The following is a 55896-nucleotide window of genomic DNA, read 5'->3' on the forward strand; positions in this document are numbered from 1 at the left end:
ATTGCCGTTCTTCGTCTGGACTGTGATGAACTGCTTGTTGGTTGCCTTGTCATAGAGCAAGTCGCGGGTGTAGGCGTTGCCCTCATCGTCAATCGGCTCACCCTTCGGCTTTTCCGGCGTGGGAGTGACTGCGGGCTGCTGTTCGGGCTGAGTTGCCTCCGTGACGGGAAGGTTCTGTTCGGTATCATCGGCGTAGGCAAACGCCGTGACCGAGAAGCAAGACAGAACCATGACGCAGACCGCAAGGACGGTCAGAAAACGAAACTTCTTACGCATTGTCGATTACCTCCGTATTATCAGCGGTCTTGGTGCCGCCCTTCATGGAAGACAGGAACGCCATGATCTGATCCTTGTCCATCACCATAGAACGCACGGTATTGATGATTTCAAGGTTTTCCAGCTCTGTCTTCTTGTCGTACAGCTCTTTAAGCTGACCCTCGATTTCGGACTTCTTCTTTTCAGCCTTCTCAATGTCGGAGAGGACTTTCTGATACTTGGGATTCATGCAAAACTCCTTTCTTTTAATAGGCGGGTCTTCCGAAGGCGTAGAAATGCTGCTGCCAATAGGAAGAGTTGATAGATGTGTACTGAATGGGATCGCCGCAGTGGATCATGACCCCATCACCAACGTAGATGCCGACGTGAGACACGCCGGGGGTGTCATACGTCCCGACGAAAAAGATAAGATCACCGGGCTGTGCATTCGCCTTTGAAACCGGCGTACAGACGTTGTAAAGCCCCTGTGCGCCCAATCGTCCGGTTTTTACAAGTCCGCTGTTCGTGAGAACGTAGCTGACGAAGCCGGAGCAGTCAAAGGACGTGTCGGGATTGGAGCCTCCCCAAACATACGGATAACCGAGATACTTTTCCGCCTCGGTGATCAGTGTCGCAAACTTCTCGTCGTTCAGGTATTCCGGGTTGACATCGTAGTCGGCGGGAGGATTTGTGATGTACTTGTCCACATAGGGGGAGTTACCGAACAGATCCTCGCGGTTGCCCAGCACCGACATATACGTCGCGTACATGGAAAGCTTTTCCTGAGACATGATGTAGACCGGGACATGGGAGAGATTGAAGTTTTCGAGCTTCACGTTGCAGATGTAGTAGTCATACGGGACGCGATAGGTTTCCGTGTGCGTGTTGCCGTCTGCGTCCGTCCATGTGTCGGTTTCCGTGCGGTATCTGGTTTCGACGATAACCTCTTCGGTGAGGATGTACTGCTTTTCAAACAGCATTTGGAGCGTACCCTGCACCTCATCCAGCGTGAACTCGCCCTCATGGAGAGCCGAGAGAATGGAGATCAGCACATAGGGGTCATGCTCAATATCATCCAGATCGAAGTGATATTCGTCATAGTCATGAGTGCCTTCATAGTTATCCAGATAGCTTTGCAGCTCTTGCTCCATCCGGCAATACTGCGCTTCCGCGCCCAGCATCGCGTCATCCTCACTGAGATAAGAGGAAGCGATAACCGTCGAGCCGGTAGAGGTGAGCATCGAACACGAGCTGATTCCGGCACCGAGCAAAACGAGAAGGGCAATTCCGACGCCGATCCAGATAAAGACCTTCTTGTTCTTCTCAAAGAACTCCTTGATCTTGTCGGACGCCTTCTCACCGAGCTTCTTGCCGGTATTCTTTGTGGCAGTCCCGGCAGTCTGAGACCCGGCATTTCGAGCGGCGGCATATTCCTTCTTGATGCTCTGCTTCTGGTAGTGCTTGTTCATGTTCTGCTTCTTCATCTCAGGATGCTCCTGCTGATTTCTTTCATATTGGAGCTTCGCATCCGCAGCATCCGCCTTGTGTTCCAGCTTGGAGACCTTCTCGTAGGGCTTGTTGACGCTGCTTTCCCGATGATGACGGAAATGCCGAGCGGCTGTCTCAGCGGCGATCTCCGTTTTATGAGCCGCCTCAACCGCCGTGTTTTCCTGTTCGACCTCATGGATTTTGCCGTGAATGCCGGAAGCGAGGGTGTCACCGACCTTGCGGACGGTTTTATCTGCTTCAAATTGCAGCTTGCCTTTGCCCTTTGGCTTTTTCAGCTCATCCTCAAAATGAAGGCGGGTTTTGCCCTTGCCGGTCTCTTCATCAAAGACGCGCTCTTTCTTGAGAACCTTGTGCGTGGGCAACTTCTCACGGGCGGCATCCAGCCGATCATGTGCCTTCTCAGATTTTCTTTCGAGCTTCTGCATCCGCTTCGTGGTCGGGACGGCATCGTCCGAGACCGGCTTTGCAGAGGCAGTCTCCGCCGCTTGAGTGAGAACGGCATCTGCATCAACGGCTTCAACCGCAGAGGTCTTGCGCAGCTTGTGCGTGACAATCGTTTCAGCAATCACCGTGCCGGTATGAGAAGAAACGCCGTGCTGCTCTAAAGTTGGAGGCTTGAACGGCGTTTCTGACGAAGGCAGCGTTTCGGATACATTCTGGGGTGGATTTTCTGTCCTTTTCTCTTCTGTGACGGACGTTTCCGAGGGCGGCTGTGTGTCGTTATCCTCGGTGTGTTCCGCCTGAAACTGACGCTGTTGACGGCGCATCTGCACCTTTTTCTGTTCCTCCGGTGAAAGTGCCTCGGAAGGCTCGGCTTTCTCAGCGGGCTTGATCAGCTCTGCATCTTCCAGCCGCTTTGACACGCGCTGCTCGGTGCCAGCCGTCAGGTTTTCCTCAACCGCGCCCTCCCGCGTCATCCGCAGAACAACCTTGTCGCGGGCTTTGAGTTCCGGTTCCTTGGGCATCAGATTTCACCTCCAATCCGCTTGTAGGCAAGCTCGGTGTATTCAGGGTTCAGCTCTATGCCCACGAAATGACGCCCCATCTGTGAGGCAACCATGCCGGTTGTGCCGCTTCCCATAAAGGGGTCAAGCACAATGCCGCCATCTGGACAACCGGCGAGAAGACAGGTTTCAACCAGCTTTGGAGGGTAGGCGGCATAGTGACCGCCCTTGAAGGGGACGGTGTTGATCTTCCAGACATCGCGCTTGTTGCGGAGCGGATTGATGTCACTGTCCTTGATCTCACCATGCTCGCGGGGGCGGTTGATGGACTGCGGCTGAGGCTGACCGGGAACGGGCTTGCCGTACTTGTTGCCGCCCTTCATGCCGCGCTTGAGGCGTTCTGCCGTTGCAGGGGCAATCGGCTCAGAGATTGCCTTGTAGTCGAAGAAATACTTCCTCGACTTGGAGAACAGGAAAATATGCTCATAACAGCGGGCGCAGCGGTCTTTCACGCTCTCCGGCATGGGGTTATCCTTCATCCAGATGATGTCGTTGCGCAGATACCAGCCGGTATCGCGGAGGGCAAAAGCCAGCATCCACGGAATGCCGATCATATCCTTTGGCTTGCAGCCCTCAACCTTGTTGTTGAGAGCCACAGCCTGACCGTTTCTGCCGTAGGGGTTCTTCGGGTCAATGAAATCTCCCTGATTGCCCTTTCCAGCGTAGGTGTCCGAGATGTTCAGCCAGAGCGTTCCATCCGGACGCAAAACGCGCCTGACTTCGGTAAACACTTCCGTCAGGCGCGAGATATATTCCTTCGGCGTTGTCTCTCTGCCGATCTGAGCCTCCATGCCGTAATCGCGGAGCGCGTAATACGGAGGGGACGTCACACAGCAATGAACGGTGTCATCGGGCAGAGTTTTCAGGATTTTAAGGCAATCGCCGGTATGAATGATGTCAAGTTGTATGGTGGTGTACCTCCTGTTCTGTTGGATTTGCGTTTCCGTTGAAATGTTGGCTGTAAAACCCGATAACATTTCAATGGGCATCAATCGGAGTAATACTCGTCCGGCTCGTAGTCCTCGTCTTCCATGAAGTCCTCGTCGAGATCGTCAATCTCGTCCGCCCAACGGTCGAAGATTTCCTCTGCTTCCTTCGCCGCGTCGCGGTAGAGGCTCAGGCGGTTCTTCTCAAAGGCGGCAAAGGCGGGGACGAACTTGCCGAACTCGCGGATTGCCTTCACATCCTGCGTGCGCATATCTGCGACGCTCTGAATGATTTCGGACATCGTGAGCAGATCGTCGATCATCAGCTCATACTCGCCCTTGGGGATAGAAACGGTTTCATCATCCGCCGCGTCAGCGAAGGGGGTATTCTCATCGTTGTTGCTGCACTCAGAAACATCAACATTGAAGTAAAAGCCGATCATATCCACGGCTACTTTGGTCATAATCTGACGCGCTTCCTTGACCTTTTCGTCGATGTCCTCCCTCACATGGAGATAGGCGCGGTGATGCTTCTTGAGGTCGCTTTCCAGTCGGATCAGATCGGTCAGCTCCCACAGAGCCTTAAACAGCGCGGAGGTGTTCTCTCCGTATTCGATAGCGTCCGCGTAGGGAATGGTAATCATCTTGTTGTTCATATTCAAAAATCCTCCTTAGTTCTGTACGGTTTCTTCTAAACGGGTGGTCATGATACGGTAGAGCTGGGTGTCCTTCGGGAAATCGTCCTTGAAGGGAACGATGGTCGAGCCGTAGAAGATCAGCCCCTCACCGGCATTGGAATTGGTGATGTAGTTCTGCTGGCTGGGCGAGATGTTCAGCGCCTTCGAGAGAATCTGCCGGTCGCCGGACGCCTGATTCAGAAGGTAGACAAAATCCGAGTTTTCAAAAATGTTCTCCACCTCGCGGGAGGCAAGAAGATCCTTGACGTTCTGCGTGATTCCGGTCGGGATGCCGCCCCATTTTCTGAAACGCTTCCAGATTTCCACGCTGTACGCGGCGGTCTGTTCCTCTTTCAGCAAAAGGTGGAACTCGTCCATGTAGTAGCGCGTTGCCTTGTGCTGGGCGCGGTTGATGGTAACTCTGTTCCACACCTGATCCTGCACGATCAGCATACCGAGTTTTTTGAGCTGCTTGCCAAGTTCGCGGATGTCATAGCAGACAAAGCGGTTGTTGACATCCACATTCGTTCTGTGATTGAAGACGTTCAGAGAGCCGTGAACATAGATTTCAAGGGCAGTTGCAATGCGCTGTGCCTCCGGCTCCTTCTGATTTCTCAGAATGTTGTAGAGGTCTTCGAGGATCGGCATTTTCTCCGGCTTGGGGTCTGCAAGAAACTCCTGATAGACCATGCGGACACTGCGGTCAATGATGGTCTTCTCAACCGGCTGCAAGCCGTCCTTGCCGCCGACAATCAGCTCACACATAGAGAGGATGAAGTCGGATTTCAGCGTCAGCGGGTTTTCCTCTTCGGAGTAGTTCGTGTTGATGTCCAGCGGATTGATGTAATCCGTGCTGACCGGCGAGATGCGGATGACCTGACCGCCGAGCTTCTGCACGAGGGGAAAATACTCGGCTTCGGGGTCGCAGACGATGATGTCATCCTCTGTGATGAGGAAGGCGTTCGTCATTTCACGCTTGGCGGAGAAGGACTTACCGGAACCGGGCGTACCCAAGATCAGCCCGTTGGGGTTCTTGAGCTGCTTGCGGTCCACCATGATCATGTTGTTGGACAGCGCATTCAGCCCGTAGTAGAGAGCTTCGCCGCCCTGAAAAAGCTCCTGCGTGGTGAACGGCACGAAAACCGCTGTGCTGGAAGTGGTCAGTCCTCGTTCGATTTCCACCTGATTGACGCCGATAGGCAAAGAGGACATCAGCCCTTCCTCCTGCTGGAAGTCAAGACGCTTGAGCGCACAGTTATACTTTTGAGCAATGGCGGCGGTCTGGAACACCGCGTTTTCGAGCTTCTGGCGGTTGGTTGCCGTATTCATGATGAGGATGGTCACAAGGAACAGTCTCTCATTGCGGGTCTGGAGATCCTGCAACAGACGCTTTGCCTCACCGCCGAAGGTGGCAAGATCGGACGGGATGATGTCCATATCGTAGCCGGAGCGGACCGCCTTTTTCTGCTCTTCGATCTTCATCTTGTCGAGGTCGGTGATCTTCATCTTGATGCTCTTGATTGCCTTTGCCTGGTCAATCGTCCGGATATGAAAATTGACCGTGATGTTGCTGTCCATCTCAAGGAAGTCGGCAAGCATACGGTCATTGAGTTCCGGCGCGAGGATTTGGAGAAAGCTCACCGCACCGATGGTTCTGCCCATCTTGAAGCACTTGCCTTCACGGAAGTCAAAGGAAGTGGGCGCGATGAAATCCTTCGTGCTGAGTCCTGTCCGGACAACCATGTCAAAGGAAAAGCGGAACGGCTCATTGGTGTCCATGTTGAATACGTCATGAAGCACTTTCAGCCGCTCGTAGCCGGACAGCGGCTCGGTTCTCACACCGAGGGTTTTGAAGTTATTGAGAATGTCGGTTTCAATGCGTTCGAGCTTCGGCTTTGCCGTGCGGAGGGAGTCCGCCTCAATGCCGAAGGTGATGTACTTCTTCTTGACCAGTCCGTTGTTGCCCTTGGTGAGCTGACTTTGCAGCATACCGGAATACTCGGAGCGGATGTCGTTGAAGGCGTCCTCCTGTGCCGGAATGTTGATGCGCTTGCGAAACTCATTGAGACTTGCCTTCTGATTGATGAAGGAGAGCTGGACAAAGATCGAGCTGTCAAAGTAGTTCAGGAAATCGCACCAGTTCTCGAAGATGGCAGTTTTGTCCTCGTTCTGCGCAAGCTGGTAGTTGATGTCCTCAAAGGCGATGGACTTCGTGTAGAGGCGGCTGTTCACCTTGCAGATACCGTCGCGGCACATTTCCACATAGGGAATGGTCTGCTGGGCGGACTTGCGGACTTTCTTTGCCTTCCTATCCTTTTTCTTCTGCATGACAATCCGCTTCTTTTCCTGAGCGGAAAGGGCATCGCCGTAAATGACGCCGTTTTTGACCGTCATCTTAGGCTTTGCCTTTGCTGTGCTGTTGTTCAAGCTGCAATTCCTCCTGTTCTTTGATTTTCTGCTGAATTTCAGCGTAGAGATTGTTTGTGCGATAGGGACGCACCTTGTCCCGGATGAACATGGACTGTACGATGTGGTACAGATACTTTTCGGCGGGCTGACCGTCCTTCTCGTAAAGCGCGAAGAAGATAAACGGGAGCATGATAACCACCATCAGCATTGCCGCCGTAGACAAATCGAGATGCGCCTTCGCCAGAAAGAAGATCGGGACGCCGACTGCCGCAGCGATGGAAAAACAAATAAGCTGCCGCTTGGTCAGGTTGAACATGACCTTCGTTTTGACGCGGTTAAGATCCTTCGGGACCGGAACAAATGCCATTGACTGTTTCCTCCTTTCTAAGCTGCCTTTCGTAGCGCAGCTTCATTTGTGCGGGATATTGATCCTCCTTCGGCTGACGCTTGCCCGTCCAGCGAAGCCCACCCGCTTTGCCTTGACAGATCCAGCCGGAAGCCCGAAGGCTTGCACCGTTTTCGCTTTCCAGCGTGTAGGTGATGATGCGCTTATAGCCCATAGCCGCAGCAGCTCTTGCCGCCGCGCCGTAGAGAAAGCTGCAAGCGTTCTTTGCGCCGTTGGTGCATAGCCTTGTAACCTCCAATGTGAAGCCGTCATCCAGATACCGGCTGACGGGACGCCCGGCGATGATTACACCGACCAGCTCACCGTCTGCTTCACAGCCGATGGAGAACTTGTGACCGGCAACCGGCTTGTGATGTCGGTGATGCTGCCGGACATACTCGTTGGCGTCTCGAAGAGAGATGGGTTTTAGCCGCAGCATGGTGTTTCCTCCATAGGAAGATGAGCCGTGCATTCGACCTCGTTGCCCCAAACGTCCCAGCCTTCGGGAGACTGACGGGCAAAAAGCTCCACGCGGGGAAGGTCTCCCATGAGCCGAACAATGCGTTCCCGCGCTTCATCCGGCTTTTTGGAATGCTCTTCGATGTGGCTGAGGATGACCTGACGCACACCGGCGTCAACTCGCTTCGGGTGCCCCTTTGTGGCAAGGATGCAGATTTCGGCGTTCGCCCTTGTCCAATACCCCATGCCGGTGAAGAGATCGTCGTTCCTGCGGTTTTGCTTCACCCATACAAAAGCCACGGTCTTATAAGAAAAGCCCCATGCCGTCAGCACTTCGAGTGCTTCACAGAGGCACGGGAACGTGATCCAGAGGAACAGGGCGCAGTCCTTCGCAGCAAGCTCACCGACCGGAAGTGCCTTGATGTCCTCAATGCACATTGTTGGGTAGTGGCTTTCTGCCGACCGTCCCTGTCCCTTCTTGGAGTAAGTCCGATACGCCCAAGGGGGATCGGCGTAGATGATGCTGTACTTCTTCATGCTGCCGACCTCCTTAGTGCGCATGGAAGATGGATTTTGCAAGGCTTCCGGTCTTGAACAGCGAGAAGCACAGAATAACCGTGTACGCTGCCACAGAGAACAGAGCCGAATGAATGTTGTCTGCGATGATCATGCCGTTGATCAGCACCGCATAGATGCCGACGCAGACCATGATGAGAAAGCCCTGAAATGCCAGAGCGAACAAGCCTTTCAGATAGTTCGTGCCGATGCTGCCCCATTCGCGGTTGCTCATGGTTGCGATGGGAATAGGCGCAATGCTCACGGTGCAGTAAATCTCAATCATGCGCCCGTAGAGGATGACCGTAATGAGGATCGCCATGATTTTGAGGCACAAGCTGATCAGAAGAGTTTCTATTGACAGACCGAGCAGTTCTCCGACGCCCATGTTCTCCATGCCGGTACGCATCTGCGCAATCGTCGCGTCAATATCAATGCTGGTGTTGCCGTGGATTACTCCTGCTGCACCGGAAACCACGTTCTGCCCGATGTCGAATACTGCCATCACGATGTCAAACGTGTGTGTCACGAGGTAGATCGCCACAGCCGCCTTGAAAAACCACTTGAAGAACATCCAAGTGTCCATGTCGTGAAGGTTGTTTTTCTCGGTGATCATGGAAATCAGCTCGTAGCACAAAACAAAGGTGATGATGATACCAGCGATGGGGACTATCACGTTTTCGGATAGTCCCCGGATCATCTGGTACACGCCGCCGTTCCAGCCGGACGGGGTTTGCCCGACCTCGGCGGCAATCGTTCCTACCTTCTCGTTGACATCGGTGAACATATTGGTCAGGTTGCTCTCGATCCATCCGATCAGCATATCCTTGAGAGCCTGTTCGATCTTTTCTAAAATGCTGCCCAATATTTCACCACCCTTCGGTTAAGCTGGGCTTGCCGTGGATTAGCCGAACAAACCGGAGAGCAGGGGGATGAGGGTCGTGCCGATCAGCACCACACCGCCGCCAGCCATGAGCTGCTTAATGCCCTGAGATTTTACTGATGTGCGATAAAGAAGTAATAGAAGTGTAAAAAATTTTGCCGTTCCTATCCGGCACTTGGCCATTGTGTCGGATAGGTCGGGCGTTAGGCTTCGGGCAAGTCAATCTTGCCGACAAAGCTGTAATAAATCTCAATGTCCTGCCTGCGGGTGCCGTTCTCGTCATAACTGCACTCATGCACGACGATTTTCTCAATCATCTCCCGCAAGAGGGTGGGGGTAAGTTCCTCAAAGGCAAGGTGCTTTCGGACGATACCCATAAACTTTTCCGCGTTGACGGTGGCGGCCTGCGACTTGTCCAGTTCGGCCTGCAAAGCGGCGGCGCGGTCTTTCAGTTCCCGCTGTTCCTGCTCATAGTCTGCCGACAGTTCCATGAAACGCTCGTCGCTGATTTTGCCGTTCACATTGTCCTCATACAGCCGCTTGATAATGCGGCTCACTTCGGCAATGCGCTCCTGTGCCTGTTCAAGCTGCTTGGTGGCTGCGGCGGTCTTTCTCTTGCCGCCGATCTCGTTCTGCTGGATAAGCAGCTTCACAAAGCGGCTCTCATGCTTGGCGGCATACTCGGTCACTTGCCGGAGATTGGAGAGGACACCGGCGGTCAACAGGTCGGTGCGGATAAAGTGCGCCGTACAGTCGCGGGTTCGCTTCTTGTAGCTGCCGCAGATGTAACAGTCCTGCTTGCGGTTCTTGTTCTGATACCGCTGCTGGTACATCACATGGCCGCAGTCGGCGCAGAACAGCATACCGGAGAACAGTCCCACTTCATCATAGCGGTTCGGGCGTTTGCGCTGCTTGCGTAACTCCTGCACGCGCTCCCATGTTTCCCGGTCTATGATAGGCTCATGGTGGTTCTCAAAAACAGCCTGCTTCTCCACGGGGTTCTCTACACTGTGCTTGACCTTGTAAGAGGGCTTCTCCGTCTTGAAGTTTACCAGACAGCCGGTGTACTCCCGGTTTTCGAGGATATGAACGACGGTGTTCGTCGCCCATTTGCACTCATAGCCGGGGTGGTAGCGGCGTGTGCTGCCCGTCCTGCGGTATTCCAGCGTCCCCGGCGTGGGGATTTGCTGCTCCGTAAGCATACGGGCAATCTTGGTCGGGCCATTCCCGGCAAGGCAAAGCTGGTATATCTGCTGGACAACCGGCGCGGTTTCCTCGTCAACGATATAGTTCTCGTCCTCGTCCATGAGGTAGCCATAGACCGGCTTGCTGGTAACAGGCTTGCCGCTCATGCCTTTTGCTCGTTTTACTGCTTTGATTTTCTTGCTCGTATCTCTCACCAGCCATTCGTTGAACAGATTTCGCAGAGGGGTAAAATCGTTGTCCATGCCGCCGTTTGCGCTGTCCACATTGTCGTTGACAGCGATAAACCGCACTCCCTTTTGAGGGAACAGCATTTCCGTGTAAAACCCTACCTGCAAGTAGTTTCGCCCTAACCGGCTCATGTCCTTGACTATGACGGTTCCGACTTTCCCGGCCTCAATGTCTGCAAGCATGGCTTGAAAACCGGGACGCTGGAAGTTTGCGCCGGAAAAGCCGTCGTCGGTGTACCAGCGCAGATTGGTAAAGCCGTTCTGCTTGGCGTAGGTTTCCAAAATCCTTTTCTGAGACGAGATTTGTCAAGGTTATTTTCTCCCGCTGAATACAAATGTCCAACTTTACTGTGAATAGCTCAGATATAATAAACACAGAGCCGCAGAATGGCCAGGGTTGCCATCACCGCCGCAATGATTAGGATGGTGTTTCGGTTTTCTCCGGCCACTCCGATGTCAATCATACTGGCCAGGGCAGTAGGCAGCAGCATGGCTGTCACAGCGGAGAGCAGCATCAGCGCCAAGAGGGCGGCCACATGCTTTCCGCTGAGTTTTACACGGGAAAAAATCGTACCCATAGTTTTCCTTTCTGCTCGTCGTACTCGCATTTTAGCTTGACAGGGCAAATAGCAAATGATAGTATAAATGAAACGATAGTATCATAGATGCTATGAATATCACAGAAGCAGGCGTTGTCAATAGTCCGAGCGAAAGTGGAACAAATGACAATCCTTGTTTCAATGATACGCAATTAAAGGAGACGTTTCTTATGCGAAGGACAACGGCTACAACAGACTATCTGAAAGAATGTATGGGTACAGCGTTGCTGGAACTAATGAAAGAAAAACCCATTGAAAAAATCAGTATTGAGGAGATGACTGCCAAGGCAGATGTAGGTCGCTCCACTTATTTCCGTTATTTCAAAAGTAAAGATGAAGTTCTGTCTTTCAAAATCACATGTCTGTGGAAGCGCTTTTCCGACGAACACGGTGCTACCAACTTCGCCACTGGTAGTTATGACGGCATCAGGCTGTTTTTTGAATTTTGCCTTTCCACTCGTCCTATTTGTGATCTGCTCTACTCAGCTGATCGCCAATATGTGATTCTAAACTTCTATTTACAAGAAGCGGCATCCATTGTCGCTAATGCCGATGCCAAAACGCACTACTTTATCCAATTTATTACATATGGATTGTTTGGGCTTATGAATGCGTGGGTATTACGAGGCTATAAAGAAACCCCACAGGAAATGGCACAAATAGTTTGCGATTGGGAAGCATCTTCGGAGGAGAAATAACATAGAGGGGGGTAAACATATGGGAAAAATCATTCGACGCATTCTAACAATTATTCCAGCGGTGGCTTTACAATCGCTCTGGCTTTTGCTGTTGATGAAATGGCTGACCCCTTACGCACCGATTATTGTGTCACTGCTTTCCGTTGCAGCGTTTTTCTTGGTGGTATTTATTATTATAAAGAGAGATGAAACCGCTTATAAATTGCTTTGGCTGCTGGTTATTCTGTCACTACCTTTGGTAGGAGCGTTACTATATCTGCTCTTTGGAAATAAACGGACGGCCCGCCCTCTAAAAAGGCGCTTGCAGCAAGTTCAAAAGAGTTGCAATCCGCAGCCTCTTCCAATAAAAGAAGCGCCCTTTGACGGCGAAAAACGCATGGGGCAAACAGTGCGGTGGCTGGAAGAAAAAACGCAATATCCGATGTGTGCAGTTGAGCAGGTTCGTTACTATCCGTTGGGCGATAATATGTTCCCTGATATGCTTGCCGATTTGAAAAATGCAAGAAACTCGATTTACGTAGAATACTTCATTATTGAGCCGGGGCATATGTGGGACGCAATCGTGAACGAACTGGAAGTAAAAATGGAGCAGGGCGTTGATGTACGTGTGATATACGATGATCTTGGCAGTATTTCTTCGTTCAATTTCAGTAATGTCCGTGAACTGAAAAAGAAAGGCATTCCATGTATTCCTTTTAATCCTTTCCTTGCCTTAAAAGGAACTGCAAACTATCGCGATCATCGCAAAATGCTGATTATTGACAACGAAGTTGCTTATAGCGGAGGTATCAACTTATCAGATCGGTATATCAATTTGGAACATCCCTATGGACACTGGAAGGACACAGGCTTTCGGATTACTGGTGAGCCAGTAAAAAATTTTACCCATATGTTCTTGACCTTTTGGAACGCATTTTCGCTGGAAAAAGAAGCAGGACAGCTTGCAATGCCCACATATCCCAAAAGGTATCCTGCGCCGCCGCACACATTTGATGGTTATGTGCTTAGTTACTACGATTCGCCCCTTAACCATGAAGCTACCAGTAATCAGCTCTTTATTGACTTGCTTTCTCAAAGCACGGATTACGCATGGTTTTTTACACCGTATCTTATGCTTGGCGATGACTTGATGGATGCAATGATTTCCGCTGCTCAACGTGGTGTAGACGTGCGGATCATTATGCCCGGCATCCCTGATAAGAAGCTGATTTTCCGTATGTCTCGGAGCTTTTATCAGGTGTTGCTGACTGGCGGCATCAAGATTTATGAGTATACTCCCGGCTTCGTTCATGCAAAGAGCTTTGTATCAGACGACAAAGTTGCGACGATAGGAACTGTCAATCTGGACTACCGCAGTCTCTTTCTCCACTTTGAAAACAATTCGTTCTTTTATCGTTCCAGTATTATTGCAGCAATAAAGGACGATTTCATCGCTACACAGGCAAAATGTAAAGAGGTAAAGCCCTATGATATGAAACATTATTCGCGCCGCTGGGTCGTAGATGGTGTCCTTCGTATTTTCGCACCGCTATGTTGAGGTTTTTATGAAGCATTTTCTTATGTGTCTGCTATATATCGCGGCGTTAGGGGTTCTCTCCTTTGTAGTGGGGCGCTTGATCCCGAAGCATTGGTTTCACGCCGATCGTTTTCCTTGGGTCTGCCACCCGGCAGAGCAAAAACTATGGAAGCGGCTTCATGTTCGGAAATGGCAGGCAAAGATCCCCGATATGAGCCGCATATTCGTTAAAATCATGCCGGAAAAGAAACTGACAAAGGAAAACTATGAGAACTTGCCGCGCATGATAGAAGAAACTTGCGTGGCAGAGTGGACACATATTCTGTTGTCTATCGCCGGTCTTGGACTGCTGAAAATATGGTCCGGTGTTGGCGGGGTATGTATAACGATTATCTACATTGTGCTGGGTAATTTGCCGTTTATTGTTGTCCAGCGCTATAATCGCCCACGCCTGCAAAAGCTGTTTGCTATGCAGCAAAGGAAAAAATAGGAGATTCAAATGCAAACACTAATTCTAAGCTGCAACACTGGCGCAGGGCATAACTCCTGTGCGCAAGCAGTTCAGGAAGCCTACCACTCTCGCGGAGAAATCTGCAATATTACAGATTCTTTGCAGTTTATTTCAGAAAAAGCATCCACGTTTATTTCTAATTGGCATACCCGAATTTACCGCCATGCTCCAAGGCTTTTTGATGCTGGGTATCAGCGTGCGGAATCTCACGAAGATATTTTTTGTGAGGGAACGCCGATCTATAAGCTACTTTCCTCCGGCGCAGAGCGGATGTATCAATACATCCGCTCTGCAGGCTACGATAATATTATCTGTACTCATGTATTCCCAGCCTTGGCGTTGACAGAAATGCGCCGACAGCACCCATGCTTACAGCTTGTAACGAGCCACATTTCTACAGACTATACCTGCGCTCCCTGCACAGCGGATTCTGCGCTGGACTGGTATTTCATTCCGTCCACTTCGCTGTTAGGTGAGTTTGAACAATGTGGACTTCAACCTCAAAAGCTGATCGCCAGTGGAATCCCTGTGCGGCAGCAATTCTACCAGCGTGTGTCACAAGAAGCAGGAAAAGCCAACGCCGGAATCTCTCCTGCTCATCAACATATTTTAATGATGTGCGGTAGCATGGGCTGCGGTCCAATGGAGGAGATTATATCGTATCTCTGCCCTTACCTCACAACAGAACAAGAACTTAGTGTTGTATGCGGCACAAATGATGATTTACGCAAAAAACTCCAAAAAAGGACAGAAAAGTATTCTCAAGTTCATGTTCTGGGAACCGTCAATAATGTGCCGCAGCTCATGCAAGCCTCAGACCTATTCCTGACAAAGCCCGGAGGTCTAAGTACATCTGAGGCAATGGCGGCAGAGTTACCAATGGTGCTTATCGATGCAGTGGCTGGCTGCGAGACACATAATCTGAATTTTTTTCTGCGTAATGGAATGGCCGTCACAGCCAATACGCCAAAAGCAATCGCAGACACCACAATAAAAACGCTAAATGCCCCAGTGCTTCTTTCTAAAATGCGCGCGGCAATGCGGTCGCAGACGGAATGTACGGCAGCCGATAAAATCTATGAATGGATATACAGTCATGCAAAGTAATCATATAAAGCCGGAAGTTAATTACCGTGAGTTCCGCATCCATAAACTTAATACACCTGAATTTTCTCACGTCAGGCTATTGCTTTACTGGCCAATTTTCGGCTTGCTGTTTTTGTTTCTTGAGCGGTTGCAACCGCAACGAAATTACTATCCCGTCTATTGTGGACTCGATGATATAATACCATTTTGTGAATGGGCGTTGATTCCGTATCTATTTTGGTTTGTCTTTCTAATCGGTACGTTGGTTTATACTTTTTTCGTCGATGTACCTGCATTTCGGCGTATGATGTATTTTGTGATAGTCACCTATACGATCACGGTTTTGATTTACCTGTTCTTTCCAACCTGCCAAAATTTGCGGCCAGAAGCATTTGTACGCAATAATCTACTTACACGCTTTATTGAATTATTCTATAGTTTCGATACCAATACAAATGTTTGCCCCTCACTTCATGTAATAGGCTCTGTTGCCGCGATGTTTGGGTTATGGGATTGCAAGGCGCTCCAAAGCGTCGGATGGAAAATCGCTGCTACATCAATCGCCGTGTGTATCAGTCTCTCCACCGTTTTTATGAAACAGCATTCTATCATGGATGTTCTCGCTGCATTGCCAGTCTGTTTCTTTGGTTGGTGGATTGCCTATAAGATACTCCCCAATAATAAAACAAACCGATTTCTTACGAGGATGTAATCATGGATAAATCCTACAAAAAGCCGCTTCTACTAATCACGTTTGGGGTGATCTTATTTGCGGCATTCAACAATCTAAACTATGTTGCCAACTTTCTAAAATCGTGTATTGGCTTGCTCGCTCCGATTTTATCAGGCCTTTTGCTGGCCTTTGTTCTGAGTGTACCCGTGCGCGGACTGGCAAAGAGGCTTCGACGAAAGCTGACTAAAGCTACAGATCGGCAAATAGACATGATAAGCCTGTTACTGACGCTGATATGTGTTATTGCGATTATTGCTCTTCTGTGTGTAATTGCGATTCCACAGCTCACTGCATCTGTAAAAAGCATTGCTGCTCTTGTTCAAGAAAAATGGCCTGACTGGGTCGGCTTATTGCAAAGATACGGCATTGACACAGAGAAACTGTCGGCACATTTTGCTGCGCTCGATTGGAAATCTATTCTGCAAAGCATTTCGAGCGAAATGAACACAGTGATTTCCTCAGTTGCCAATGTTGCTGGCTCTACGGTATCTGCGATTGCTGATGTTGCAATTTCACTTGTGATCACATTCTATGTGCTAATTGGATGGCGTGAATTGAGCAGTCAAAGCAAACGGGCACTGTATGCCTACTGTAAGGAATCCGTTGCAGATAGAATTTGCCATATTTCGAAACTTGCACATGACACCTATGCGAAGTTTCTTTCTGGTCAGTGTGTCGAGGTTATGATTCTTGGAACATTGATCTTTCTTTCGTTTTCTGTTGCAGGGATTCCATATGCGGGGCTAACAGCTGTTTTAACTGCCGCCTTTGCATTCGTTCCTTATATTGGAGGATTTCTCTCCTGCGCTTTCGGCATTTTATTTACTTTATTGGCGGCTCCGAACAAGGCGCTCCTATGCTTGATCGTCTATCAGGCAACTCAGTTTGTTGAAAATCAGTTCATCTATCCGCACGTCGTGGGAAACAGTGTAGGGCTATCCCCGTTCTGGACGTTGTTGGCGGTTTTGCTGGGCGGTAAACTGTTCGGTGTCCTTGGCATGATTTTCTTTATTCCGTTAATGGCTCTTGTATCTCAGCTTCTACACGAATCAATCGAACGGCGGCTGCATACCCGCAAACCGGAGCTGTCCAATGTACAAAGCAACTCAGACGAGAATACAGACATATCTCAATGATGTAGCAGGCGTTCGAATAGTTTGTGCGTTTATTGACGATAATCGTCTGGATGAACAGATCCGCCAGGCAGTTCTTTCATTGGAAACAAAATGGACAGAAAAAGAAATTGGTTTTCAGGTAGAATTGGAGGAAGTTAAATATACTGCGAATGAAGGACTTTTTATGCATATCTGGATAAATCTTTTAGATAATGCGATTAAGTTCAGCCCTTCAAAGGGGACAATTACGATGTTTCTGAAACAAGAACAGGATTCTGTTAAGTTCATTCTGGAAGATGAAGGACCAGGAATAGAGGATGATGTAAAATCCAGAATATTTGACAAGTTCTATCAGGTAGATGGATCTCATAAAGCAGAAGGAAATGGCCTAGGTCTTGCACTTGTAAAACGGATTGTAGATAGTGCCGGAGGAACAATCAAAGCAGAAAACCGTGAATATGGTGGATGCAGATTTGTTATAGAGCTGCCAAAGCAGAAAGATGAGATTATCTAGTTTTAAGATAAATTAGAAGATGGGAGTATTTATATGACATTTTATCAGGAGTTGCAGTTAAATCAGGCAGGTTCTAAAAACCTGTTGAAAAAGAGTGAAACACTAAAAGAAAAACTATATCATATGTGGGTATATCTGGTGAAGATAGCTGCTACAATGGCATTTTGTTTTTTCTTTGTTAGTATTTTCAGCATCCTATTTGGAAATGAGAACAGCATTGTAGGTGTAGTAGTCTTATTATGTCTCATGGTGTTTAGGAATGCGGATCTGGGGATCCACACCGGACAATCTACGATGCTTTTGGCTTTGTTCTTTGTAATTATGACTGTATGTCCGCATTTAGCAAATCAGTTTTCACCGGTATTGGGAATGCTGTTAAATATTGCGGCACTGGCTGTGTTGATTCTGTTCGGATGCCATAATCCATCCATGTTTAATCAATCTACATTGGTTCTTGGGTATCTGCTGCTATATGGTTATGATGTTACGGGAAAAAGCTATCAGATGCGATTAGTCGGAATGGCTTTAGGTGCAGCACTTACCTGCTTCGTATTTTATCGAAATCATAAAAACAGAACTTATAAAAGAAATCTGAAAGATCTGATACAAGAATTTGATATCACTTCTTCCAGAACAAAATGGCAGATATGTCAGATTTTATGCGTACCGATTGTCCTTTGCATTGCAGAACTTTGTAATATGCCACGTGCAATGTGGGCTGGTATTGCGGCCATGTCCGTGATTTTGCCGTCTATGGAAGATATGCACTACAGAGTCCGTAAAAGGATTGTCGGAAATATTGCAGGTGTTATATGTTTTACAGTATTATATTTTCTGCTTCCTTCGTCAATCTATGCATATATAGGAATTCTTGGTGGAATCGGTGTAGGATTTTCAGCACAATATGGCTGGCAGGCAGTATTTAACACATTTGGTGCTTTAGCCATTGCTGCAGAGACATATGGACTACAAGGAGCGGTTAGTCTTAGAGTGAGTCAAAATGTTTTTGGTGTTGTGTTTGCTTTAGCATTTTGTGTTATATTTTATTGGTTTATGCCTAAAAAAAAGGAAAGTGAGGTGACCGTACATGCAGAGTGAAGTGAATCAGAAAGAAAATTTGAATAGAATTATTACGGTTCCTAATCTTCTTTCTTTTTTCGGCTTTGTCTGATTCCGGTAATTATATGGAGTTATTGTGTAAAGAAAAATCCTCGAATGAATGCAGGGAAGTGACCGAAAAGTACCGCACAGGACGGAGTGCATATTTATGGCTCGGACAGTTGTTTATGAGATTGTTTGCAGGACTATTATAGCAGAAAGAAGAGGTGTTCGATATGTGTACAGCAGCAACTTACAAAACAAAAGATTTTTATATGGGCAGAACGCTTGATTATGAATTTTCCTATGGGGAACAGATCACGATAACGCCAAGAAATTACGAATTTGATTTCCGGTTTGCCGGGAAGATAAAAAGCCATTATGCTTTGATCGGAATGGCATTTGTTGCAGGAGGTTATCCGCTTTATTATGATGCTGTTAATGAAAAAGGCCTTGGAATGGCAGGTCTTAATTTTGTCGGCAATGCGGCATATGAAGAAGCTTTGCCGGAAGATGAAACAGAAGTCAGCCAGGTGGCACAGTTCGAGTTCATCCCATGGATCCTTACACAGTGTGCTACTGTAGCAGAGGCGAGAGAGAAGCTGGCAGCAATGAGACTGACAGGCACAGCATTCAGTGAACAGCTGCCGACAGCACAGCTTCACTGGATCATTGCAGACAAAGACTCCTGTATCGTTGTTGAGTCTATGAAAGATGGGCTGCATGTATATGATAATCCGGTAGGAGTGCTTACCAATAATCCACCATTCCCGAGTCAGATGTTTGCACTGAATAATTATGCCGGAGTATCCAGAAAACAGCCGGAGAGTACTTTTGCAGGAGTATTACAGCTTGATGCATATAGCAGAGGAATGGGTGGAATGGGAATACCTGGAGATCTTTCCAGCCAGTCAAGATTTGTGAAAGTTGCCTTTACAAAATTAAATTCGATCTCCGGTGAAGAAGAGGATGAGAGTGTAAGCCAGTTCTTCCATATCTTAGGATCCGTAGATCAGCAGCGTGGATGCTGTGAGGTGACAGAAGGCAAATATGAGATCACGATATACACGTCCTGTTGTAATACAGCAAAAGGTATTTATTATTATACGACTTATGATAATCATCAGATCACAGCGGTTGACATGCATGCGGAAAATCTGGATTCAGATCAGCTGATCTGTTATCCGCTTCTGTCCAAGGGCGAAGTCAGATGGCAGAATAAATAATACGAAAATGCACGGAGAAAGCATAACGCAGAACAACAGGAGGACAATATCGAGATTGTATGGAATGCAGATGTTAGGTTGATAATTGTGCAAGCACCGCCTGCACAATTTGTGCAACAAAAAAGAGGAGCCAGTCCAGACTCCTCAAAGGTACGTTATTTCAAAAAGTTGCTCTTGTGTTCCAGCGCGTGCAGATTATGATAGTCCTCATAAATAAGTCAATTTTGCAGATAAAATTAGCAACTCAGGAAAAAATGATTTGCTTGGAGAAATCGAAACGATAAGCTGAGATAATGGTTTCTCTTCTTTAGTGAGCCTATGAAATGACGAAATGTGGCTCGCCACATGGTGCTAACGCATACGACTGTTCTCCTCGTGGTGATGAATTGTTGAAGTTAAGTGAGCAAAAAGCAAAATCTGAACTTGTGAACTTAATTGCCAGTGCAGCAGGCGCATATACAGGGGCTGTTATCTCGCAAATATTCGATGCGGCGTAAGTAAAAAAGTTGGGCACGATCTTAACGAGCAATGCATGGCGGTACCCACTCATGCAAAATTTATAAGCCCCTGCCGCAGCAGGGGCTTATAAATCGCCTGTCTGGGATAAAATCCTCGAACCCCTTTGACACAGATTCCATCTGTGACTATGCATCGCAAGCGATGCTAAAGGAGCACGGTCAGCCACGACCGTGCTCCTTTAAATTTGTGCGGCTCTATGTCAATAGTTGGGATAGAGGTAAGCGCAAGAATGTGGTAGCATATATATATTATCGTTCCCAAGTGTCTCTGCTGTTCTTCTTGTTTTGCTTCTGCTGTGCCTGCTGTTTCTGACGCAGATGTTCACGGATGGAGCGAGCTTCCGTTTCCTCATGAAGTATATCAGCAACATCCCGCTTGCTGTCGTACATCATCAAGTAATCGTACTTATCTCCGTAAGCAGACTGCACACGGTCAACCACAGAGCGCTCCATTGCAGGACGCAGGTCGAGCCTTGCGTCCTGCAATTCGTCTGGGTCGAATTCTGCCGATTGCGTCTTCAAATCAGCATACTGCTGCAAAGCGTCGTTCAGCTCAGCCGTGTACTTTTCTTCCTGTTGCGACAGCTTTTTTAGTGCGGCTTCCATCGTGGAAATGTCCTTTTTCACAGCAGCGATACCGGCATCGTCACTGCATTCCAGCGAGTGCAGCAGCATATCCTTCTCGGATTTCAGCTCTTCCAATTCCTCGGTCAGCTCCGCAATATGGCGGGACAGTTCACACTGCTTCGGGATGAGATAGAGGGGTGTCTCCTTCTTTTGGGCAAGCAAAGACTTGCGTTCCTTGCCCTTGCCCCGAATCTCCTGAACCAGCTCGGTATAGCGCACCAGATTCGGCTGAACCGCGTGGATATAATCTTTCATGCGCTGCCTGCCCCGGCCGATATGCCGCAGCTGATAGCGGAAAACAATCATATTTGCCCGCAGCTTTTCCATCGCCTCGGCAATAACCGGGAGGGTGTTCTTTACCGCCTGTGCCAGCTTCCTGACCGCAGCTTTCAGCTCCCGCAGCAAGGCATTGTCCGCCTTGATCTGCCGGTTGATCTCGCAGCGGTCAGCAATGATCCCTTTCCGCTCCAGCGCCCGTGCGGTCACTCCCTCATGGATGGTAGGCTGCTCATCCAGACCTCTGGCTGCGTTGCTGCGGTGGTCGATTCGCTCCGCCCGTCCGGCGCGCTCCAGATAGAGATTGGTCACATCCGCCCATGCAGCCCGCCATGTCACAAGTTGCTCCTCACTATTCCAACGTTCGGAGATGGGGTTCTGTCTGCCGTAGCGGGTGCTCTTCGGATGCTTGTCAGCCCGGATGAGTCCCTGCGCCTCGGCAGCAGACGGTGTCATATAGACCTTCTTTTTGCCGACCTTGTAGGGATATTGCTTCTCCCAGCCCTCGTTCTGCGCCGCCCGGAACTCGGCGGCGGTGAAGCCTCGTTCTTCACCGTTTCTCATACAGAGATATTCTTTTTCGGTCTTGTACTGCCAGCGTCCCTGCTCATCCAGCGGGCGCACCGTCAGGAGAATGTGGGCGTGGGGATTGTGACCGTCGGTGTCGTGGATGGCAGCGTCGGCGCACATTCCATCGGACACAAATTGCTCCCGGATAAAGTCTTGCAGCAGCTCGATCTGCTGTTCCCGGTTTAGCTCTATGGGCAGAGCCACAACAAACTCACGGGCAAGCCTGCTGTCTTTTGCTGTCTCTACTTCCTCCACGGCGTTCCACAGTTTTTCTCTGTCTTGCCATTCCTGTGGGGCATATTCCGGCAGAAACATCTGCTGCCAGACAAGCCCTTGTTTTTTCGTGTAGTCGTGCTGAATCCCGTCGTAATCGTTATACAGGCGGGAGCAGCTCAAATAGGCAGAAGCAGCTACTGCGGAGCGGCCTGCGCCCCGGCTGACCACCTTCGCTTCCAAATGATAAATCGCCATATCTTCTTCACCTCGTTCTTCCTTTTTCTGTTTCTCTTTCGCAAAAGAGAAAATGCCCCGAAGATGAGCTTCGGGCATAGCCGCAAACAAAGCTGCCGGTGGCAGGTTTGTGCGGGCAGGGTGCAAGCTGTTTCCAAAGCAGAAACAACTGCGACCTGCGCAGACGATGACAGCAGCACCCTGCAAGTGCTGTGGCATTGTCTGGAGGCTGCCGCAGCAGCCGCATCCGCCTCGCAGAGCGCACGATTTCCGCAGGAAATACCACTGCCCTTTAGGGTGGTGAGTAAGTGCGCCCTTACGGGAGGAAAAGAGGAGGCCCCCGGTTTCCCGGAGACCTCCCAGCGGATTCAATTGTGCTGCGGCAGCTTCTGCATCAGGTAATCCTCCAGCGCAGACAGCTCCATCGTCCGCACCTCCGGCAGCACTTTCTCCAAGATTGCACCCTCCTGAATGAGCCTACGGGTACGGACCTTGCGTTCCTTGACCCGGTTCCGTGCCTGCGCTTCCTCCAAGCGGTGCTGTGCTTGCAACAGTTTCTTCTCTGCCTCTGTCATAAAAATCCCTCCTCACTTTCTCCGTTGCCAAACGATTTCGTACCCCAGCGCATCGGCAAGCTGGACGGCTTCAACATAGCGCAGGGACTCCCGTTGGAGCTTATTGGACAGGTTAGATACGCTGTCAGACCAGCCGTGTTCGTCATGCAGCAGATCGACCACCTCCTGCATGGTCATGCCCTGACGGACGATGTACGACTTGATTTCATTTCTCAGATTGGATTTCATCAACTTTTTACCTCCATATTTTCGTGATATTGGTTTTTGAGTAAGTGAACTGTGTACGCTTTGCGGTGAAAAATCTGCCGTTCCGCAAATCCACTCAGATTTCCGTCCGTGATGCCCTGTACACAGCAGCACCCTATCGGCTTCATCGTTCTGTGTGAGAACATACAGAACGGCAGGATATGCCGCAATCCGGAGCAGCGGATTCACGCTTCGGTAAATCACCTGATGGTGCAGTGCGTTCGACCTACGACAAAAATCTTTACGGATTTCACAAGCATTGATTTTGAAGCCGTTAAAATAGGCTGTCCGTGTACGGCTCGGTACGGCATAGACGGCTTGTGTACGCTGCTGTACGCCGGTTTTGTGTACCGAACGCCGATTCAGCGGCAGATTTTACACGATGCTGTGAATTGCTTCACCAAAGGCACAAGCAAAACCGTATTTTGCGGATGAAGTTGAAAAATGCCGTACAGAGTGTACGGCGTGTACGGCAATTTTGAAGTCCGGTTCTCATTTTTAATACGGCAGTGGGTTGACCACTTCAATGCCCATAAAACCGCGCACCCGCTTGCCACCGACATGGACATTGTTGGTGGCCTCTACATTGTAAAGGCGCTCGTTCTGCGCCAGTTCCGAGCTGAGACGATTTGCAGACATGGGCTTTTGCGCATTGTCCTCGCACCAGCGCTGATACGCCTCATACAGTGCCTTGGAGCTGGCTTCACTGTCGGCCTTGAAGCGGATATAGCCCTCAGATTGCAGAAACTCGATCACATTGTTGCTGCTGCGCTTGACCGTCTCCATATTCTCTCTGGCCTTGCCGGAAATGCTGAACTGATAGTTGTTCCCAATCAACCGATGCAGACCATCCAGACACCAGAGGAAGATGCCCTCCTTCTCCCGCAGCAGCTTATCCACCAGAAACGGATCATCCACTCGGCCAGCGGGCCGGTCTTTGGTGGTCAGCACGATCTGGCGGCGAAAGAAGCCGTCGGACTTGTCGTGCAGGGCGGTGAGCGCACCGTTTCCGAAGCAGAGAAAACGCACATAGAGCTGGCTCTGATAGCTCTGGACGCCTTTGCGCTCCATGTCCATCTTGCACTCAGAGGTCACGATGGATTTGATATAATTGGTCTTGGGCAGGGCGCTCATATCCATATCGTCATCCACCATCAGGAGCTTGTTTTCCAAGTCTGCACGGCTGAACCGGTTGCTCTCCACCTTCTGGATGCTGGTGGTGTTCATGCTGTCGCCCAGCAGGGAGCGTATGACCAGACCGATGCGGCTTTTGCCCTCGCCGCCCTTGCCGATGAGCATGAGCATTTTTTGCCCCTTGGTGGTAGGCAGCAGGCAGTAACCGAGAAATTCCTGCAAGGTTGGAATGTCCTCCGGTTGCAGCAGCTCTGATAGGAATTGCAGCCACTTTTTCGGAGTGGGTGCGTCAGGGTTGTAGGCGACCGTCAGCCGGTTGTTGCAGTAGCTCTTATCGGCGGTAAAGCTACCGTTCATAAAATACGTCCCGTTGGCAACGTGGATGCGGTCCGTCTCAATGGGCAGCGGCGGTGAATACGCTTGCAGCTTGATGCTGGCAAGCAGATTTGTCACAACTTTGGACAGTCCGGAGGTCAGCACACCGGAGATTTCCTCCAGAATGAGATTGCCGATCTGCCCCTCATCCTCGATCAGTCCGTCCACGGTGAAAAGCCGCCCACGCACACATTTCATGGGGTGTTTCTCCAAAAACTGCTGGCAGAACAGCACCTCGTTGATGTGCCTGCCGTCGTACCACTCAGGCCACGTCTGCGGTGTCATATCCATCTTCCAATTCCTCCTTGTGAATTTTCTCTAACCTCCGTCGCAGCCCGTCCAGCTTTTCGTCCGCCATCTGCTGCTGAATTACTTCGGCACGTTCGTGGGAATCCCCGGCGCACAGAATATCTAAGTAATATTCCGTTTCATCGAGCTTGTGACAGGCTTCCACGAACCGTGCGGGAACAGGCTCGTCAGGAGATTGCGGCGCATACCGCACCTTCCAGTTCCGCAGCACACGGGCGTAATCGGACAGAACAGAAAAGCACAGCCGCTCGTTTTCCATGAGCTGCTGTGCTTCTGTTCGGATGCGTTTTGCGTGGAGCGCCGCTGCGCTGGGCGGCTTGTCCGGGCTGAGATGAAAATCTGCCATCAGCTTCCGTGCCGCATCATAGGGCGAAAGCTGAAACAGTCTGCCCACAAAGTCGATCACATCCCCGTGCTCCCCGCAGGCGAAGCAATAATAATGATCGTCGGCCACATACAGGCTGGGGTTCCGGTCGTTGTGAAAGGGGCAAAGTGCTTTGCCGTATCGGTTCACATCGATCCCGTACAGCTCTGCCGCCTCCCGCAGATTGACATTTTCTTTTACGATTTCAAAAATACGCATGATACCTCCATTTCTGCGCAAAAACGGCGGCCTGCCCAATCTGGGGCAAGCCGCCGTCTGCGTCTATTTTATGCTGTTTTCGTTTCTTCCTCGTTCTTAGCTTCTCGCAAGGCTTTCTTCCATGCGCCCTGCCGTTTGATTTGTGCTGCATACCGACAATCGTCACTGCAATATTTCACATCTGACCTTGTTGTGATAAACTCCTTGCCGCAGTTTTCGCAGGTACACGCCCGGCTGCGGCTCTCTGCCGCCTCCTGCCGGTAGAATTTTGCCCGGCAGTTGGGACCGCAGAACAGGGTGTTCGTCCGTTTGGATGCAAATTCCTGCCCGCAGCACTTGCAGGTCAGCATGAAAGGCTGACCGACAGCGTGTTCACCAGCCTTGATTTTCTGATACCGTTCCCGGCTTTTAATGCGATGTCGCTTGAGCTGCTCCTGCCGCTTGATTTCTTCCTCGGTCAGCTCCGGTGCGGGAAGCTCAAACTGCCCGATAAAGCGAAGGTGGATCTCCACCTCCTGCACCCGGTCACCGTCGATACGCTCCGGGGCGTGGACGATGATTTTCTCAATAAACTCGTTGATCATGGGTGTAGTCAGCTCGGAGAAGTCCGTGTACTTCCTTGCCAGCTCCAGAAACTGCTCCACACGGGCGGCGTCCTCCGCAAAAGCGGACAGCTTTTCTTCTGCTTCTGCGACAGAGGCTTGCAGCGCTTTCTGCTCGGCTTCGTAATCTGCCAGCAGACTGTCAAAGCGCTCATCGGTAATGCGCCCGACAGCAAAGGATTCATAGAGCTTTTTGATGATGGTGTCCAGCTCAGCAATACGCTTTTTGTCCTTGCTCAGCTTTCGCTTGGCATCTTTGGCCGCTTCCACCTGCCGGAGCTGGGAGGCAGAGCGCACCTTTTCCATAAACGCCGCCTGATTGGAAATTGCAAAGGTGCTGACCGTGCGGATGGTGTCCAGAATCAGGGTGCGCAGAGCTTTGGTCGTGATATAGTGGCCGCAGCAGGCGGCAGTTCTTTTCTGATGGGCGAGGGTATAGGAGGAACAATCGAAGAAGTCAGATGGATAGGGATTGTTCTCTGTGCCGCCTTTGGAGCGGTGGTTATACATCTTCTTGCCGCAGTCGGCGCAGTACAAAAGGCCGGTCAGCGGATTCGCTTCCCCCAGCGTGTCGATGCGCTTGGGCGTCTTGCGGAGCTTCTGGGCAAGCTCCCATGTTTCTCTGTCCACAATGGCCTCGTGGGTATCTTCAAAGATCAGCCAATCCTCCTTGGGATTCATTACGGCGTTTTTATCTTTATAGGACTGCTTGTGGGAGCGAAAATTCACCGTATGCCCCATATACTCCGGCTTGGAGAGAATCTGCCCCACGACATAGCCGCTCCAGTTATAGGGATTTGAAAATTCCTCCTTGCTTTTCCAGATCCCCTTGCCCTGCTTGCCGAAGTACACGGCGGGCGTCTCCACCTTATCCTCAAAGAGAATACGGGCAATATCGTAGGGTCCTTTGCCCTCGATGGTCAATCGGAAAATGCGGCGCACCACGGCGGCGGCTTCCTCGTCGATCAGCCAATGGTATTTGTTTTCCGGGTCTTTCCTGTAGCCATAGATAGCGCAGTTGGTGGTAGGCTTGCCGGATTCTCCCTTGACCCGGATGGCGGTTTTCTGCTTGCGGCTCAGGTCGCGCAGATACCACTCGTTCATGATGTTGAGGAAGGGCGCAAACTCGTTGCTGTTCTGGTCATCACTGTCCACGCCGTTGGCAATGGCAACAAAGTGGACGCCATGCTGCCGGAAGAATACCTCTGTGTAAAAGCCGGTTTGCAGATAGTCACGCCCCGCCCGGCTCATATCCTTGACAATGACATGGGCCACCTTGCCTGCTTCAATGTCCGCCACCAGCTGTTTCCATGCCGGACGCTCGAAATTGCCGCCGCTCCATCCATCATCAGTATAGTGGCGGCAGTTGGTGTAGCCTCTCTGCTGGGCATAGCTTTCGAGGTATTTTTTCTGATTCACGATGGAGTTGCTATCACCGGCATTGTCATCGTCACGGCTTAGCCGCTCATACAGAGCGGTGATCTTTTCCTCAGTCTGTTTCATGCGCATTCGGCGCTCCTTTCAGACTGACGGCTCATTTGTGGTGCTTCCATTATAGCACAAGTGCCGTCATTTGTAACCCCTTCATTGCGGATCATCCGCAGAATCTTTTCCTCCATGGTCTCCACCGCTGTTTCGCTGAATGCGACCCTTACCTTATAGGTGGTGCCGCCGATGCGCCGAATGATGAACTGTTCCTGTTTCGTTTGCTCCATAGGCTTCCTCCTTGCGTAATTTGTTGGTTTTTGGTATAATAAGTCCGGTTCCGTTGGCTGTAAGCCAATCATGTCTTTATGCTGGTTTTCCATGTTCTTTTTCTCCTTTCTACCCTCTGTGTTTAAGATAGTAACCTTAGTAACTTGCGTTTAGATTACCCTTTCACTAATAGGAGAAAAACGGGGTGTAAATCGGAACTGTTTTTTGAGAAAAAGAAAAATATTTTTTCGAGGAGGTGAAGCTGTCGTGGAACCATGGGAGGATGAACTGCTGTGGGATGATGATTTTTCCGATGAGGAAGAAGATACCGAGGAGCAAATAGAGGAAGCCGACCTTGAAATGGATGAGGATAGCTTTGCCGATTGGGAGGATGCGTCGGACGGTGCGCCGGAGAACGAATCGCTGGAGGAAGCGCTTGCAGAGGAACGCACGCTGGAGCTGGAAAGCGAGCTGGAGCAGGACGAGCATCCCAGAAACTATGCCGCCGAGCTGGAGGACGAGGAAGAGGAAGCCGCGCCCACCAGCGAAAAACGGCTCAAGCGGGAAATTCGCGCAGAGGCTGTGCGGCGGCTGGAGGAAGCAGCCCGGACGGAATCGGATTTTTTGACTGTGGTAGACGAGTGGAACAAGCTGGACAGAAATCGGGAACGCCGGGAGCGTGACCACGAAAACCTGCGCGGGGATGTGCCGTTGGAGTTTCAGGCCGTGCCAGAGCCGAGAATTGCTCCCCTCTGGATGAATCTGCCAAGGTTCCGCCAGCTCTGTCAGGGAAATTTTCTCGACATCATCTTCTCCTGTCCCTACGAGCTGCATGAGCTGACAGCAAACCGTTTTCTCTCCAAGCTCTTCTTCACCCTCAGTGATGAACAGAAGGAGGTACTGTATTACCTGTTCGTCAAGCAATACAGCACCACAAGGCTTGCTGCCATCCGTGGGCAGTCCGACCGGAATATCCGAAAGTTGCGTATGACCATTCAGAAAAAGCTGCAAAGGCGGATGTATGAGCATCTGAGTGAAAAGCTGGAAAGGGACTACAGCATTACTCTGCGGGAGCGCGAGTTCGTAGAGGAATATGAAGCACTGCTGCAAACCATGGGCAAAGATGCCGTGATCCGCCGGGAAAACAAAACCAAACCGAGAAAAAAGAAAGCCGCCCTTGACGATGACAAGGACGGTTGATACAATAGTAATACGGTTAATATATAGTTGGATTACGAGTTGAGAGGAACAGCGCCATGAAGAATCTCTTTGAGCAGTCCCGTTCCCATTGGGTACGGTATGACCGCTATGAACTGAAAACAGCCGCAGACGGCAAGCGGTATATCACGCCGGGGAAGAATGCCAAGCCCGACATATATAATCCCTTGAAGGAAGCGCCGGGAATCGTGCTGGATGCGCTGAATGTGGGAATGCTGATGATGAACCGCAGCCCGGAGGACGAGGTGCAGAAGGCCATTCTGGAATTTGTAACCCATTACGGTCTGCTGGGCCTGATGACAGCGCTGCCCACCACGCCGTCCTTCATGGATTATGAGGCGGTCTATCTGCCGAAAAACCACTTCATCAAGGCAGAATCCATGGAAACCGAGGACTATCTGGCGCTATTCTATCCCTTTGACCAGCTGGATCTGGTCAAGAAGGGCATTGAGTCCAGATGGAGCGTGTCCGGCGACAACATGATGGTGGCGCTGACCATGACCTTTGCGAGTGAACCCATGGCGAAAACCATGAGCTTCCAGCGAGAGTATGCTGAAGCCTATGACTGGGTGGCGCAGCAGTTCAAGGACTGGGCCTTTACGCTGACCACATCTATTCTGTACTACAACGATTATGACCTGATCGATGAGGATACCCGGAATCTGTATCGCAAAGGCATGGCTGCTTTCGGCGGCATTGCGCCCAGCTATCATATTGAGCTGCTGGACAAACCGACCATCTATTGGGACTTCCATTCGCTGCTGCTGGGCATCCAGATGATGTTCAGCTTCCTGCTGGTGGACGGAGAGAAGCCCCTGCGGCTGTGCAAGCACTGCCAGAAGGTGTTCCTGAGCAGCCGCTCCAATTCCGCTTTTTGCAGTCCCCGCTGCAAGAATCAGTATAATGTCTATAAGAGCCGTGGGAAGAAAACCAGCGAAGAAGATTGAGGTGAAACGACATGGCAGACGCCAAGAAGGATAAACTGCAAATCCGCAACAGCACAGTGGATTTCCTTGTGTTCACGAAAGATGCCCATGAGGATGGCATTGAGGTACGGGTACAGGATCACGACGTTTGGCTGACCCAAAAGGCCATTGCACGGCTTTTTGATGTAGACCGGAGCGTTGTGACAAAGCATCTGAAAAATGTATATGAAAGCGGTGAATTGTCCGAAGATGCAACTTGTGCAAATTTTGCACAAGTTGCGGATAACGGAAAAACCTATCACTATAAGTTCTACTCTCTGTCCGCCATCATAGCCGTAGGCTATCGGATCAATTCCGGCAGAGCCACGCAGTTCCGCCAGTGGGCAACCAAGGTGCTGGACACCTTCACCAAGCAGGGGTATGTGCTGGACAAGAGCAGGCTCATCAATGGGCAGATTTTTGATGAGGACTACTTCGATCACCTGATTTCCGAGATTCAGGAGATTCGGGCCAGCGAACGGCGCTTCTATCAGAAAATTACGGATATTTACGCCACTGCTGTGGACTACTCTCTCGATAGCCAGACCACAAAGGATTTCTTTGCCACAGTTCAGAATAAGATGCACTATGCCGTCCATGGCGGCACAGCGGCAGAGGTCATTATGGCACGAGCCGATCACACCAAGGAACACATGGGGCTGACCTCATGGAAGAATGCTCCTGACGGCAAGATTGTCAAGGCAGATGTGTCCGTTGCAAAAAATTACTTATCCATGGATGAAATGCAGGAACTGAACGAAATCGTCACCATGTATCTGGACTATGCTACCCGGCAGGCCAGACGGCATATTCCCATGACCATGGCAGATTGGGCCTCCAAGCTGGACGCTTTTCTGCAATTCAATGATGCAGAGATTCTGCAAAATAAGGGAAAAGTCACCGCTGCCATTGCAAAAGCCTTTGCCGAAAGCGAGTTTGAGCAGTACCGCGTCATTCAGGATCATCTGTATCAGAGCGACTTTGACCGTCTGGTAGCCAGCACGGAACAAAAGAACTAAAGTGTAAAAATGCCCGTTATCGGCCACGCAACCGATAACGGGCATTTGTCATTCATATACAAGCTCGGTCAAAACGATTTCCTCCGCGCGGCTGCGGATGCTGTTCATGCGGCGTACCCATTCCATTTGATCGGCAGCTTTGAGTGCTTCGGTCACGCCTTCTTGCTTCACCATTGCAGAAACGATGATTTCCATGCGCTCGTTGCAGGCTTGGTCGATCTCGGCAAGGTGCCGATGCAGCGTTCCGTTTGTGAGCAGGTTTGTGTAGAAAATAGGGCGATGTTCTTTCAGATAGCTGCGGCGCATATGTCCATACTTGCCAATCTGGTATTCCGGTTCCTCTGGCAGCGCAAGGTTTGGAATGAGATAATCGCCCTCCTGACGGTAAGTGCCGCCCATTTCCTCAAATAGAGATTTCATAAAAATTAGCTCCTTTTTGTGTTGATTTCCAGCGGTTATACGGACTTTTCTTCTCCTTTCCTACAACTGCTGTTCCATTCACCACAAATGAGCCGCAGTCATATGTATTAGGTGGGAGAAACCACCCTTTACATATTAACTCTTGGTTCGATATGGAATTACTCTCGCCTTGCAATTCGTCCTCATGGGACAATCTCGGATAAAGGGCGGTAATGAGGTTTTGGGTGGCTTGTCTTAACATAAAATCCTCCGTTTCCGACAGCCAGCCCCACTATTCCGTAGCTTTATTGTACCACGGAATAGCGGGGGCTGTATAGCGGCAAAAGTGTAAAATCTGCTTCTTTATGGTTTGTCAAATTGCCGGTTTTTGTGTAGCAGCGGCTTCCGCTTCCAGTACCCGCGCCATTTTGTCGGCGGCGGTGGTGGTAGTGTCTTTCTTGAAATAGCCGGACACGACAAGGACGGAATTGCCCATGCGGATTTCCGTCACGCAGTCGGGGCGGCGGGCGGTGCGGGTGTCGTGCTGCTTGTTATCTGCCATAGGCAATACTCCTTTCAGTCGGTAATCAGTTTCTTCATGCTCTCCATTTTCCGCTGCGCGGTTTCCTGCCGGAAGTTGTCGCCGGTAAAGCGTACCGGGACGCACATGGAAAGCAGCCGGTCATAAATCCGGGAATGGGCGGTGTCCTCCGGGTTCCGCAGTTCGTCCAGCGTGAGGTTGGTCGTGACGATCAGCGGCTTGCCGCTGCGGTAGCGGCTGTCAATCACATTGAAAACCTGTTCCAGCCCGTATTCCGTCCCGCGCTCCATGCCGAAGTCGTCAATGATAAGCAGCGGATAGCGGCAAAGGCGGGAAATGTACTCGTTGCGGTTCTCAAAGCTGGCGGCAAGGTCGTTGAGGATAAGGGCAAAATTCGTCATGTGGACGGGGATTTCTTTCTCCATGAGGGCGTTTGCGATACAGCCCGCAAGGTAGCTTTTCCCGGTTCCTACGCCGCCCCAGAACAGGCAGCCGATATTGTCGGCTCGCATATCCTCCCAATGCTCCACATACCGGCGGGCAATCCCGGCCTGCGGGTTCCTGCCGTTGTCGTTCTCAAAAGTCCAGTCCCGCATGGTGGGGTCGGTAAAGCCCCGGCGTTTCAGTTCTTCCACGGCGTCAAGGTACCTGCGCCGCTTCTCGGCGGCCTCCCGTTCCTCGCGGGCGGCTCTCTGGCAGTCGCACTCTGCCGGGTGGCGGTCGCGCCCGAAGATAGCGGCCTTATCCGGCGCAAAATAGGCTTCTTTCGGCTTGCGGCACTTGCCGCAGTACAGTAAACCGTCCTCGCCGGTGTAGTCCTCCGGCTCCGGGGCGGTGGTCGTCATATTCTCCAAAACAGCGTTGATTTCGTTCTTCATAAACTCTCGCCCTCCTTGCATGAGTAGTCTGGTATGCCCTTTTTCGGGGCTTTCTTGGCTGCGTCCTCCTGCGCCCATTTGTAGATTGTGGCGGCATGGCTGCGGTATCGCTTGCCGCTGGACGCGATATGGCAGGATAGCCGGTCAATGTAGTAGTTCCATTTGTCGGGCAGGTCTGCTTTCAGCCCGTCCAGTTCCGATTGCGAAAGAAAGACATTTTCATACCGGCCATAGGCGGCGCGGGCGGGCTGTCCCTTATCTAACTCTCGCTCTCTCTCTTTTTCTATCTCTATCTCTTTCTCTATCTCTATCTCTGGTGGACAAATGTCCGCTTGATATGGTGGACATTTGTCCGCCCCGGCCTTTGGCAAGGCTTTTTGCTCCTGCAAAGCCAGCCTTGCCCGCCGTTTCCGCTCCCCCTCGGTAGAGGATTGGCCGATCAGCAGTTCGATGTTGCTCATATACAGCGCGCCGCTTGGCAGCGGCTCCACAAGCCCCAGCTTCATAAAAATCTGCAAGGCTCGTTCTACGGTGCCGACTTGCTGGCGGGTAATGGTGGCAATCATCTGCGCGGTGTAGGGGATATTTTCATCAAGCTGCAACTTCCCGCCGTTTTTCAGCGATTTCAGGTACAGTTTCAAGAGAATGTTGGAATAGAGGATACCGTCCTGCATACTCTCCAGCAGCACGATAGCGTCCTCGTCAAAGTAATTCTCTTTCAGCTTGAGGTAGTAGTATTTTCGGTTGTCTGACATGGTTCCTCCTTTGGGTGGATTTGGGGCGTTTGTACGCATTTAGAACGCCGTTTCCGGGGGTAAAGGATAAATGTATCGCGTACCCTTTGACACCCACGAAAAAAGCCTTGATTTATGCGGGTTTGAAAGGCTCTAAAGCGTGACATCTCTGCCTTTGTTTCCGCTTTCTCTCGGCGGCTTTGATTTTCTTCATGCGTCCGGCGCAGTCGGGGCAGTATTTTCCCCGGTTGGATTTGGGGACAAATGCCGCGCCGCAGACCGCACACCGTTTCCGGCTCCCCCGGTACAAGAGGGCTGCGGCCAGCTCCCCGTCAAGGGGCAGGACAGCCACACGGAACCAGCGGCACATGAGGGAAAGGGAAATGCTCTGGACGCACACGCAAGGCTCCCCGTCGTCTAACAGCAGGCAGTTCCCCCCGTCATAGTTACAGCACTCATGTACCAGCCGCCGCGCCCGCCGGTGCTGGCGGTAGTCCATGCGGGGCAGCTTATCGCTCATGGATCTGCTCCTTTCTGCGGTGGGGTTCCTCCCGGCGCAAAATCTGGTCGATGTTCCGCTTGACGGTCTGCAACTCCTTGAACCGCTGTTTCTGTTCGTGATAGGTGTTATACAGGCCGTCTTTCTCGGAGATAAGCTGCTCGATCTCGGCCTGCAACGCTTTCCGGGCGGGCAGCTTGGTAATGCCATGCGCCTTGAAATACCGGGCGGCGGCTTCGGCTATGATAAAATCGCTCTCATTTGCCTGCCGGTAGGCGGCGCGGGCTTTTTCGGATTTCTGCGCTTTCAGCCCGTCACGGGCAGGCTTGGTCTTGGCATAGGCAAGTACCTGTTGCTGCAACTCCTTTTTCCCTTGTAGCTTCGTTTCCAGTGCTTTCAGTTCGCCGCTGGTCTGGCGCATTTCCTGATAGGCGGTATCAACGGCGGCTTCTAACTGCTCCGGGGAAGTAAAGCCGTATTCCTGATACACATTCAGCGTCGCGGCCATTTGTTTGAGGTTGTGCATGGTCGCCCAGCGTTCATAGCCCCGGCCTTTGCCCTCGGCTTTCTTCTGCTCAATGTCCACAAGCCGCTGCACGCCGTCTTGTTTCGGGGCGGTTTGTGGGGCTTTTGTGGGCTGTATGCCGGTTTTCCCATGCCGGGGGTATTCGGATATGGCTGCGGCCTTTTCTGTGGCTCTGGCGGCGTTCTGCTCCAAAACGGCAAAGACAGCGGCGCGGTCAAAGTCGTCACCCAGCTTCCGGGCGGTAATGGGTTTCGTCCTGTCCGGCGTGAGATAGGACAGCCGCCCCCGGCTCTCCTTGACGGTCACGCCCTCCCGCAGCAGCAGAGAAGAAAAGTCCTCGAATGAGGTCGCCGCAGACAGCGCAGCGCGTATGGTCTGCCGCAGCTTCTCTTTGTTCGTTTCAAACTTGGTCTGCCGGGGTGTGATACCGCCTGCAATCATGGGGGCGTTCTGCTTGTCCAGCGCGGCCTGTCCCTTTTTCTGCGCCCAATACTCCCGGTCGGTCACGCGGTTCTTGCTGCCGTTCAAGAGGTCGATTTGGTAAAGCCCCTCCCGGTGGCACATCTCCATGACTTCGGACTTGAAGTAGCGCAAGGCAGCGTCGGTACAGCGGTGCTTGCAACCGGCTTTTGTGTCGGCTGGCCTGTCCATATAGGGCAGGAACGGCACTTCCTCAATCCGCAGGCTGTTTATGACGATATGCACATGAATGTTGCCGCTGTGGTTATGCCCGTCCGGGTGGGTGCATACAAGGGCTTGGTGGCCGGGGAAATGCTCGGCGCAAAACTTCTCGCCCAATGCCTGCGCCCGGTCTACGGTCAAGCCATTGTCCGGGCCGTCCCGTGGGTCAAAGCTGATGATATAGTGGTGGCTTTTCACATCTTCCCGCCGCTGGTTCTTCCCGTAGCGGAGATTTGCCCGCATACACGCAACGGCAAAATCCTCCCCGCCGCAGTTCAGCGTGGACAGCCGGTAGTCCTCGCGGGGGATAAGCCTGCCGGTTTCATCAAGGACGGGCTTCATGGTGAACTCGTCATGCTCAAAAAGCAGGTATTGCTCGGCGGCTCCGTAGTCGGCATTTTTAGAGTTGATATGCTTGAGTGTTGCCAACCGCGTCACCTACTTTCTTGAGGACTTCATACTTGAGGGCGGCAAGGTCGGCTATGGCGGCGCGTACCTCGCCGGACAGCGCATTGTAGGGTGCGCCGTACTCGTTCAGATACCGGGCAATCTGATTGAGGTTGCCGCCGATCCTGCCGTACTCGGCGGCCAGCTTCCCGACAGCGGAGAGCAGTTCATCATTGACCGCCGACACATGGATAACGGGGCGTATGGTGGTGCGCCGTATCGCCTGCCGGAGAAATTCCGACTGGCTGATACCATAGGGCGCAAGCCGCTCTGTGAAGTCGGCGTATTCATCTTCGGACAGCCGGGTTTTCACAACGCGGCTGCGGTGGGGTGTGTTGTATCGCTTCGGCATGGGCTGTATACCTCCTTTCACTTATCACAAAAAATGCTCTTATCTGTTAGCCATTTCCGGGGCGAAAGAGAGAAAAAACTTTTCGCCGGACGGAAATCTTTTTGCGGCGCAAGCCGCATAGCAGGGTTTGGGGAAGGCACTCCCCAACAAGTTTCCCGCGAGGGGCAAAACCGCAGAATTGCGGATTTTGGCACCGTGGTAGAAACTTGCTCTAAGAAACTGCCGGACTGCCGTTCACTTCCTACTGCCACTTTTTCAGAAAATCGCAACCAACTTTTTCATAAAAGCTGCTGGATTGCCCTCACTTGCTACTGCCACTTTTTCGGGAAATCTATAACCAGCTTTTTTCATAAAAGGCGGCAGGCTGGCATTCTCCCCCCTTACTCCCTACAACACCGCAAAAAGCAAAAATGACGGACTTTCCGGCAAGAACTTTTCCGGTGGCTCGGTCTTTCCCGACAATAAGGCGTTTTGGAAGCTGTGTTTTGCCCGCTGTTTGATAGAAAACGGGAAATTTCCTTGCTCACATACCAGTACCGACACTTTCCCGATTTGCCAAAAATGGGCGCAAAAAAAGCAGCAAATCTTTTTCGGATTTACTGCTTCATGTGCCGCTGCGGGGCGGCGGGATATTCAGTTTTTATGTTATCGGTCAAACCGGAACTTGAACAGGCTTTCAATCAGCTTTGTTCTGATGTAGTCCTCCATATCAGAGTTATAATAGCCGTTCATCTTGGAGAAGTAGCGGATATATCCGGCGTATCGGTCAAGGACAGCTTGTATTGCTATGGGGTCGCCCTCATGTGCCTTTATGATAGTGTCATAGGGGAGAAGTCGGTTACTCATGGGACAACACCTCCATTTCCTCTTTCAGCCGCTTCAAGGCAAGCTGAATATGCCGCCCGATTGTGCTACGTGTCCAGCCGCTTTGTTCCCCGATTTCTTTCTGCGTCAAGTGCTGGAAGTAATACAAAAAGATTTCCTCCTGCGTTTGTTCCGGCAGCTCGGCAAGAGCAACCGCAAGGGAGCAGCTATCTAAAAGTATCGTCTGCCCCCGGACGGAGAGTGGATAAGTTTCGCCATAGTCTGGCACTTGAAAATACTCGTCTGTGGTGCTTAGTGGAACAAACTTTTCTTCGGTCAAGTATTCAAGGGAGATTTCTCGTTTCCACTTGGCAAACAGCATACGGGCAGCGTCTATGGAAGCATGGCGAATGACTATCCGGCAATAGGCGTTATGGGTGTACTGGATATGTTCTTTGTATTCTTTCTCGGTCATGGAAAATCCCCCTTTCTCTGATGATAGTGAGGGGCGGCAGCACTCCCTGCTGTCGCCCCTTGACTACCCACCAGCAAGGACAGGCGGGGCTGTCAACGGCGGGCGCAGCCCGTTCATCTTGACCGTTGACTGCTCCGGCTGGCTTTGCTATTTACTAACTGATTTGTGGAATAGTACAACATAACAAGTGTTGCACTAAGCAATATTCCACCCACAATATCAGTAAACCAATGCACACCAGATAAAACCCGCCCAATGACCATAAAACTTGCATAGATACCACAAAAAGCATTTACTATATTCCTTAATCTTTTGCTTGAAATCAAATGGTGAAATTGCATAATAGCCGTAGGCATAATGCACATCATAAGCATTGTTGTAGAGGACGGATAAGAGGCTTCCAAAACACCCTCAATCAAAACAGGTCTGTAATTTACAACAAAAAACTCAAAAAAGAGATATGCCAAAAATACAAGCACATAAAAACCGCCTAATACCAAAATACTGCTATCTACACGAAACAGACTTTTCCTTTTAATAAGTTGCACAAGACCTACCATTGCAAATCCGAACATGATAAACAGTACAGCAATACTCAACCAGTCTGTTATACTATATAGCAGCATATTCACACCAAACAGCGTATGAAAATATTGATTGACTTCCGCAAACCCGACAGATGAACCCTGTGGGCCGATTGGCTGCACATCAACAAACATAATTGCCACTGTGTAGAGAATGAACAAAGCCAACAGTCCGGCAGCTACAATAAAATTGTTTTGGATTTTTTTCTTTTCTTCTTTCATTTTTTTGCTCCTTTGTTTTTTATGTATTTGGCTCTTGCCTAATCACACTTTAACTTTGGAGTGAAAAAAACGAAAGAATTTGCCCGTCACATCATTGATACGCTTCGTGTCATGGGCGTTTTAGCAACAAAGCGCCCTTGATAATCAACAAAACAAATGTAAAAAAGGCTACATAAGGTTGAAGGCTTGCAATAAAGATAACAACGCTAATTATAGTCAATATCATAGATAAGATAGTCTTTGTTTTTATCCAAATAATGCTGGAATAATTTTGCAAAGCTAACGTAGCAATACCACAAGCAACTGTTAATAAAATGATTGCAAAATATGCAACTTTTATGAACAATGGTGTTTCCTGTAACGATAGCAAAGACACTTGACGAATTATCTCGCCCCCTTGCTGTCCAAAAAGAGGGATAAAAAACAACATTACAACAGAGCAATCAATCAAGCCAAATACTAAATCACGCATATGCTGTGTTTTTTGGTGACTATCTTTTTCTGCAATACAAATCAGTTCTCTATTGGATAACAGTTCATCTATTGTTACTCCGAAAAATTCTGCAATAGCTTTTAAGGAGTCAATGCTTGGATAGCCACGCCCCGTCTCCCTTAATTAAAGATATTGTTGGGTAAAAAAGAAAGGTCAGTCGATTTTGCCGATGAAGCGGTAGTAGATTTCTACTTCCTGCTCACGGCTTCCGTCCTCGCCCTTGACAGCTTCGTGGACGGTTATTTTTTCAATTAGAGTGTTCAGAAGTTCGGCGGTCAGCTCCACAGGGTTGACATACTGTTTCATTAGGGCAATCCACTTTTCAGCATCCGCTGCGGTCTGTACGGCGGCTTCCATCATTTCGTGAAGCTGTCTTATTTTTGTTTCAAGCTCCTTTTGCTCGTTCTGGTACTTCTCGGACAGCATATTGAAGTTATACTCGGTTATGCGTCCGGCAGACCAGTCCTCATACATTTTAGCAAACAGCCCGTCAACCTCGGCTTTACGCTTCTCTGCCTTTTTCAGCTCCGCAGCCTGCTTTTTCTTCGCAGAGTTCCTTTCCCTGTCGCTGACATTGAGCAGCCGTTTCAGCAGCTTGTCCTCATCTTTCTGTGCCAGCATAGACCAGTATTGCAGTCTTGCAAGCACATAGGCATACAGTACATCATAGCGGATATAGTGCATGGAACACTGGCGTAATCCCTGTCCGTTCTTGCTGCAATGGTAGTACCCGTATGGGTTTTTGTTCTGCTTGTTTTCCCCATAGGCTAAAGACCATCCGCAGTCTGCACATTTTATCAATCCTGCGAAAATCTGTGTCGTACCGTTTCTGCGTTTCCTGCGTCTGCTTGCAATCAGCTCTTGAACTTTTTGGAACACTTCTTCGGAAATGATGGCTTCGTGGGTATTTTCCACACGATACCATTCTTCCTGCGGCTTCCGCACCTTTTTCTTGTTCTTGAATGAAATGTTGCTCTGCTTGTTGTGAACGCTGTGACCGATGTAGGTTTCCTCTTTCAAAATGCTCTTGACCTGTGCAATCGTCCACGCATAGGCTTTTTCTGCGGGCGCACCGGCGTAGATATTGGCGAAAGTCCCGTATCTTTCATAGTTCAGCCAGCCGGGGGTAGGTACTTTTTCCTCCACCAGAATCCGTGTAATGCTGGCGGCTCCACGCCCGTGTACAGCAAGGTCAAAAATCTTCTCTACAATCCAGCGTGTTTCCGGGTCGATCAGAAGATGACCTTTTTTGTCCGGGTCTTTTACATAGCCCAGCGGTGCATAGGCTCCATAGTGTGCGCCATTGGCAAATCTTGTGTGCATGGCAGCCTTGACCTTTTTGCTGGTCTGTCGGGCGTGCATTTCATTCAGGATGTTTAAGAACGGTGCAAGCTCGCTTTCTCCGTTGATGGTGTCCACATTGTCATTGATGGCAATGTAGCGTACTCCCTTGCTGGGGAAATAGATTTCCGTGTACTGACCGGTCAGGATATAGTTTCTTCCCAGACGGGATAAGTCCTTTGTGACAACGCAGTTGATTTTCCCGTCTTCGATGTCATCAATCATCCTTTGGAAACTTGGACGCTCGAAATTTGTCCCACTCCATCCGTCGTCAATGTACTCGTCTACAACGGTCAGCCCATGCTCTGCGGCATACTGTCTAAGCATCATGCGCTGGGTCTGGATACTGCCGCTTTCCCCCTGTAATTCATCGTCACGGCTCAATCTCAAATATAGTGCAGTGTTATAAATCGTTGTATTGTATGGTTGTTTCACGGTTAAAAATCCTCCTTCTAAAAGAAACAACCCACGCTTATACAATACTCGCTGGTACAAGTATATCATAAGCGTGGGCTGATTGACAGTCGTTGTTCCGTATTTTTTCAGGAAGCGGCGGCAGCGTGCTGGATCACATCTTCCAGCAGGCTGTCAAGCGGCTTCCCATCCTGTGCGAAATGCTCCGATACCTTGATACGGACTTTCCCCATGACAAAATACTGGGTGCCGTCTTTTTCGGTAAGCAGGGTGCCGCTGTTTTTGTTATTGCTCTCGTTTTTGCTTTTTGCCATAGGCAGTTACCTCCATAAATGAAATATGCCCGACAAGGGAATGTCAGACAGGTGTACAGCCGCAGACTGTCTCCGTGTCAACCAAACCGTGTCAACCGGCAGAAAAGACTTTGAAAACAATCCATAGGCGCTCTATTATTACTTTTTACTTTTTCTTTGATTTCTTGGTTGACATGGTTGACAAAGGAGAGAAATGCCCCAAATATCAGGCTTTTCCCCGTCAACCGGCTGTCAACCAAAGCGTCAACCAAACTGTCAACCGGTGGCTTTTCAGAATGGAAGTTCCATTTGCCGGGCTTCTTCTTCCGTGATTTCCTGAAAACCGTCCCCCTCCGGCGGAGCTTGGTTGACACGCTCCCAGCCTTTTTGAGAACCGTATTTCTTATACCGCTTCGGGCTTTTGTAGGCTACCCAGCCCTGTATGATGCCGCCCGCAATGCCGGTATTCATAATCTCGCAGATTGCCCGTGTCTCCCAGTCTGCCGGGGAATTTAAGTTCCCCAGCGCTTCCTCATAAAGCTGCTTGGAACATACCCTGTCGCCGGTGTAGTCCTCCAAATAGGCGTAGATCATGCCGGCCTGTGTGTCTTCCTGCATAAAGTCCTGCTGGTGGGCGTTCAGGTATCGGTTCATTTCCATGCTGAATGACAGCTTATACTTCCCACTGCGATAAACCGTCATGGCTTCCGCCCACATCTGTTCGATATACGCCCTCGCCGCCGCTTCATCGTCCAGTATGTGAACCTCCGCCCGTTCCGGGTACACCGTCACGGGGAGAAAGCGCCGGTTGCCGGTGCGGTCACGGGGCAAAAAGTCCTGCCGGTTGGTCGTCCCTCCAAATACACATTGCCGCAGCCGGTCTGCCGGATGTGTCTCATACGGCACTTTGTAGGTTTCTTTCTGGCGGCTTAAGAATGACTTGATTTCCTCAATACTCTTGGCGTTGGCTGTGGCAATCATCTCCGACATCTCGATAATCCAATGCCCTTGCAGCTTGCGGTACACATTTTCATCGTCCAGCTTTTTCAAATCGTCTGAAAACCATTCGTCCCTGCCTGCCAGCAGCCGGAAAAAGGTAGATTTCCCGGCTCCCTGACCACCAACCAGACAGAGCATGACCTCAAACTTGCTCCCCGGTCTGAATACCCGCCGGATGGCTCCCATCAGGAACAGTTTCAAGGCTTCATAGGTGTATTCGTCCGTATCGGCTCCCAGAAAGTGATGCAGGGCGTAACGGATGCGCTCTGTGCCGTCCCATTGCAGGCTGTTCAGGTAATCCCTGACTGGATGGTAGCGGTTTTCATTGGCAACAATCTTGATGGCGCTCTGCACCTTTTTCTCGCTGGTAAGCCCGTAATTTTCTTCCAGATACAAAAGCAGGTAGTTCATGTCCATGTCGGTCAGCGTGGTACTGGTGCGCTCCCAGCCCAGCGGCTTCACAATGTCAATCTGCTCCGTCAAAAGGTTCAGGCGCAGCGCCCCGCGAAACAGAGGGTCACGCTGGAACACCGTCAGGCAGTTTCGGATGCTGTTCTTCACGCCGCCTTTCTGCGTCCCCTCTAATGTTTCCCGGATTTCTGCCGGTGTCTGCGCCGGTTCCATTGTGTCCATCGTCCTTTTGACCGCTTCCTGCGTTTCCGGCGGCAAGCTCTGAAATTCGCTGTTCAAGCCGCAACACCTCCTTTCCCTGTGCGGCGATCAATGCCGCTTTTTCTTCTATTTCTCCGTATAACAAAATATCCAAAAGGTATTCTGTGTAGCTTATCCTCTGCAACGCTTCCACAAAAAGAGGATGCCAGATGGCATCCTGCGGCTGTGGGGCGTGTGCTGTTTTCCAATGCTCCAGCAGGCGCAGATAATCGCATAGCACCCGGAAACAATACCGTTCCGTTTCCTGAAATCTCTGCTCCGCTGATTTTTGTCGGGGCTGTGACCTGTTGTGACGCTTCCTATCTGGCGGCGCATTGCCGGATTTCTCATAGGAAACGCCGAAGTCCTCCGCAAGCCTGACCGCAGCTTCCCGTTTCCCCAATCCATGCAGCAAAGCGGCAAAGTCGATCACATCCCCGGAAGCCCCGCAGCCGAAGCAGTAAAAGCGGCTGTCCACTTTCATGCTGGGCGTGCGGTCATTGTGGAATGGACAGCAGACCATGCCGTTTCTCCCCACCCGGATTCCATAGAATGAAGCAGCCTGCCGGGTGGTAACAGACTGTTTCACCGCTTCAAATACATTCAAATGCTCCCTCCATAAAAATACTGGTAGCGGTAAAGCTGCCGGTTATATCATAGCTCCATCTCATGTTTCTTTCTCTGTACTGCCTGTGGCTGCTCCCTCCGGCGCAGTGCGGTATCTACGGCGTTCTGCACCTGCCGTAGCCGTATGACTTCCTCCCGGAGTGGCTTGTGCTGCGGAGACAGTTCGGCATACTCTGTTTTTAACTGTGCGTATTCCTGTTTCCATGCTTTCAGGGCAATGGGTTTTCCGTCCAGTTTTTCTTTCAAAATACGGCGGGCGGCATAAAACAGCCGTAACTCCGCATCGTGGGATGTTTCAAATTTCTCCCTCTGTTTCTTAAACTTGATATTGTTCAATTCCGTATGAACAGGTTTTAGCCGCTGGTAATTCTCGCCCTCCCGTATCAATTCCTGCAATTCCTTTATCCGGGCAGATTTCTTTTTCATGGAGTCGCTTAACGCTTCAAATTCTTCGTTGACAGAGGAAAGACGCTCCTGCAAATCCTCTAATGTGAGCAGCTTGTTTTCCGTCAGATAATTGACGGCTTCGGCAAACTGCTTTAAGTTTCCGGTTCTGGCTTTATTGCTCCATGCCCCTGCGTTGCGCTGGTTGTAATAAGCGATCAACAGGTCGGCAAGGCTCGGTGTCTGCGGTTTGGAAAGTTCTTCTTTTACCTCTGCCATCCAGACAAACAGGGCTTTGATCTTCTTCCTCACATCCTGCATGAGCCGGTTGGTGGCTTTAATCCAGCGGTTCAGTTCCCCTTTCTCGGTGCGGATGCCCTTTGCTTCCATCTGCCGGACATTAGCTCCCTCGTGGACAGTAGGTATCAGGTCAAGCCCCTGCCGCACATAGGAACGGTGGTCGATACGCACATCCAGCCCTTTTTCCTCAAATTTTGTATTAACGGCAGCCGCCCACTGCTCCCGCCAGTGTTCCAGCGTTTCCGGCTCATGCCAGTCTGTTGTATGGACAGCGTTAAACATATAATCGCCGTTTTTATCCCGGATTCGGTTTCCATCTTCATCAAGAAGATATTCCCGACGCTGTTTTTGTCCCCATGTGCCATCCGGGTTCAAAGGGCGCATGGTTGTCATCACATGAAAATGCGGGTTAGGGATGCCGCCGTCCTCTTTCTCCGGGCTGTGAAAAGCAAGGTCGGCAATCATGCCTTTTGTCACAAACTGCTCCTGTACGAACTTCCTCGCCAGCTCCATGTTTTCTTCCAGCGTCAATTCATTCTGCATGGCAATATCAAAGGAATAGGCAAGCTGTGCTTTTGGATGTTTCTCGCAGTTCTCCACAGCATTCCAGAGGGTCGCCCGGTCAAGATATATTTCCGGCGCATGGGGTGGCAGCATGATTTCCGAAGCGATCACGCCGCCCTTTTTGGTGTAGTCGCTGACTTCTCCATAGTAGCTGCTGTAAAGACGCTCCCCGGCTCGATAGGCTGCGCTGGCAATGGCGCTCTGACCGGCGCTGCGCTTGATCTGTGCGATTGAAAAATGATAAAGTGCTATCCTTAGTCACCGCCTTTCTCCTGCCCGGAAATACGGGCGTGGTTCTCTGTGGCAGACCGGATGAAATGCTCCGCCTGCGGCAGATTCAAAATGCTTTCCATGAGGGAATAAAATTCCGCTTCGGATAGCTCCTTTGTCTGTGGTGCAATGCTCTCAATAGCTGCCCCACGGGTAATCAGCCGGTGCGTCCTCTGTTTCCGGGAACCGCTTTCCAGATACGCCTGCCGGTTTTTCAAACGCTGCATTTTCCGTTTTTCCTGTTCCAGCAGGACAGTGGTTTTTTCATATTCCTGCTTCAACTGTTCCAAAGATTTTTCCATGTTCTCACATCCTTTGCTGATAAGATAAAGAAAGACCATCCGCAGACAGTCCGTGTGTCAGTGCTTCTATAAAACCCGATGAAAAGGGAAAACCGCAGAGCGGATTTCTCTTTGCGGCGGGTACACAGGGGATAGCCGCTTTAGCGGCGCAAGGGGGTGTAGCCACCTTGTCGGAGCGAAGCGAACGCAGACCTCGGATTGCTGATTTTATCAGCGGCAGAGGTAAGCTCCGCAGGACGCACGATACATGGTCTTTAGACTATGTATAGAAGTGCGCCCTTAGTTCCTAAGGGATTTTGCCGTTTCCGGCAGTCTTGTCCTTTTTCTTGGAACGCTTGGAAAGATACTTCGGGCAGTCAACCACAACCGCCCGGAAGCTCTGTTTACATTCGTGCTGGCATTTCCGGCACAGTTCGTTGTAAGTGATACGGCTGCGGTCATTTAAGAAGAAAGACCATTCCAACCGCCGCTTGTTACTCATTCTTGCCATAACCGGCTCCTTTCTCCGTTTCTATCTGATGTACGCAGATAGGCTGTTTTGATGTAGCGTCTCGGTATCATTTTTAAGTTTTTTTCCCTCTGTATGCCCCTTTGGAAAGTGCGGCAGTATTGCAAGTCAGGGAATGATACCTCACGCTTATTTGTCGCTTCCCGGTACGGTTTCGGAGCCTTTTGCCATCCATTCAAAGAAAGCAATTTTGCTGACCTTGATAAGTCTGCCCCTGCGGAACGCTGGAAAGCCGGGTGTGTGTACCAGCTCATAGGCGCTCGCTCTTGAAATTCCCATAATCCGCTGAATGTCCGCCACATCCAGAACCAGCGGTAAATCCTCGTAGCTGTTCAATCTCTTTTTATCGTTCATTCTGTTCCTCCCATAAATCAAATAGGTTAAAATGCTTCCTGTTGCCGTTCTCCCCAAAAGCCGTTTTCCTGCCCCATTCCTGCGGTGTTTCCCTGCATTGGTGCGCCGAATGCGTCACTTCTCCTGCCGGTCATATCCCTTTTGGACGGTCATTCACTTGTCAAGGTACTGTGCGGTACGAAATTACCAACCGCAATCATCATAGCGTACTATCCTTGACAAAACAATGATTCTGCGATACCATGAGTGTAACGGATATAACTGAATTATATAATTACCATAAACAAAGGCAGGGGATAGGGATGGAGAATCAGTTTATACGGCATGAGCCATGTTTTGAGAGGATTTTGTTTGTCCTGACGCTGGACAGGAAGAAAATGAAAGAGCGGATTTTGATTGGGGAAGAACAGCAGATCCGCTTCCGTCTGAACGGGAGCCAAAACGCAGAGGTGCTTTGTGATATGACACGCCCACTGGGAACTTTTTTGATAAACTTTGAGCGTGACACGGACAGAGACTGGAACTTATACGGGCTTTCTCCGCTGCGGCAAGCTCTCCACTCCAACCGATGGAAACAGCCGGAGCTGGAGCAGGCGGCAAGCGAATTTCTTTGGGAGAAATATCTTAGCAACGACCCTCTGAAAATGTATGTGGCGTTCCGTATCTGGAACAGCTATCTGCTTGCCAGAGAACCCCGTGACCGTAACGCTGCCTGTGACCGCTTCATGGATAAAATGAGCAGACTGACCGGGGTATTCCAAAACGAAACCATGAGCTTTGACAGGGAGACAGGAAAACCAAAACAATTTCAAGCTGGCAGCCTTTATTTCAAAGGCGCACCGTCAGAAGATACCCGGCTTGACCTCTGGTTCCCGGACAACCGGCGCACAGAAGAATGTGTGTCTGCCTATGCGTCCCTCTACCCGTTGATTACCTATTATCTGAACAGGCTGAATGACTGGGGGCTTTGCTTCCGGCGGTGCAAGGTCTGTGGAAAATATTTTCTGGCAAAGAGCCAGCGGTATGAGCTGTGCAGCGACAAGTGCCGAAAAGCACAGGCGCTTCAAAACAAGCGGGAATTTGACGAGAGGTCAAGAGAAAATAACTATGACCTGCTTTATAAAAATGAATGCCAGAACTGGCGCAACAAAATAAACCGGGTAAAAAATACCGCAGGCTTTCCGGCTGACCGTCTGGAAAAAATACAGGCTTCCTTTTCCGACTTTAAGAAAGAAGCCTTACAGAGAAAAAAGGCTGTAAAAACAGGAACGGCCAGCCCGAAAGAATTTACGGACTGGCTGTATCAGCAGAGTAATGTAATTGTTGAGCTGACCGAGATATGAAAAACTTTCTATCGTCAATTTCGCATTATTGCAATAACAGATTGCTTCTTCCATGAATGGTAATATTATCATCAAACTTTTGGAAGAACTATAAATGTCCGAGGTGCCTTTGATTTCGACAAAAAAACAGGCTGAATTGTTACAAAGCTCGGACATTTCAAAAATTTCTTTGAGAAAAGGCGAAAAAAGCGGGGCAGCACACGCCGCCCCGCCGATCCCATACGATTATTCCATTGCCCGCATTTGTTCAATCAGGGATTGTTTTTTCTGTCTGCGGATTGTCCATACAGACAAGATCAGTTCCATTCCGAATAATACCAGAATGAACAATCCCATTTCCAAAACTGGGAATTTGTAAGGTACTACATTTCCGCCAAAAGTAGCTATACTTATTTCTCTACTTGCAACAATAGAAATAGGAAATCCGACAATCAGGATTGCCAATGTTGCAAAGAACGCATAGCACAGACCCTCGCATATATTCATTTTGCATAACTGTTTTTGTGTCAGACCAATGGAACGCAAAACACTGTTTTCCTGTTTTCTGGACATCTGATTAGAGAGGGTCGTATTGATGAGGTTGATAACGCCAAAGAGGAACACCAACCATGAAAGAACCTGCATACTACCAAACACCGCAGAATTTTGTGATTTTTCAGCCGCAATCGCTGTATCTATTTCATCTAAAGCAAGGTTACTGTGTTCGGCTACAATATTTTTCAGTTCAGCTTTTACAGTTTCAGCTTTTTTCGGATTGCTTACAATGCTCCATGAGTAATCAAAGGTAGTAATTTCCGGGTACAGTTCGTAGAATAAATCTTTTGGAGCAAAGAAAACAGAGCCATCTGTATGAGCGCGTCCATGCCCGAAAATCACAGGCATTTTTGAAAGGGAAAACACTCCCGATATTGTAACAGGGATGGACTGCTTACCATCTATTGAAGAAAATTCAACGGTGGAACCGACGCCCATATCTTCAAAATACGCTACAATCTGGTCGTGAATTACGATACTATGAGAATCTGTCGGCATCGTTCCCTCTGTCAATGCAGCCTCAACCATAGCATAGTTCTGGTCGGTCAGCGTATCACATATTCCTGAATTTTGGTTAGCATCTGTTTTAATGCTGGTATGGAGCGATTGTCTGGCTACGATTATATCCGTAACACCATCAACAGATAAAACTTCCTGCTTTAGTTCCTCGTTTAGCGGATTACCTTTTACTAACATTTCTTCCGATAGATCTTGGAGATATATTTTGTAATCGCTGTCAGGAAAATATAATCTCGCAATTTGTTCTGGTGAGCGCACTAAAACAATGGAAGATACCACCATCAGCAAAATTCCGCCGATACTCAAAGATGCTACAATACTGATTGTCTTTTTTCGGTCACGCTTAAAATTCGCAATTCCCATTGAAACAGGATTGAGCTTGATATTCTTTTTCCGGCTGCGGATGTCCTTTTGCACCGGGGTAAAACGGACGGCTTCAATGGGGGAAATCCCTGCCGCGATTTTCACCGGCTTACGGATGGAAATAGACACCATGATCCAACTGCTTATGAGTGTCAGGGAAACCATAACGACATAGGAAACAGCGTTAAATCCCTTGGAAAACAGAAGAAAACCGCAGCATACGCCCAGCACTGTACCAACCAAAATTCCGATACTGCCGAGTTTGCGTCCCTCCCGCTTTACAATCCGCTTGATTTGCTTTGGCGTTGCACCAATCGTCCGAAGCTGTCCGTAGCTCCTGATTTTGTCATTGATGGAGATACGGAAGATACTCTGAATCACAATATAGCCGCCGATCAGAACAATAACAATCACACCAACAATCGGTAAAAAATCAAAGGATTTAGAAGCATAAGCAAAATACTTGTTGTTCATGCTGGGATTAGGAAGCTGATATTCCTCTGCAATCTCCCTGCAATAAGAGGTTATCAGTTCCTCGCCCAACTGGTCGCTGTTTTTGAAATGGACATAGGCGCGATACCCAGCCGGATCAAACCCTTTCCATTCTGTCAGGGCAGCTTTGGAAAGAATGATAGCGCAGGTATTCGCTTCTTTTTCATTTACGCTGTCCATAATGCCGGTAACGACATAATCACCATGAAAACTCTCGGTATCTAAGGTCACACTGTCCCCGATCTTGGCATTGTTTCCATAGGTGGAGAGAAAGTATTCGCTTACGACAACTTCATTTGCTTTTTGGGGCAGATTCCCCTCCAATAGCTTCATTTGGTCGCGCCCAATCTCCATCATTTCTGCGTCATTATATACATAAGAGGCATGATAGCCCTGTTCCGAAAGTTCCTCACCGAGCATATAGTAGCCGCCTACGCGCTCAAACTCCGGCAGTCCTTTCAGGGTTTCAATGTCGTTTTCCTCTACGCCCAGCCAGACCGCCTCATAAGTATCGACAACCTGATTGCGCTGCATTTGTGTCAGGGAAGTAGCTACAATTCCCGTAAAGCAGATCAGAAATGCCGCCAGCGCAACGGCGATCACTACCATCAGATTCCGGCGCTTCTCGCTTTGCAAACTTTTCTTTGCCAGCTTCTTTGTAATGGCGCTGGTATCATTTTCAAAAGGCCATGTCATAGCCTGCCACCTCCTTATTCCACAATCTTGCCATCCTCAATGCGGACAATCCGATCTGCAAGGCGGGCAATGTCGTTGTTGTGGGTAATCATCACAACAGTTTGCCGGAACTCCGCACTGGTACGCTTGATAAGCCCCAGCACCTCGGCGCTGGTCTTGCTGTCAAGGTTGCCAGTCGGCTCGTCGGCCAGCACAATAGCCGGTTTGGTAATCAGGGCGCGGGCAATCGCCACACGCTGCTGCTGTCCGCCGGAAAGATTGTTCGGCATATTTTTCAGTTTATCTTCCAGCCCCAGCAAGTGAACAATCTCGTCCAAAAACTTCTGATCCACCGTGTCCCCGTCCAGCTCCACCGGCAGGACGATGTTCTCATACACATTCAAGATGGGAACAAGGTTATAGTTCTGGAAGATAAAGCCGATGTTGCGGCGGCGAAAGATGGTAAGCTGCTCGTCGTTCTTCTTTGCCAGTTCTTCGCCTCGGACAATCACGGTTCCGCTGGTGGGGGTGTCCAGCCCGCCCATCATGTGAAGCAGGGTAGACTTGCCGCTGCCGGAGGTTCCCACAACGGCCACAAACTCGCCGTCCTCCACAGAGAAGTTCACGCCGTCAAGGGCGCGGGTGATGTTCGGCTCTGTGCCGTAATACTTTTTCAGATCAATCGTCTGTAAAATGCTCATAAAATTCAATCCTTTCTTTGTTTGTTGTAAATGCGGAACGCTGCTGCGCCGATGGCCGCCAACTGTACCAGAATCAGCACAGCGAATAGGCCGAAGCTCTCATAGTAGAACAGTTCATCCCAAAACAGGAGAACATCACAGAGAGCAGTCAAGGCAACCGTCCAGCGGATGTGCCGGGCCAGCCATTGCCGGAACACCAGCACAAGGGCAACGGGCGGGACAATCAGCAGCACCAGATTCAAAATCAAGGTCGGGGTCAGTTCCATTGCGTCGCCTCCTCACTTTTGTTGATAAGGGTATTGTAAAACCCAAATGTCCGCGAAATGTTACAGCGGCCAAAAAATTTCATTGAAAATCGGGGTGAAATGTTACAAGGCTCGGACATTTCAAAAATTCTTATGACAATTCCCGTATTTGATCTACCAGAGATTGTTTTTTTATCTGCCGAATTGCCAAATACGAGAAAAGCATTTGGACGGCAAGCATCAGTATAAAATAACTGAACATTTCAACTGTCGGAAAATGATAGCTTACTTTTCCAAAAATACTCATTGCACTAAAGACGGTGCAGAGAAGATACCCGATAAGAGTTCCGCATGATATGGAAAGAAGCAGCACCCCTAATGTATAGAACAAGCCCTCTATCAATAACATTTTTGAAAGCTGTTTACTGCTCAAACCAACCGCTTGCAAAACACCCAGTTCTCGCTTCCGGGTCAAGATGTTTGTTATCAGTGTGTTTAGCAGATTGATAATGCCAAAAACCCCGATAAACATGACAAAAATGTAGACTGGCATACGATAGTTCAATAGTTTTTCGTTGTATGCCTCTACCCAATCATTCAAGGTACTAACATAGAGGCTGGAAGTCGGTGGAATTATCTTTTGGATTTCATCTTTTGCGGCTGCCCATTTACTGTCATCTGTATCTACAATAAATTGATAATTGAGGTTTTCAATAGGAACGATCTTTGACAGTATTTCTAAAGGAATAAATAGCGTATCATATCCGCCATACGGGATATTAGCGTCCACAATCCCCATTACTTTTACTTCCAATGTTTGTCCGTCAACTTCAATCAGAAGTTCGTCCCCAATCGCTGCATCCCACCCAAAAGTTTCTTTCCACTGTGGGACATTTTCAATAATAATGCCATTATTATTAAGTAGTTCCTGCAAATCTGCTGTACCATCAATCAGATATTCTTCAAGCAATTTTTGAGAGCTTGGCGTATATGCGTCTGAAACAATCGGTTCAATATCCCCCGTTGGCATACGAACATTCAAAACGGTGCCTTGGTATTCTTTTATTTCTTCCACACCATCTATGTCCAAAATGGATTCTCTAAAATCTTCTGTAAGCAGATTCGATTTTTGGAGTTCTGAATATTGTTCACTGTTATGTGCCTGCGGCCCGTAATCGCCTAATTCAAGGCGAATTTCTCCGTAAGGAAAACTCCTACGCGCCATTGCTAAAGGATCAATGGAATTAAAATATGCAGAGCTTGCCATCAACAAAATTCCACATACCCCTAACGACAGGATCGTTAAAGCGGTTTTCTTTCTGTTCCTTGCAAAATTAAGGAAAGCTAAATTTTTCGCGGATAGAGAACGATGTAACACTTTTGTACTGTTGGACATTACATCATTATTGCCCGCCATATAACGGACTGCTTCAATAGGCGTAACATGAGCAGCAATTTTGGCTGGCTTAATTACAGCAATCATAACGCATAGATACACAAACAGAGCTGTGACAGCGGCAATTACAAATACCATTAAAGTGTTCCAGCCTTGCGGGACAAGGACATATCCCGCTATTGCACCGGCTAATGTTCCAATCGGAATACCAATTCTGGAAAGATGAAATCCCTCTCTAAAAACGATTCTTTTCATCTGTTTTTCAGTTGCCCCTATTGTCCGCAGTTTTCCATATTCTTTTGTTTTTCTGGCTATGGACACATAGAACAGACTGTAAATAACAAGGGTACACGCCAAAGCGATAATAAGACTGATAAATGCTATTACAGTGATATATTGACTGCTTCTCTGTTCAATGAGAGAAAAATAATATGTTGAAAACTGCATTTGCTCCGGCTGTATTTCCAATTCTCTGCACAATGTTGATAATTCAGCTTGTATAGCAGCCTTAGACCAACCATCAGATTCATTCAAACGGATATAAGCGGAGTATGCCGGTTCGCTGATCTTGTTTTCAATATAGGACTGCGACACGAATACGGAATAATTTGAATTTTCGACAGGCAAAATACCACATAAGGTATAATCTTTTTCTCCATCTCCCAGATTTAACGATATAGTATCGCCTATGGATTTGGACAATCCAGCTCTATCAAGAAACGCCTTTGTGATAGCAATTTCATTTGTAGATTTGGGCAATTCTCCCTCTAAATCAGGATATTTTGCTAATTTCATTAGTGTTTCGTCCATTGAACGGACGGTTAATTTGTAGTCCCCATAAGATACTAAACCCAATAAATGACTTACACCCACTTGAACCCTATCGTCATTTACTAATTTCGTGATGGTATCATTATCGACTTCATTGATAATTGCTTGATAACGCCCAGCCGCATCATTTAATGATTTTCGCTGCGAAGCAAAAAAATACAAGGTCGTTGTCATTATCAAGCAGGTAGCTAAGGCAATCGTAATGATAATGAGAATGTTTCTGCTTTTATCTGCTTTTAAGTTTCGTTTTGCCAACTTTTTTGTAATGGCACTTGTATCGTTCTCAAAAGGCCATGTCATAGTTGTATCACCTCCATATTTGATAAGGGTATTGTAAAACCCAAATGTCCGCGAAATGTTACAGCAGCCAAAAAATTTCATTGAAAATCGGGGTGAAATGTTACAACGCTCGGACATTTCAAAAAAATTTACGGCGGGCAGCCGGAAATGGCCGTCCGCCGCGTTCTATTTTACTGAAATTGAAAGACAGCAACAGTTCAAAGCAAGCTGCCTTTCATCCCCTTTTTGAAAACCAATACAGCTTTTTCTGTTCCCCAAAATGACATTGTGACAAGCCGATAGCTTTGCTTTTCCATTTCTTCTATTTTTGCATTGATTTTCTCTGTTACATTTTCAACGGTAATTTCTTCTAATAATTCTGTACGATACATCATATCTTTGCCTCCATAAGTTTACTTTCATTTTGTCGGCAGCATAATGGAAAATTCCGAACCCTTGCCCGGCTCCGAAACCACTTTGATATAGCCGCCCTGCCGCGTTACGATCTCACGGGCCAGATACAGGCCAATGCCCACGCCCTGCTGTTCGTGTACTTCTTCCTCACGATAGAAGCGCCGGAAGATGGCGGCCTGATTGCTTTCAGAAATTCCTTTGCCAGTGTCGGTCACTTTGATCTCCACATACATTTCCCACAGCACCACCGACACGGCGATTTTCCCGCCTGCCGGGGTGTACTTCACCGCATTGTCCAGCAGATTAAAGAGGGCTTCCGATGTCCACTTGCTGTCATGGGAAACGGTCAAATCCTCTGGGCAGTCCACGGACACGGCGATTTCCTTTTTCTCCGCTGCATACACGATCCCACTCATGGCCTGCGCCACGGTATCAAAAAGGCGGCCCGGCTTCTTATCCAACTGGATCACGCCCGTTTCTAGTCGGGAGGTTTTCACAAGGGCCTGAAAGAGAAAGTCCAGCTTATCCGTCTGGCTGTGGATTCCCCGGATAAAGTCGGTACGCTCCACCTCGGTCATAGGCTTTTCCAGCAGGGTGTCCGTCGCCATTTTCAGATTGCTTACCGGCGTTTTCACTTGATGGGAAATATCCGATACAAGGGTCTGTAATTCCTGCCGCTCCTCGTCCACCCGGCGGCGGTTCTCCTGCATGATCTGATAAAGCCTTGCCAGCCGGTGCCCGATTCTGGCAAGCTGGGTTTCGCTGTCCTCTGGCCGCTGGGGCGCTTCATTCCCGGCGATCATGTGGTCTAAGGTCTGGCACAGGTCAGCGGTAAACTGCGACAGCCGCTTTCCAAACGCCTGCGTCAGCACAAAAATCCCCACAAGGGCACACAGCAGCAGCGCCCCGCCCGTCAGCAGCACCGCCGTCTGTTTTGTCACAAGAAACAGGGCTATGGTGATCCCGGACATGGAGAGGACAAGCCCCATTGCCACCCGGCCAAACAGCCGCTTTACCGAGAGGTTTTGAAACTTCATTTCGCCTCGCCTCCCGTCCATTGATAACCCATGCCGTAAACGGTCTTGATGTAGGGCGCGCCGCCGTCGGATTCGATCTTGCTGCGAATCCGGCTGATGGAGGTTGTCAAGGTGTGTTCGTCCACAAACCTTTCGTCTATATCCCACAGCTTTTCCAAAAGCTGCCCACGGGTCAGCACTTGCCGGGGATTTTTACGAAACAGGTTCAGCATTTTATATTCCATCGGGGATAGGGTCAGGGGCTTGCCGTTTAGGGAAGCCGTCTGCTCCGAGAAGTCCAGAAACAGCCGCCCGTCGTCATAAATGTCCTTGGCCGGTTTGTGGTGTTCCAGCATGGCGAACATGGCTTTGATTTTCCGCTGCAAGGCCCCGATCACAAAGGGCTTTGTGATGTAGTCCACCGCGCCCACCTCATAGCCCCGTATCTGGTTGCTCTCCTGATCGTTGGCGGTCAGGAAAATTACGATGGTGTCCGGGTGCTGGGGCTTTATCAGTTTGCACAGCTCAAAACCGTTGCCGTCCGGCAGGTTGATGTCCAGCAGCACTAAATCAAATTCCCGCTGGCGGATGGCGTCGGCTGCGGTTCTGGCATTTAGGGCAGAAGTCACGCCGTAGCCGTCTGCGGTCAGGTTATAGTCTAACATCTTATTCAAAAAACTGTCGTCCTCGACAATTAAAATCTGCTCCATATTCTCACTTCCTTTGCTTTTTGCAGATAGTATAACAGGCAAATGTCCGAGAATTGTTACAAGGACAAATATATTTATCATTTTACAGCTTTTTTATGTGTACTGCAATTTTATAAAAGAAAGGACAGCAGTATCATCAAATTGCTGTCCTTGCGGTTTATTATAGCTGGTAGTGTATAAGCGTGGGTTCATCATATTTGGTGTGGTATCTTTAACTATGGGAAACTCCTGACTCCCATTTTGAAATGGCAGTTCGTGAAACAAACAGTATTTCAGAAAGTTCTTCTTGTGTTAGATTTTTTTGTTTTCTAAGTTCTTGCAGCTTTTCGTGAAATTCCATAAGCGTTTACCACCTTGATATTTTTTGTTTTTATTATACCATACGGATACAACTTTTTATAGCCGGTCTTTCAAATTACGGAATAGGGGCGGTTGCCTATCAAATTATTGTGTTACTTTACCGCACATGAGCATTAGCCGCCGGATTGTCGTTGCCGTAGCCTTCCATGAGGTTGATAACACCCCACACCGCGAGACCGGCACCGAGGGCGATAACGAGCGTCTGAAGAACCGTGACAGCCTGATTGATGAAAGCCATAGATTTTCCTCCTTGATTTGAAAAAGATTGGTTGTGTATTTTTGAAAATGGGCATAAAAAAAGAAGCCCCGTCGCTGTTCTGCTTTGGGAGCCATCAGGCTTTACCCACTGCGCAGTGCAGCGACGGGGCTTTAATCCGCTTCGACCTCGCCCATATCATAGAGGTCGAATGTGTCATCAGGCTTGACTACCAGCTTGTGCTGCCGATACTTCTCGATGTCAAAGGTGTTCCGCTTGTCGTAGTCGGAGAGCTGCCGGTACTTTGGATGCTTCGTAATGTCGTATTTGTTACTGAGAAAAGGTCTCACGCCTCGAAGCTGCAAAATACACTTGGCTCCGTCCATGACGGCGATCTCATCCTGAGACATCAGTTCCTTGCCGGTTT

General features: G+C 49.5%; 58 protein-coding genes and 6 pseudogenes (2 of these 64 cut by a window edge). 14 read left to right on the forward strand and 50 right to left on the reverse strand.

The window, feature by feature from the left end; translation table 11 throughout:
- From BQ5383_RS08010 to BQ5383_RS08065, 13 genes and pseudogenes are all read right to left on the reverse strand, one after another.
- A protein-coding gene (locus BQ5383_RS08010) for a DUF4366 domain-containing protein (protein WP_071430972.1) crosses the window boundary here: on the reverse strand, positions 1 to 276 show its 5' end (the start). The gene continues 504 nt to the left of window position 1, outside the view; the window shows 276 of its 780 coding nt (coding positions 1-276); it begins with the start codon at positions 274 to 276; its stop codon lies off the left edge, out of view.
- Positions 269 to 505, reverse strand: a complete 237-nt coding sequence (locus BQ5383_RS08015) for a DUF4315 family protein (RefSeq protein WP_071430974.1) — start codon at positions 503 to 505, stop codon at positions 269 to 271. Before BQ5383_RS08015 ends, BQ5383_RS08010 begins: the two co-directional genes overlap by 8 nt.
- Positions 506 to 521: 16 nt before the next feature.
- Positions 522 to 2729, reverse strand: a complete 2208-nt coding sequence (locus tag BQ5383_RS08020) for a C40 family peptidase (protein WP_071430976.1) — start codon at positions 2727 to 2729, stop codon at positions 522 to 524.
- Positions 2729 to 3757: a DNA-methyltransferase gene (locus tag BQ5383_RS08025; protein ID WP_268874641.1), complete on the reverse strand. Its 1029-nt coding sequence runs from the start codon at positions 3755 to 3757 to the stop codon at positions 2729 to 2731. The genes BQ5383_RS08020 and BQ5383_RS08025 overlap by 1 nt, the downstream gene beginning before the upstream one ends.
- Positions 3757 to 4350, reverse strand: coding sequence for a nitrogen fixation protein (locus BQ5383_RS08030; RefSeq protein ID WP_071430977.1), 594 nt, complete (start codon positions 4348 to 4350; stop codon positions 3757 to 3759). Before BQ5383_RS08030 ends, BQ5383_RS08025 begins: the two co-directional genes overlap by 1 nt.
- A 15-nt stretch (positions 4351 to 4365) precedes the next feature.
- Positions 4366 to 6765 carry a VirB4-like conjugal transfer ATPase, CD1110 family gene (locus tag BQ5383_RS08035; protein WP_071430979.1) on the reverse strand — a complete coding sequence of 800 codons (2400 nt, stop codon included), beginning with the start codon at positions 6763 to 6765 and terminating at the stop codon, positions 4366 to 4368.
- A 1-nt stretch (position 6766) separates the two neighbouring features.
- Positions 6767 to 7147: a PrgI family protein gene (locus BQ5383_RS08040; protein WP_005934790.1), complete on the reverse strand. Its 381-nt coding sequence runs from the start codon at positions 7145 to 7147 to the stop codon at positions 6767 to 6769.
- The gene (locus BQ5383_RS08045) at positions 7116 to 7604 is read right to left on the reverse strand and encodes an XF1762 family protein (protein ID WP_071430980.1); all 489 of its coding nucleotides are present in this window, start codon (positions 7602 to 7604) and stop codon (positions 7116 to 7118) included. The genes BQ5383_RS08040 and BQ5383_RS08045 overlap by 32 nt, the downstream gene beginning before the upstream one ends.
- Positions 7592 to 8185, reverse strand: a complete 594-nt coding sequence (locus BQ5383_RS08050) for an MT-A70 family methyltransferase (protein WP_081365654.1) — start codon at positions 8183 to 8185, stop codon at positions 7592 to 7594. The genes BQ5383_RS08045 and BQ5383_RS08050 overlap by 13 nt, the downstream gene beginning before the upstream one ends.
- Complete coding sequence (locus BQ5383_RS08055; RefSeq protein WP_005934793.1) at positions 8175 to 9044, reverse strand: VirB6/TrbL-like conjugal transfer protein, CD1112 family; 870 nt, start codon at positions 9042 to 9044, stop codon at positions 8175 to 8177. Before BQ5383_RS08055 ends, BQ5383_RS08050 begins: the two co-directional genes overlap by 11 nt.
- A 39-nt stretch (positions 9045 to 9083) precedes the next feature.
- A pseudogene (locus BQ5383_RS21880) lies at positions 9084 to 9176 on the reverse strand (Maff2 family mobile element protein); the annotation flags it as partial.
- A gap of 89 nt (positions 9177 to 9265) precedes the next feature.
- Positions 9266 to 10798, reverse strand: a pseudogene (locus tag BQ5383_RS08060) (recombinase family protein); the annotation flags it as partial.
- A 56-nt stretch (positions 10799 to 10854) separates the two neighbouring features.
- Positions 10855 to 11073 (reverse strand): hypothetical protein, encoded by a 219-nt coding sequence (locus BQ5383_RS08065; RefSeq protein ID WP_008978047.1) that lies wholly within the window; start codon positions 11071 to 11073, stop codon positions 10855 to 10857.
- A gap of 191 nt (positions 11074 to 11264) precedes the next feature.
- On the opposite strand from BQ5383_RS08065, the gene BQ5383_RS08070 reads away from it, so the two are divergent.
- The 10 genes and pseudogenes from BQ5383_RS08070 to bsh all read left to right on the forward strand — a co-directional run bounded on the left by BQ5383_RS08070 (position 11265) and on the right by bsh (position 19591).
- Positions 11265 to 11792: a TetR/AcrR family transcriptional regulator gene (locus BQ5383_RS08070; protein WP_071430984.1), complete on the forward strand. Its 528-nt coding sequence runs from the start codon at positions 11265 to 11267 to the stop codon at positions 11790 to 11792.
- 19 nt (positions 11793 to 11811) lie between these two features.
- Positions 11812 to 13329, forward strand: a complete 1518-nt coding sequence (gene cls, locus BQ5383_RS08075; RefSeq protein WP_008978049.1) for a cardiolipin synthase — start codon at positions 11812 to 11814, stop codon at positions 13327 to 13329.
- A 7-nt stretch (positions 13330 to 13336) separates the two neighbouring features.
- Positions 13337 to 13798, forward strand: a complete 462-nt coding sequence (locus BQ5383_RS08080) for a glycosyl-4,4'-diaponeurosporenoate acyltransferase CrtO family protein (RefSeq protein ID WP_009295644.1) — start codon at positions 13337 to 13339, stop codon at positions 13796 to 13798.
- Positions 13799 to 13807: 9 nt separating this feature from the next.
- Positions 13808 to 14926, forward strand: coding sequence for an MGDG synthase family glycosyltransferase (locus BQ5383_RS08085; protein WP_008978051.1), 1119 nt, complete (start codon positions 13808 to 13810; stop codon positions 14924 to 14926).
- Positions 14916 to 15617, forward strand: a complete 702-nt coding sequence (locus BQ5383_RS08090) for a phosphatase PAP2 family protein (protein WP_008978052.1) — start codon at positions 14916 to 14918, stop codon at positions 15615 to 15617. The genes BQ5383_RS08085 and BQ5383_RS08090 overlap by 11 nt, the downstream gene beginning before the upstream one ends.
- 2 nt (positions 15618 to 15619) lie before the next feature.
- Complete coding sequence (locus tag BQ5383_RS08095; RefSeq protein ID WP_071430986.1) at positions 15620 to 16774, forward strand: AI-2E family transporter; 1155 nt, start codon at positions 15620 to 15622, stop codon at positions 16772 to 16774.
- A 43-nt stretch (positions 16775 to 16817) separates the two neighbouring features.
- Positions 16818 to 17267 (forward strand): annotated as a pseudogene (locus tag BQ5383_RS08100) (sensor histidine kinase); the annotation flags it as partial.
- Between the two features lie 33 nt (positions 17268 to 17300).
- On the forward strand, positions 17301 to 18365 hold the full coding sequence (locus BQ5383_RS08105) for an FUSC family protein (RefSeq protein WP_005946426.1): 1065 nt from the start codon (positions 17301 to 17303) through the stop codon (positions 18363 to 18365).
- A pseudogene (locus tag BQ5383_RS20040) lies at positions 18355 to 18479 on the forward strand (CDP-alcohol phosphatidyltransferase family protein); the annotation flags it as partial. The gene BQ5383_RS08105 and the pseudogene BQ5383_RS20040, both read left to right, overlap by 11 nt.
- Before the next feature lie 122 nt (positions 18480 to 18601).
- Positions 18602 to 19591, forward strand: coding sequence for a choloylglycine hydrolase (bsh, locus tag BQ5383_RS08110; RefSeq protein ID WP_009295645.1), 990 nt, complete (start codon positions 18602 to 18604; stop codon positions 19589 to 19591).
- 767 nt (positions 19592 to 20358) lie between these two features.
- On the opposite strand, the gene mobQ (BQ5383_RS08115) is transcribed toward bsh, so the two are convergent.
- The 7 genes from mobQ (BQ5383_RS08115) to BQ5383_RS08145 form a co-directional block, all read right to left on the reverse strand.
- On the reverse strand, positions 20359 to 22053 hold the full coding sequence (gene mobQ, locus BQ5383_RS08115) for a MobQ family relaxase (RefSeq protein ID WP_008978057.1): 1695 nt from the start codon (positions 22051 to 22053) through the stop codon (positions 20359 to 20361).
- 347 nt (positions 22054 to 22400) lie between these two features.
- On the reverse strand, positions 22401 to 22607 hold the full coding sequence (locus tag BQ5383_RS08120) for a DUF3847 domain-containing protein (protein WP_071430988.1): 207 nt from the start codon (positions 22605 to 22607) through the stop codon (positions 22401 to 22403).
- Positions 22608 to 22619: 12 nt separating this feature from the next.
- A complete protein-coding gene (locus tag BQ5383_RS08125) occupies positions 22620 to 22835 on the reverse strand; it encodes a DUF6471 domain-containing protein (RefSeq protein WP_071430990.1) in 216 nt (71 codons plus the stop codon).
- A 516-nt stretch (positions 22836 to 23351) separates the two neighbouring features.
- On the reverse strand, positions 23352 to 24653 hold the full coding sequence (locus BQ5383_RS08130) for a DNA primase family protein (RefSeq protein WP_071430992.1): 1302 nt from the start codon (positions 24651 to 24653) through the stop codon (positions 23352 to 23354).
- A complete protein-coding gene (locus BQ5383_RS08135) occupies positions 24625 to 25254 on the reverse strand; it encodes a CHC2 zinc finger domain-containing protein (protein ID WP_071430994.1) in 630 nt (209 codons plus the stop codon). Before BQ5383_RS08135 ends, BQ5383_RS08130 begins: the two co-directional genes overlap by 29 nt.
- Positions 25255 to 25322: 68 nt before the next feature.
- Complete coding sequence (locus tag BQ5383_RS08140; RefSeq protein WP_071430996.1) at positions 25323 to 27365, reverse strand: recombinase family protein; 2043 nt, start codon at positions 27363 to 27365, stop codon at positions 25323 to 25325.
- The gene (locus tag BQ5383_RS08145; RefSeq protein WP_071434958.1) at positions 27356 to 27571 is read right to left on the reverse strand and encodes a transposon-encoded TnpW family protein; all 216 of its coding nucleotides are present in this window, start codon (positions 27569 to 27571) and stop codon (positions 27356 to 27358) included. Before BQ5383_RS08145 ends, BQ5383_RS08140 begins: the two co-directional genes overlap by 10 nt.
- 247 nt (positions 27572 to 27818) lie before the next feature.
- Between BQ5383_RS08145 and BQ5383_RS08150 the strand changes: the two genes are divergently transcribed.
- Genes BQ5383_RS08150 through BQ5383_RS08160 form a run of 3 tightly spaced genes read left to right on the forward strand, consistent with a single transcriptional unit; the run spans position 27819 to position 30753 of the window.
- Entirely contained in the window at positions 27819 to 28751 is a 933-nt protein-coding gene (locus tag BQ5383_RS08150; protein ID WP_071430998.1) for a hypothetical protein, read from the forward strand.
- A gap of 56 nt (positions 28752 to 28807) precedes the next feature.
- Positions 28808 to 29716, forward strand: coding sequence for a recombination protein NinG (locus tag BQ5383_RS08155; protein WP_071431000.1), 909 nt, complete (start codon positions 28808 to 28810; stop codon positions 29714 to 29716).
- Positions 29717 to 29727: 11 nt separating this feature from the next.
- Positions 29728 to 30753, forward strand: a complete 1026-nt coding sequence (locus BQ5383_RS08160; RefSeq protein ID WP_071431002.1) for a virulence RhuM family protein — start codon at positions 29728 to 29730, stop codon at positions 30751 to 30753.
- Positions 30754 to 30801: 48 nt separating this feature from the next.
- Here BQ5383_RS08160 and BQ5383_RS08165 read toward each other — a convergent pair whose 3' ends face one another.
- From BQ5383_RS08165 to BQ5383_RS08255, 20 genes are all read right to left on the reverse strand, one after another.
- Complete coding sequence (locus BQ5383_RS08165; protein ID WP_071431004.1) at positions 30802 to 31173, reverse strand: TnpV protein; 372 nt, start codon at positions 31171 to 31173, stop codon at positions 30802 to 30804.
- Positions 31157 to 31414: a hypothetical protein gene (locus BQ5383_RS20050; RefSeq protein WP_076944466.1), complete on the reverse strand. Its 258-nt coding sequence runs from the start codon at positions 31412 to 31414 to the stop codon at positions 31157 to 31159. The genes BQ5383_RS08165 and BQ5383_RS20050 overlap by 17 nt, the downstream gene beginning before the upstream one ends.
- 111 nt (positions 31415 to 31525) lie before the next feature.
- On the reverse strand, positions 31526 to 31714 hold the full coding sequence (locus tag BQ5383_RS08170) for a transposon-encoded TnpW family protein (RefSeq protein ID WP_020995296.1): 189 nt from the start codon (positions 31712 to 31714) through the stop codon (positions 31526 to 31528).
- A gap of 14 nt (positions 31715 to 31728) precedes the next feature.
- Entirely contained in the window at positions 31729 to 32571 is an 843-nt protein-coding gene (locus BQ5383_RS08175; RefSeq protein ID WP_021659607.1) for an ATP-binding protein, read from the reverse strand.
- Positions 32568 to 33326: a phage replisome organizer N-terminal domain-containing protein gene (locus BQ5383_RS08180; RefSeq protein WP_021659606.1), complete on the reverse strand. Its 759-nt coding sequence runs from the start codon at positions 33324 to 33326 to the stop codon at positions 32568 to 32570. Before BQ5383_RS08180 ends, BQ5383_RS08175 begins: the two co-directional genes overlap by 4 nt.
- A 112-nt stretch (positions 33327 to 33438) precedes the next feature.
- Positions 33439 to 33825, reverse strand: coding sequence for a cysteine-rich VLP domain-containing protein (locus BQ5383_RS08185; protein WP_071431006.1), 387 nt, complete (start codon positions 33823 to 33825; stop codon positions 33439 to 33441).
- On the reverse strand, positions 33815 to 35440 hold the full coding sequence (locus BQ5383_RS08190; protein WP_071431008.1) for a relaxase/mobilization nuclease domain-containing protein: 1626 nt from the start codon (positions 35438 to 35440) through the stop codon (positions 33815 to 33817). Before BQ5383_RS08190 ends, BQ5383_RS08185 begins: the two co-directional genes overlap by 11 nt.
- Positions 35412 to 35810 (reverse strand): plasmid mobilization protein, encoded by a 399-nt coding sequence (locus BQ5383_RS08195; protein ID WP_021661440.1) that lies wholly within the window; start codon positions 35808 to 35810, stop codon positions 35412 to 35414. The genes BQ5383_RS08190 and BQ5383_RS08195 overlap by 29 nt, the downstream gene beginning before the upstream one ends.
- A 645-nt stretch (positions 35811 to 36455) precedes the next feature.
- Positions 36456 to 36656, reverse strand: a complete 201-nt coding sequence (locus tag BQ5383_RS08200; protein WP_021661436.1) for a helix-turn-helix domain-containing protein — start codon at positions 36654 to 36656, stop codon at positions 36456 to 36458.
- The gene (locus BQ5383_RS08205; RefSeq protein WP_021661435.1) at positions 36649 to 37089 is read right to left on the reverse strand and encodes an RNA polymerase sigma factor; all 441 of its coding nucleotides are present in this window, start codon (positions 37087 to 37089) and stop codon (positions 36649 to 36651) included. The genes BQ5383_RS08200 and BQ5383_RS08205 overlap by 8 nt, the downstream gene beginning before the upstream one ends.
- A 113-nt stretch (positions 37090 to 37202) precedes the next feature.
- Positions 37203 to 37895, reverse strand: coding sequence for a phosphatase PAP2 family protein (locus BQ5383_RS08210; protein WP_021661434.1), 693 nt, complete (start codon positions 37893 to 37895; stop codon positions 37203 to 37205).
- A 109-nt stretch (positions 37896 to 38004) separates the two neighbouring features.
- Complete coding sequence (locus tag BQ5383_RS08215; protein WP_071431009.1) at positions 38005 to 38367, reverse strand: hypothetical protein; 363 nt, start codon at positions 38365 to 38367, stop codon at positions 38005 to 38007.
- Positions 38368 to 38541: 174 nt separating this feature from the next.
- On the reverse strand, positions 38542 to 40233 hold the full coding sequence (locus BQ5383_RS08220; RefSeq protein ID WP_243182705.1) for a recombinase family protein: 1692 nt from the start codon (positions 40231 to 40233) through the stop codon (positions 38542 to 38544).
- Between the two features lie 38 nt (positions 40234 to 40271).
- Complete coding sequence (locus tag BQ5383_RS08225; RefSeq protein ID WP_004849804.1) at positions 40272 to 40457, reverse strand: hypothetical protein; 186 nt, start codon at positions 40455 to 40457, stop codon at positions 40272 to 40274.
- A gap of 270 nt (positions 40458 to 40727) precedes the next feature.
- On the reverse strand, positions 40728 to 42068 hold the full coding sequence (locus tag BQ5383_RS08230) for a virulence-associated E family protein (RefSeq protein WP_009321442.1): 1341 nt from the start codon (positions 42066 to 42068) through the stop codon (positions 40728 to 40730).
- Positions 41953 to 42693: a CHC2 zinc finger domain-containing protein gene (locus BQ5383_RS08235; protein ID WP_014079457.1), complete on the reverse strand. Its 741-nt coding sequence runs from the start codon at positions 42691 to 42693 to the stop codon at positions 41953 to 41955. Before BQ5383_RS08235 ends, BQ5383_RS08230 begins: the two co-directional genes overlap by 116 nt.
- Positions 42694 to 42740: 47 nt before the next feature.
- Complete coding sequence (gene mobQ / locus BQ5383_RS08240; RefSeq protein ID WP_074104019.1) at positions 42741 to 44213, reverse strand: MobQ family relaxase; 1473 nt, start codon at positions 44211 to 44213, stop codon at positions 42741 to 42743.
- 2 nt (positions 44214 to 44215) lie between these two features.
- A complete protein-coding gene (locus BQ5383_RS08245; protein WP_008816380.1) occupies positions 44216 to 44533 on the reverse strand; it encodes a DUF3847 domain-containing protein in 318 nt (105 codons plus the stop codon).
- A 286-nt stretch (positions 44534 to 44819) separates the two neighbouring features.
- Positions 44820 to 45023 carry a hypothetical protein gene (locus BQ5383_RS08250; RefSeq protein WP_004614949.1) on the reverse strand — a complete coding sequence of 68 codons (204 nt, stop codon included), beginning with the start codon at positions 45021 to 45023 and terminating at the stop codon, positions 44820 to 44822.
- Between the two features lie 147 nt (positions 45024 to 45170).
- Positions 45171 to 45395, reverse strand: coding sequence for a helix-turn-helix domain-containing protein (locus BQ5383_RS08255; RefSeq protein ID WP_005362423.1), 225 nt, complete (start codon positions 45393 to 45395; stop codon positions 45171 to 45173).
- A gap of 377 nt (positions 45396 to 45772) precedes the next feature.
- On the opposite strand from BQ5383_RS08255, the gene BQ5383_RS08260 reads away from it, so the two are divergent.
- A complete protein-coding gene (locus BQ5383_RS08260; protein ID WP_270441363.1) occupies positions 45773 to 46738 on the forward strand; it encodes a DUF6076 domain-containing protein in 966 nt (321 codons plus the stop codon).
- Positions 46739 to 46963: 225 nt separating this feature from the next.
- Here the strand turns inward: BQ5383_RS08260 and BQ5383_RS08265 are convergent, their stop codons facing one another.
- The 10 genes and pseudogenes from BQ5383_RS08265 to BQ5383_RS08295 all read right to left on the reverse strand — a co-directional run.
- A complete protein-coding gene (locus BQ5383_RS08265; RefSeq protein ID WP_071431014.1) occupies positions 46964 to 49342 on the reverse strand; it encodes an ABC transporter permease in 2379 nt (792 codons plus the stop codon).
- A gap of 14 nt (positions 49343 to 49356) precedes the next feature.
- The gene (locus BQ5383_RS08270; protein WP_071431016.1) at positions 49357 to 50022 is read right to left on the reverse strand and encodes an ABC transporter ATP-binding protein; all 666 of its coding nucleotides are present in this window, start codon (positions 50020 to 50022) and stop codon (positions 49357 to 49359) included.
- A gap of 5 nt (positions 50023 to 50027) precedes the next feature.
- Positions 50028 to 50288 carry a hypothetical protein gene (locus BQ5383_RS08275; protein WP_071431018.1) on the reverse strand — a complete coding sequence of 87 codons (261 nt, stop codon included), beginning with the start codon at positions 50286 to 50288 and terminating at the stop codon, positions 50028 to 50030.
- Between the two features lie 130 nt (positions 50289 to 50418).
- On the reverse strand, positions 50419 to 52794 hold the full coding sequence (locus tag BQ5383_RS08280) for an ABC transporter permease (protein ID WP_071431020.1): 2376 nt from the start codon (positions 52792 to 52794) through the stop codon (positions 50419 to 50421).
- Between the two features lie 197 nt (positions 52795 to 52991).
- Positions 52992 to 53168 (reverse strand): hypothetical protein, encoded by a 177-nt coding sequence (locus BQ5383_RS21090; RefSeq protein ID WP_172724605.1) that lies wholly within the window; start codon positions 53166 to 53168, stop codon positions 52992 to 52994.
- 24 nt (positions 53169 to 53192) lie between these two features.
- Positions 53193 to 54224, reverse strand: a complete 1032-nt coding sequence (locus tag BQ5383_RS08285; protein ID WP_071431022.1) for a sensor histidine kinase — start codon at positions 54222 to 54224, stop codon at positions 53193 to 53195.
- Positions 54221 to 54913, reverse strand: a complete 693-nt coding sequence (locus tag BQ5383_RS08290) for a response regulator transcription factor (protein WP_071431024.1) — start codon at positions 54911 to 54913, stop codon at positions 54221 to 54223. The genes BQ5383_RS08285 and BQ5383_RS08290 overlap by 4 nt, the downstream gene beginning before the upstream one ends.
- Before the next feature lie 226 nt (positions 54914 to 55139).
- Positions 55140 to 55253 (reverse strand): annotated as a pseudogene (locus BQ5383_RS20060) (helix-turn-helix domain-containing protein); the annotation flags it as partial.
- Positions 55254 to 55382: 129 nt separating this feature from the next.
- Positions 55383 to 55511, reverse strand: a pseudogene (locus BQ5383_RS20065) (Maff2 family mobile element protein); the annotation flags it as partial.
- 131 nt (positions 55512 to 55642) lie between these two features.
- A protein-coding gene (locus BQ5383_RS08295) for a VirD4-like conjugal transfer protein, CD1115 family (protein ID WP_071431026.1) crosses the window boundary here: on the reverse strand, positions 55643 to 55896 show its 3' portion. 1516 nt of this gene lie beyond the right edge of the window; the window shows 254 of its 1770 coding nt (coding positions 1517-1770); the start codon falls outside the window, past its right edge — the gene reads right to left on this strand; the stop codon is at positions 55643 to 55645.

It is taken from the genome of Angelakisella massiliensis, from assembly GCF_900104675.1.
GTDB lineage: Bacteria > Bacillota > Clostridia > Oscillospirales > Ruminococcaceae > Angelakisella > Angelakisella massiliensis.

Bases quoted from the DNA above. Each gene is read 5' to 3' on its own strand.
- BQ5383_RS08185 (WP_071431006.1), bottom strand. From the start codon at position 33,825: ATGAGCGATAAGCTGCCCCGCATGGACTACCGCCAGCACCGGCGGGCG.
- BQ5383_RS08130 (WP_071430992.1), bottom strand. From the start codon at position 24,653: ATGGATATGACACCGCAGACGTGGCCTGAGTGGTACGACGGCAGGCAC.
- BQ5383_RS20050 (WP_076944466.1), bottom strand. From the start codon at position 31,414: ATGTTAAGACAAGCCACCCAAAACCTCATTACCGCCCTTTATCCGAGA.
- bsh (WP_009295645.1), top strand. From the start codon at position 18,602: ATGTGTACAGCAGCAACTTACAAAACAAAAGATTTTTATATGGGCAGA.
- BQ5383_RS08025 (WP_268874641.1), bottom strand. From the start codon at position 3,757: ATGCCCATTGAAATGTTATCGGGTTTTACAGCCAACATTTCAACGGAA.
- BQ5383_RS08065 (WP_008978047.1), bottom strand. From the start codon at position 11,073: ATGGGTACGATTTTTTCCCGTGTAAAACTCAGCGGAAAGCATGTGGCC.
- BQ5383_RS08205 (WP_021661435.1), bottom strand. From the start codon at position 37,089: ATGACCGAGAAAGAATACAAAGAACATATCCAGTACACCCATAACGCC.
- BQ5383_RS08105 (WP_005946426.1), top strand. From the start codon at position 17,301: ATGACATTTTATCAGGAGTTGCAGTTAAATCAGGCAGGTTCTAAAAAC.
- BQ5383_RS08220 (WP_243182705.1), bottom strand. From the start codon at position 40,233: ATGATATACTTGTACCAGCGAGTATTGTATAAGCGTGGGTTGTTTCTT.
- BQ5383_RS08040 (WP_005934790.1), bottom strand. From the start codon at position 7,147: ATGGCATTTGTTCCGGTCCCGAAGGATCTTAACCGCGTCAAAACGAAG.
- BQ5383_RS08045 (WP_071430980.1), bottom strand. From the start codon at position 7,604: ATGCTGCGGCTAAAACCCATCTCTCTTCGAGACGCCAACGAGTATGTC.
- BQ5383_RS08280 (WP_071431020.1), bottom strand. From the start codon at position 52,794: ATGACATGGCCTTTTGAGAACGATACAAGTGCCATTACAAAAAAGTTG.
- BQ5383_RS08160 (WP_071431002.1), top strand. From the start codon at position 29,728: ATGGCAGACGCCAAGAAGGATAAACTGCAAATCCGCAACAGCACAGTG.
- BQ5383_RS08225 (WP_004849804.1), bottom strand. From the start codon at position 40,457: ATGGCAAAAAGCAAAAACGAGAGCAATAACAAAAACAGCGGCACCCTG.
- BQ5383_RS08155 (WP_071431000.1), top strand. From the start codon at position 28,808: ATGAAGAATCTCTTTGAGCAGTCCCGTTCCCATTGGGTACGGTATGAC.
- BQ5383_RS08080 (WP_009295644.1), top strand. From the start codon at position 13,337: ATGAAGCATTTTCTTATGTGTCTGCTATATATCGCGGCGTTAGGGGTT.
- BQ5383_RS08290 (WP_071431024.1), bottom strand. From the start codon at position 54,913: ATGGAGCAGATTTTAATTGTCGAGGACGACAGTTTTTTGAATAAGATG.
- BQ5383_RS08165 (WP_071431004.1), bottom strand. From the start codon at position 31,173: ATGAAATCTCTATTTGAGGAAATGGGCGGCACTTACCGTCAGGAGGGC.
- BQ5383_RS21090 (WP_172724605.1), bottom strand. From the start codon at position 53,168: ATGATGTATCGTACAGAATTATTAGAAGAAATTACCGTTGAAAATGTA.
- mobQ (WP_008978057.1), bottom strand. From the start codon at position 22,053: ATGGCGATTTATCATTTGGAAGCGAAGGTGGTCAGCCGGGGCGCAGGC.
- BQ5383_RS08050 (WP_081365654.1), bottom strand. From the start codon at position 8,185: ATGCGCACTAAGGAGGTCGGCAGCATGAAGAAGTACAGCATCATCTAC.
- BQ5383_RS08125 (WP_071430990.1), bottom strand. From the start codon at position 22,835: ATGAAATCCAATCTGAGAAATGAAATCAAGTCGTACATCGTCCGTCAG.
- BQ5383_RS08195 (WP_021661440.1), bottom strand. From the start codon at position 35,810: ATGCCGAAGCGATACAACACACCCCACCGCAGCCGCGTTGTGAAAACC.
- BQ5383_RS08030 (WP_071430977.1), bottom strand. From the start codon at position 4,350: ATGAACAACAAGATGATTACCATTCCCTACGCGGACGCTATCGAATAC.
- BQ5383_RS08135 (WP_071430994.1), bottom strand. From the start codon at position 25,254: ATGCGTATTTTTGAAATCGTAAAAGAAAATGTCAATCTGCGGGAGGCG.
- BQ5383_RS08285 (WP_071431022.1), bottom strand. From the start codon at position 54,224: ATGAAGTTTCAAAACCTCTCGGTAAAGCGGCTGTTTGGCCGGGTGGCA.
- BQ5383_RS08250 (WP_004614949.1), bottom strand. From the start codon at position 45,023: ATGGCAAGAATGAGTAACAAGCGGCGGTTGGAATGGTCTTTCTTCTTA.
- BQ5383_RS08255 (WP_005362423.1), bottom strand. From the start codon at position 45,395: ATGAACGATAAAAAGAGATTGAACAGCTACGAGGATTTACCGCTGGTT.
- BQ5383_RS08140 (WP_071430996.1), bottom strand. From the start codon at position 27,365: ATGCGCATGAAACAGACTGAGGAAAAGATCACCGCTCTGTATGAGCGG.
- BQ5383_RS08120 (WP_071430988.1), bottom strand. From the start codon at position 22,607: ATGACAGAGGCAGAGAAGAAACTGTTGCAAGCACAGCACCGCTTGGAG.
- BQ5383_RS08210 (WP_021661434.1), bottom strand. From the start codon at position 37,895: ATGAAAGAAGAAAAGAAAAAAATCCAAAACAATTTTATTGTAGCTGCC.
- cls (WP_008978049.1), top strand. From the start codon at position 11,812: ATGGGAAAAATCATTCGACGCATTCTAACAATTATTCCAGCGGTGGCT.
- BQ5383_RS08145 (WP_071434958.1), bottom strand. From the start codon at position 27,571: ATGGAGCAAACGAAACAGGAACAGTTCATCATTCGGCGCATCGGCGGC.
- BQ5383_RS08180 (WP_021659606.1), bottom strand. From the start codon at position 33,326: ATGTCAGACAACCGAAAATACTACTACCTCAAGCTGAAAGAGAATTAC.
- BQ5383_RS08090 (WP_008978052.1), top strand. From the start codon at position 14,916: ATGCAAAGTAATCATATAAAGCCGGAAGTTAATTACCGTGAGTTCCGC.
- BQ5383_RS08275 (WP_071431018.1), bottom strand. From the start codon at position 50,288: ATGGAACTGACCCCGACCTTGATTTTGAATCTGGTGCTGCTGATTGTC.
- BQ5383_RS08085 (WP_008978051.1), top strand. From the start codon at position 13,808: ATGCAAACACTAATTCTAAGCTGCAACACTGGCGCAGGGCATAACTCC.
- BQ5383_RS08020 (WP_071430976.1), bottom strand. From the start codon at position 2,729: ATGCCCAAGGAACCGGAACTCAAAGCCCGCGACAAGGTTGTTCTGCGG.
- BQ5383_RS08200 (WP_021661436.1), bottom strand. From the start codon at position 36,656: ATGAGTAACCGACTTCTCCCCTATGACACTATCATAAAGGCACATGAG.
- BQ5383_RS08245 (WP_008816380.1), bottom strand. From the start codon at position 44,533: ATGGAAAAATCTTTGGAACAGTTGAAGCAGGAATATGAAAAAACCACT.
- BQ5383_RS08015 (WP_071430974.1), bottom strand. From the start codon at position 505: ATGAATCCCAAGTATCAGAAAGTCCTCTCCGACATTGAGAAGGCTGAA.
- BQ5383_RS08215 (WP_071431009.1), bottom strand. From the start codon at position 38,367: ATGCGTGATTTAGTATTTGGCTTGATTGATTGCTCTGTTGTAATGTTG.
- BQ5383_RS08095 (WP_071430986.1), top strand. From the start codon at position 15,620: ATGGATAAATCCTACAAAAAGCCGCTTCTACTAATCACGTTTGGGGTG.
- BQ5383_RS08260 (WP_270441363.1), top strand. From the start codon at position 45,773: ATGAAAGAGCGGATTTTGATTGGGGAAGAACAGCAGATCCGCTTCCGT.
- BQ5383_RS08070 (WP_071430984.1), top strand. From the start codon at position 11,265: ATGCGAAGGACAACGGCTACAACAGACTATCTGAAAGAATGTATGGGT.
- BQ5383_RS08230 (WP_009321442.1), bottom strand. From the start codon at position 42,068: ATGGACACAATGGAACCGGCGCAGACACCGGCAGAAATCCGGGAAACA.
- BQ5383_RS08035 (WP_071430979.1), bottom strand. From the start codon at position 6,765: ATGACGGTCAAAAACGGCGTCATTTACGGCGATGCCCTTTCCGCTCAG.
- BQ5383_RS08270 (WP_071431016.1), bottom strand. From the start codon at position 50,022: ATGAGCATTTTACAGACGATTGATCTGAAAAAGTATTACGGCACAGAG.
- BQ5383_RS08265 (WP_071431014.1), bottom strand. From the start codon at position 49,342: ATGACATGGCCTTTTGAAAATGATACCAGCGCCATTACAAAGAAGCTG.
- BQ5383_RS08175 (WP_021659607.1), bottom strand. From the start codon at position 32,571: ATGAAGAACGAAATCAACGCTGTTTTGGAGAATATGACGACCACCGCC.
- BQ5383_RS08170 (WP_020995296.1), bottom strand. From the start codon at position 31,714: ATGGCAGATAACAAGCAGCACGACACCCGCACCGCCCGCCGCCCCGAC.